Raw genomic sequence first — 57671 nt, 5'->3', positions numbered from 1 at the left:
ACGCCCTGAGCGCCTGGCGCGATGCCCCGTACTTTAGCGAGGAAGAAGAAGCTATACTGGCCCTTACCGAAGAGGTTACACTGATTACCCAAAGAGTATCTGACGAAACCTACCTGCGGGCGGCAAGTCTTTTCGATGAGCATTACCTGGCGCAAATTATCATGGCCATTGTGGCCATCAATGCCTGGAACAGGATCAGCGTAAGCACCCGGCTTGAACCTGAAAAATAAATAGTTAAACACATAGCAGGCCCTAACTCCTGCTATGTGTTTTATCAAAAATACTGGCACGATATATGACCTCTACCAGGGCATGAAACCTTCCATCAAAAGAACGTCAGACTTTGTAAAGCATAACCTTGAAAACCTCTCGCACGAGGGGTTTAAAAAGATATTTGATAACATTAACCTTTACGGGATTAAAAAAAGTGTTGACCGTAGAGGGATAGACGGCTTTATTAACCATTGTGCCAGGCTGGCAGCCGGAACCGGTGTTTTAGCGGGCAGCGGCGGGGCGTTAACCATGATAGCCAGCATCCCCATAGATGTGGTTAACAACATCACCCAGCAATTCAGGGTAACGCTGGCCATTATATACCATAACCGGGGCACCTACCAAATTACCTTTGAAGAATTTATGGCCATTGTGGCTACATCAATGAAGGTGGAAGCCGGCATGGCCATTACCAAAACAATGCTCGAAGAAATTGCCGAAAAACTTTTACTCAAAATGGGCTCTAAAACCGCAGGCCGGTTAATACCCGTATTTGGCGCCGTTATTGGCGGCTCTGCCAATTACCTATTTATCAAAGGCGTAGCCGAATCGGTTAAACGGCTGGGGCTGGGTTACCAGGTTGAGTAAATGACGCCTTAATTTTTTTACACTTTTAAATCCTTCGCCCTTGCCAATATTATTGTAACAATCGCCATTCTTATTTATCTTAGGTTTAGTATAAAATCTACACCAAAATAAAGATCGCTAAATATCATCAAGTTATGGATTATTCGTTAATTACCACCAGCATCAGTTTAGAAGGTTATAAAGTTGTTAAAAACTTAGGCGTTGTACGTGGCATCACGGTGCGCAGCCGGAGCGTTGTAGGCAATGTAGCAGGTAGTATACAATCGTTGTTTGGCGGCAGGCTATCCATCTACGTGGAGCTTTGCGAACGTGCCCGCGAAGAAGCATTTCAATTATTAATACAGCATGCCGAAGAAAGAGGCGCCAATGCCATCATCAACGTGCGGTACGATGCCAACGAAATTATGAACGGCATAACCGAGGTACTGGCTTATGGTACAGCCGTATTTGTAGAGAAAGTATAAGAAAAGGCAGCGAAACACTTTAGCCGCAAGGCTTGGTTGTTAGATATTTTTTAAACTAAATACGTTAACTGCTGTTCAGGGTATAAAGCAACCTGTGTATGAAAGTTCTGAGCCTGTTTTTATTTTTAATGCTGACGCTGATTTGCTCCCATAACCTATCGGCCCAGGCGATACAAACCCAAACACCAGATACCTCGAGGCAAAATATATACCTGGTACACTTCCCCAAAGGAAAACAGCGGGTTAATGTAGGCGCATATATGCTGGGCCTGGCACATCCGGTAACCTTTATTGTAAAAGTAAAGCATGGCAAAACGTTAAATGCATCCATCAGGGAACTGAGCGACAAAGGCAATATCCGCATCAATCAAATTATTATGCCTGATGGATCCTCCGATGGGCCGTTTTCCAAAACCGTAAAATATCCCATTCAACATAAAGGCACCTATAAAATAATAGCCGGCGGCAGCAATATGCAGGGCGACGACTGGAAGGGCGCCTTTAACATGCGGATCAGCATTCAGTAATTGATGCTGAAAAAAGCAAAACAGAGCCCAACGATAGTAAATAGTTTTAAACCAGAATGCTCTATTTTTGTTACTTGTATTACAACATTAATATCGCCTATAATATATTTAGCTTATGTACAAATTAATTCGTACATTTGCGCCCTAAAAATCTTTTTTTTACAACATGAAATTATCCCAGTTTAAATTCAATTTACCAGAGTCGTTAGTGGCTCATTCGCCGTCAGAAAACCGCGATGAGTCCCGTTTATTGGTTTTACACCGTGATTCAGGAAAAATTGAACATAAAATATTTAAGGATGTTCTGAATTATTTTGACGATAAAGATGTAATGATCATCAATAACACAAAGGTTTTTCCTGCCCGTTTATACGGCAACAAAGAAAAAACCGGAGCTACTATTGAGGTATTTTTATTACGCGAACTGAATAAAGAATTACGCTTATGGGATGTTTTGGTTGACCCTGCCCGTAAAATACGCGTAGGCAATAAACTTTATTTCGGCGATGATGACCTGCTGATTGCCGAGGTTGTTGATAATACTACATCCCGTGGCCGTACCATCCGCTTTTTGTTTGACGGCACCGACGAAGAATTTAGACGCAATGTTGAAATTTTAGGAGAAACACCACTACCTAAATACATTAAGCGTAAAGCTACCGAAGAAGATAAAGAACGTTACCAAACCATATTTGCTAAAAACGAAGGTGCAGTTGCAGCACCTACTGCAGGTTTACACTTTAGCCGCGAGTTAATGAAGCGCCTTGAATTAAAAGGTGTTGAATTTGCCGAAGTTACCCTGCATGTTGGCTTAGGTACCTTCCGCACGGTTGAGGTTGAAGACCTTACCAAACATAAAATGGACTCGGAGCAGTTTATTATCGAACAAAAGCAAGCCGACATCGTAAACCGGGGCATTGAAAACAAAAAACGTATTTGCGCCGTTGGCACAACCTCCATGCGTACCATCGAATCGGCAGTATCTGCCAACAAAACATTAAAGGCCGCTAACGATTGGACAAGCAAGTTCATCTTCCCTCCATACGATTTCAGCATAGCCAACAGCATGATTACCAATTTCCATACACCTGAGTCAACTTTATTAATGATGATTTGCGCTTTCGGCGGATATGAAAACGTAATGAACGCTTACGAAGTTGCTGTTAAAGAAAAATATCGCTTTTACAGCTACGGCGACGCGATGATGATTATTTAAGATTTGAGTATTGAGATTTGCGTAGTGCGTATCGAGATAAGAAATTATTGAACCAAGCAGCAATGAGTATTGAGATCCGCGTATTGCGTATTGAGATAAGAAATTATTGAACCGAGCAGCAATACGCATTGAAGTGGGAAATAACTGAACTAAGCAATTGTGACAGAAAATAATCGCACTACGCAATACTCACTACGCAATACCCATCATTACGCCATCATTGTAGCCGGTGGATCGGGCAGCCGGATGAAATCGGCACTGCCTAAGCAATTTTTGTTACTCAATGGCAAACCGGTGTTAATGTACACCATCGAAGCTTTTTACAATTGCGACGTTCAACCTGCCATCATTATTGTTTTGCCGGCAGATTATCACGCTTATTGGCAACAGCTCTGTAAAGATCACGATTTCAGAATACCACACCACTTGGTTAATGGCGGCGAAACCCGCTTCCATTCTGTTAAAAACGGACTGGACCTGATTGAAGATGCCGACGCTGTGATTGCTATTCACGATGCAGTAAGGCCCTTGACAGATTTATCCACCATTGCCTACTCTTTCCGTTATGCGGAGCAGCATGGCAATGCTATCGTGGCCGTACAAAGCCGCGATTCCATCAGGCAATTAAAAAACACGGTATCTACAGCTTTACTGCGAGATGAGATCTACCTGGTACAAACACCTCAAACCTTTCAATCCGCTTTATTAAAAGAAGCCTACCGGCAAGATTACCAGGCCGATTTTACCGATGATGCCAGCGTTGTAGAGCGCTTAGGCGTTAATATCCACATGATACCCGGAAATTATACCAATATCAAAATCACCTTTCCCGAAGATATCGCCGTTGCCGAAATGCTTTTAAAGCAAAAAAGCCACTAAAAGTGGCTTAAGTTGATTTTTAATATCAAAAATCAGGCTCTGCGTATTACACCCAGCAGAAGTGCGATAATGGCTATAACCAATAAAATGTGAATAAGGCTACCTGCCGAATAAACAAATGCTCCAAGTGCCCATCCTATAATCAGGATGACAGCTATAATATACAATAGACTTCTCATGATGGTATTTTTATTTTTTTAGTTTGATTGATTAATATATTCGGATAATAACCAAAACCATTCCAAAATGCCATCACAAAATCTTATAAAAAAAATAAAGGCACCTGCTTGGCGCAAGTGCCTTTAAATTAAATCAAATTTGCTTTTTATGTTCTAAACTTAACAAAAAGTTTATTTAATTAACAAATTCAACCAATCAATATTCATCCTCATTAAAAAAGAAATCATCTTTTGTAGGGTAATCAGGCCATATTTCCTCTATATTTTCATACGGCTCGCCGTCATCTTCCAATGCCTGCAGGTTTTCAATAACCTCCACGGGCGCGCCCGACCGTATAGCATAATCAATTAACTCATCTTTAGTTGCGGGCCATGGTGCATCTTCTAAATGCGAGGCTAATTCAAGTGTCCAATACATATTTTTAAACGTTTTTCTGTAAATCTATACTTTTGCAAAAGTATAATATTTTTAAATTGATTATCAAATTATTTTTTCATCAATTTTAATCAAATTATTACACCCAATTAAAATACTGATAATTAACAAACTACAACAATTTATATGGTGTTAAACCCGGGGTATCCATACGCTTTCGGCAATTTGTTGCTCATTCCCTACCTTCCGCGACAGCGTAAATAAGTAATCGCTCAACCTGTTTAAATAGATCACCACCTTCTCTTCAACAAAACTATTCTCGCCGAGTTGAACGGATAAGCGTTCGGCCCTGCGGCATACACACCTCGCAATATGGCAAAAAGATACCGCATTACTACCTCCCGGCAAAATAAAATGACGCAGCGCGGGTAATTCATTGTCCATGCGGTCAATCTCCTTTTCGAGCAATTCAATATCCTCATCGTGGAGGTCGGGTATTTTCATTTTCGACTTGTCCGGATCTGACGCCAGGCTGGCACCGATGGTAAACAAACGATCCTGCACTTCTTTTAAAATTACCCGGTGAGCCTCTGCAATGTCCTGATAGCGTATTAAACCGATATATGAGTTTAACTCATCCACAGTTCCGTAACTCTCAATCCTTAAGTGGTGCTTGGGTACCCGGGTACCACCAATTAACGATGTAAGGCCCTTGTCGCCGGTTTTGGTATAGATCTTCATGCTGATACAAATAAAAATTATTTCAGGATGTTTTTATCAGGTGTTAATAATTTTTTTTTGCAATATTGACTGAAAATTTGTTCCCTGATTATCAACACCCTATATCTTTATAAGTAAAAACCCGGTAAACCCCAAAAAAACAGGAATACCGTTTGAAAAGCATCTTAAACTATGTCATTGAGGAACCCACCGGGCCTCACCCCGTAAAAAACAGGGATGACGTTTTAACCTGACAGATTTTTTGGTGCAGAGGCAAAAGCGGGCAAAGGCCCGACTGCACGCCGGGCCGGGAGCTGGCCCGTGGGCGGAAGGATCGGGCAGTCTTGACGTTATTCACCTTTTGTTTGTTTTTTCAAGGTGTTCATGAGCTCCCTTCGGTCGGTATTTGGTTCTTTTTGTGTCAAGACAAAATTGCGATAGCAATCATTCACACCAAAAACAAACACAAGTGAATAACGAACAAGCCCCTTCCCGCGGCGTTTGAGCGGGCCGATATTGTAGATTAAGAATACTGATTATTGGAGCAAACATAGCACGTGCGCCCAATATGCTGCACACTTATCGCGCGCAAAAGATCCCTCTTCCCGCCGGGATGACATAATGGAGAGAAATTCACACTGACAGTCAACAACTTACTAAAACATCAAACCAACTATAATTTTCTGATTTGCTTTTCATCAGAAAAACAACAAAGCAAATCAACTTATTCTATTAAAATTCCAGCGGACAAACAAAACTATTTTACCCACAACATTCGTCATAAAGCCAAAAATTTAAGCTCCTTTAATTTATATGCAATCCTCCTAAACATTTATGCCAACTACAACGTATTTAATCACAGTTAAACGTTAAGTTTGATAATGCTTGTCAATTTTAAAAAGCCAGCAATTAAATACACCCGCATAAAGCAAACCGCATGAAATACCTGATATCCTCTGCCAAATTCACTGTCTTACTATTAGCCGCGTGCACCTTACTGAGTTTTAAATGTGGCTCAAATGCGCCAGCCGAAAAAGTTGTTACCGCCGGTCCGCCGGTACCATCGTATTTTACAGAAAAAGATTTTAACGCCTTCTTCCCCATGCGCGATAAATTTTATACCTACAAGGCTTTTATGCAGGCTATTGCCGAGTTAGGCCAGATTAGGGTGAAGGTTGAAAAGCATGACGTATCGATCTATAAATTAACCAGAACGGATGCCAAAACAGGAAAATCAACCGTGATAAGGCAAGATGAAGACTGGAACGAACCCTGGGCACAAAAAAAACCGTACAGCACTTATGATGTGGTATATGCCACCTTTTGTGCCGAAAAGGATATATTGACCAACAAAAAAGAGTTAGCAGCCTTTTTTGCCCACATAGCGCACGAAACCCGCCACGGCGAAAACGGAAAATATAACGATGGCTTAATGTATACCCACGAGCTGAACACTACGCTACCCTATATTGCCGAGAATGATGACTACCCACCCGTGGCAGGCAAAAAATATTATGGCCGCGGGCCTGTGCAGTTAAGCTATAACGGCAACTACGGTTATGCATCGCACTGTATTTTTGGCGATAAAAAAGTACTACTTAACAACCCCGACCTGATTACTACCGATGCAGTGGTGGCCTTTAAAACTGCCATTTATTTTTGGATGACGCCCCAAGCCCTTAAACCAAGTGCGCATGATGTGATGATAGGCAAATGGAAGCCCAGTGCCGCGGACTTGGCCAAAGGAAGAAAACCCGGCTTTGGGATGACCATTAACATAATTAATGGCGAAGTGGAATGTAATAAAGGTGAAGCTGTTTACAGCATGAACGACAGGATTGGCTATTACCAATATTTTTTAAAACGAATGGCTGTTAAGGACGATAATTGCGCTTGCTCGTGCGGCAAGATGCAGCCCTACCTATAAACAATCACTTTGGTATGACCCTTTAAAATATAAAATAGCGTACCTTTAGCGTAGTAAATATATAATATGTCTAAAAAAGAACAAAGTCATTCTATCAAACAGGTACTTGAACAACTGGTACTGAACGTGTTTGAGCAGAATGGAAACCAACCACTAAACCACAAGCAGGTATCTGCCAAATTAAATATTCTTGAGCCCGAATCAAAAACTGTTATTCTGGAAATATTAAAGGAAGAAGCCTTTAAACAAGTATTAAAAGAAGTATCCCCCGGCAAATTCCAGCTATATGAATTAAAAACCTTTGTTGAAGGTAAAGTTGATTTAACCAATGATGGCTCGGCTTTTATTATTACCGAGGATGAATTTGAGAGCGATATTTTTGTTGCTCCGCGTAAGTTAAGAAATGCACTGCACGGCGACCGTGTTAAGGTTTACGTATATGCCAAAAGTAAGGGCAAACGTAAAGAGGGCGAAGTGATAGAAATTATCAAGCGCGCTAAAATGGAGTTTACAGGTATTGTAAAACTATCTGAGCGTTTTGCTTTTTTTGTGCCCGATGACCGTAAAATGCTTCATGATATTTTTATCCCCATCAATGATTTAAACGGAGCTAAAAATGGAGAAAAGGCCTTAGCCGAAATTACCGACTGGCCGCCGGAAGCTAAAAACCCCGTTGGCCGCATTAAAAATGTATTGGGCAAACAAGGAGAGAATGATACCGAGATGAACGCCATACTGGCCGAATACGGTTTCCCGCTATCCTTCCCGGCCGAAGTTGAGCATGATGCCGAAGCGATATCTGATATTATTACGCCCGAAGAAATTGCCAAACGCAAGGATTTCAGGGATGTGCTTACCTTTACGATAGACCCATTTGATGCCAAGGATTTTGATGATGCCTTGTCGTTTAAATACCTCGATAACGGCAACTACGAAATTGGTATTCACATTGCTGATGTTTCGCATTACATCATCCCCGATTCGCCACTGGATAAGGAAGCTTTTGAGCGCGGCACCTCAGTTTATCTGGTTGACCGTGTAATACCGATGCTGCCGGAACGGCTATCCAACGGGCTATGCTCGCTTCGCCCTAATGAAGATAAGCTTTGTTTTTCGGCCGTGTTTGAGCTTGATCAAAACGCATTTGTAATTAACGAGTGGTTTGGCAAAACAATTATCCACTCCAACAGGCGCTTTACCTATGAAGAAGTGCAGGAGATTATTGAGAACGGGGATGGAGAGTATATCAAGGAGATCACGATACTTAATCAACTGGCTTACCAACTGCGCGACCGCAAGTTTAAAAACGGCGCCATCAGCTTTGAAACAACCGAAGTTAAATTTAAGCTGGATGCAAGCGGCAAGCCTATAGGCGTGTATGTAAAAGAGCGCAAAGATGCCCACAAGCTCATTGAGGATTATATGTTGCTGGCCAACCGCAAGGTTGCCGAATTTGTGGCCAAAAAAGCTAAAGGAAAAAACAAGTATACCTTTGTTTACCGCTCGCACGATTCGCCCAAGCAAGAAACACTGGCTGGCTTTGCCCAGTTTGCGGCCAGGTTTGGGTACAAAATCAATACCAAATCCGACAAGGAAATTGCCCGCTCCCTCAACCATTTAATGGAAGATGTAGAAGGTAAAAAAGAGCAGAACGTGCTTACTCAGTTAGCCATACGCTCAATGGCGAAGGCCATTTATACTACAAAAAAAACCAGCCACTACGGCCTGGCATTTGATTATTATACGCACTTTACCTCCCCTATCAGGCGGTATCCCGACGTGATGGTGCACCGCTTGCTGCAACATTATTTGGATGGAGGCAAATCGGTTAATGCCGAGCAGTACGAAGTGCTTTGCGTACACAGCTCGCAAATGGAGAAAAAGGCAGCCGATGCGGAGCGCTCATCTGTTAAATACAAACAGGCCGAGTATCTTAAAGACCAGGTTGGCAATATCTTTAGCGGGATTATTTCGGGAGTTACCGAGTGGGGCATGTATGTGGAGATTATCGATAACAAATGCGAGGGCATGATACGCCTGCGCGATATATCAGATGATTTTTATACACTTGACGAGAAGAACTATGCCATCATCGGTCAGCGTAAAAAGAAAACTTACCGTTTGGGCGATGAAGTACAAATCAAAGTAAAAAGTGTTGATCTCACTAAGAAACAAATAGATTTTACGTTAATACAAGGTTAAACAGACTGTACAATTTTTCATAAAAAGAGGAATTGTACAGCCAATTGTTACTTTTGTTGAAAATATCAGGTTCCGGCCAGTTTTTATGCAGCAGATCCAGCAACTCCAGAATTCAATAAATCAATACATCAGTAATAAAAAATACGGAACTACACCCGTAGAGCTTTACGAGCCCATCTATTATATTATGGCATTAGGCGGCAAGCGCTTAAGGCCCTGCCTTTTATTAATGGCATGTGATATGTTTGGCGGCGATGTGCAACAAGCGCTGGCCCCTGCCCTGGCCATTGAGGTTTTCCATAATTTTACGCTGATGCACGATGATATTATGGATAAGGCTCCCCTGCGCCGCGGCAAACCCACCGTACACGAAAAATGGAACGCCAATGTGGCTATCCTGTCGGGCGATGTGATGATGGTAGAAGCCAACAAATTAATTATGCAGGTTGACGACCGGATATTACGCCCCGTACTGGATGTTTTTAACGACACCGCGGTAGGCGTTTGTGAAGGCCAGCAGATTGACATGAATTTTGAGACCCTAACTCATGTAACCATCGATGAATACATCAACATGATCAGGCTTAAAACGGCTGTGCTGGTTGCCGGAGCTTTAAAAATGGGGGCTCTGGTGGGTGGCGCAGATGATGCCGAAGCATCATTGCTTTATTCGTTTGGTGAACAGTTGGGCATCGCCTTCCAACTACAGGATGACATTTTGGACGTGTACGGCGACCCGAAAAAATTCGGTAAGCAGGTTGGCGGCGATATCATCTCCAATAAAAAAACTTACCTGCTGATTAAAGCCATGGAACTGGCGAAAGGTGAAACTTTAACCGAGTTAAATTACTGGATATCGGCCACCGAATTTAACGGAATTGAAAAGGTAACCGCGGTAAAAAACATCTATAATCAGCTCAATATCCGCGAACATGCCGAGGCCGAAATGAACCGCTATGCCGAACAGGCCATACTTAATTTCGAGAAGATCAATTTACCCAACGAGCGGAAAGTAATTTTAAAGGAATTTGCCGACATGCTTTTGGTTAGAGATTATTGATTGAAGGATTGATTTATTGAATGATTGATTGATTGATTTTGTTATTTCAAGACAAGGCATCCCCTCACCACCCTGTCATCCCGACCGTAGGGAGGGAACTTTTATGAGCGATAAGTCTACAGTTTACCAAATCCATGCAGAGAGATCTCTCCCTCCGAGATGACAAGTTGATTATGATTGTTCAATCATAATCCTACTCATCAACCACTGCAGTATCGCAAATATAAGTAGGCACAATGCCGGTGGCTGTAATACGTGTTTCGGCATCGGCGGCAAGGGTATTACCGGTAAACACAAGCACGGTATCCAAGCCGAATTTATTACCCCCTAAAATATCGGTATGCAGGGTATCACCCACCATCAGGATATCTTTTTTACCGATGGGCATTTTTTCGCGAACCAGGTCATAGGCAAACATAAACATCTGCGAATCGGGCTTGCCAAAACGGATAAACTTTTTACCCAATATATTCTCGAGCATGGTAGCCAGGCCGCCTATGGCAATGGATACATCGTTTACAGACAGCGGGTAAGCCAGGTCGGTATTGGCCACAATGGTGGGGATATTACGCCTGCGTAACAAGTTCACCGCTTTGTTAAGATCATGAAACCAGTTAAAACCCTCATCATCCAGCAATACCAGGGCATTCACCTGGTCAATATTGCTGTCGTCAATCATACTCACAGGCAAGGTATGCAAACCCGATGTTTCGATGTAATGGGCAGAATTTGATGTACCCAGGTAGGCTACAATACCATCGTGCACTTTAAGGTCCAGGTATTCTTTAGCCAGCATGCCCGACGAGATGATATGCCCGTATTTAATGGTAGGCAAACCTATTTTGTGGAACGAATCTGCCAGTTGGATGGGGCTGCGCGAAGCATCGTTGGTAACGATATAATACTTCTTTTTTTGTGAATCAAGGTAAGCGAAGGTTTTATCCATACCGGGTACCAGGCCCCTGTAATTTTTTATAACGCCAAAGGCGTCAAAAAATATAACTTTATATTGGTCAACTACGTCTTTAAAATTTTGTGTTTGGATCATCCGGGGAGGGTATTGAATTTAGTGTACGGCTATCTCATTTATACTCCGGGACTTCAATCCCAAGGGTATCAATTAATTTTTCGGCATCAAAACCGGTTTCTATAGAGGGCAGATAGATCTCAAAAGCTTCTGCTTGTAATTTTTCGGCATATTGGTGACTAAAAAAATACTGGCCATCCTTAATAACATAGTTTAAAATAAAAAAGCGGTAAGCCTCGCGTAAAAAGCGCAACTCGTCGGCAGTAAGCGGGTTAATCTGATGGTATTCTTTCAGGAAGATCATAAAACGGTCTTCCATCATGGGGTTAACCAGGTAACTGAATACGGTGCGGTCGCCTGCATCTGATACTACCCTGCTGAAAAAATAAAAGTCCATCATACGCGAACTCATCCGGAACCAATCATAATCCCATCGCGAAAATAGCTCCAGCTTATTATTTACCGAGAAATTGCCAATGTTCCAGTCGATAAAAACCGGTATGGTTTCAAAAGTACCGGCATTGTATTTTGTACGGTATTTTAAAAATTGCTCGCAGTGATACTCAATCACTTCGCCTTTGTCCAACGATCCAAACTTCATCGGGTTGGCATGGAGTTGCTCCGTAAGGGTATTCATATCGGTCCGTAAAGTCTTCGACGATTTGGGCAATACATTGCTAACGCGCGAGCAAGCTTTGTGAAACTTGGCAATCTGCTGGGCCAACTTACGGATCTGATGTTCGTCCAAGCGGCGTGGCAAACGCTGCATAACCCGGGTAGGGTTGTAAAAAACAACCCAGGCATCAGTTTTCCCCCATTTATAACGGTAAGTATAAACCCTGTTATTTTTTAAGAGCGATTTGGATAACAAATTCTCGAAAGGGTAAAGCAGGTTATTGCAAAGGGAGTGGATGATGCGATGATCCTCCTTAAAATGTTCGTATTTACCGAAGTACGATAGCTTGGCAATAACAATATCATCATCTATAAACGTAATGCGGAATACATGATTGGTAGATACCAGGGCGCTGATATCCTCAATACTCCGGATGTGCTTTGAATCGTCATACCCTTGCCAGGCTTTTTTTATAATAGCGGTATAGTTCATATATATTCTTTTGATTTCACCGATGATTGATTGATTGCACTGATTGCTTTTGATTTGATCGGTTTGATTGTGTGCTTTAATGACAACAAACATAAATAATTAGTCTATGCCCTTGCAATAATCAGTGTAAACCCTAATCAAATCAATCGGTGTAATCGCCCTTCAAAAATCTGTGTAATCCCAATCAATAATCAGTGTAATCTCCCTTCAAAATCTGTGTAATCCCAATCAATGTAATCCCAATCATCATATAATCTCGAAATACCTTTTCAACTCCCAATCGCTTACATGTTTGGCGTATTGCTTACACTCCCATAAGCGGGTTTGTGTAAAGTGCTCAACAAAAGCGCTGCCAAACAATTCTTTCGCCAGCGCCGAATTTTTCATATCCATAGCCGCATCGTATAAATTAGGCTTTAACTTACCATTTTTTGTATCCAGGTAGCCGTTGCCAACCGTAGGCGGAATATCCAGAGCCAGTTTGTGTTTGATACCATACAAGCCCGATGCCAGGGCCGCCGCCATACCCAGGTAAGGGTTATTATCAGAACCGGGAATGCGGGTTTCTAACCGGGTATATTTTTTTGAAGGATGCAGCACCCTTAATGCCGCGGTGCGGTTATCAAAACCCCAGGTTATGGTTGTTGGTGCCCATGCCCCCTCTACCAGGCGTTTATAGCTATTGATGGTAGGTGCATACATAGGCAGTAAATGAGGCAGGCAATATAACTGCCCCGCCACGTAGTGCTTAAAGGTATCGCTCATATCATGAGCATCCGTACCATCGTAAAACAAATTTTCAGTTTTATCGAGGCTCCATAAGCTTTGGTGGATATGGCCGCTGCAACCGGGCAGGGCATCGTTCCATTTAGCCATAAAAGATGCCATGATACCGTGCTTAGAGGCTATCTCTTTAGCAGCATTTTTAAACAGCGCGGCTTTATCAGCAGCTTGCAAAACATGGTCGTGCATAATGGCTGCTTCGTATACTCCGGGGCCGGTTTCGGTATGCAGCCCCTCTAAGGGCACATTGAATTTTTGGAGCAGATCAAAAAGATCGTAATAGTAATCGCTATGCTGGGATGTACGCAGGATAGAGTAGCCAAACATACCCGGTGTTAAAGTTTGCAGCCTGGCAAAACCTTTTTCCTGTACAGACTGGGGAGTCTCCACAAAATTAAACCATTCAAACTCTTGGGAAAACTCCGGATGAAAGCCCATTTGACGGGCATCATCGGCAATGCGCTTCAATAAACTGCGCGGGCAGCTATGCAGATCATTTCCATCAGCTTTGCTAAAATCAGCTATAAAAAACGGAATATCGTTTTGCCAGGGTATGGTACGGAAGGTATCCATATCAATCCGGCAAATCCTGTCGGGATACCCGGTGTGCCAGCCTGTAAGGTCAATGTTATCATAACAACTATCGCTGCTATCCCAGCCAAAAACAACATCACAAAAACCATAGCCATCCTGCAGGCCATCTATAAACTTTTGCTTGTTAATTATCTTCCCCCGCAACACGCCATCAATATCGGCAAAAGCAAATTTTATTTTATGTATATCTTTTTCATTCAAGTATTCAATAAGTTGATGTTTATCCATGGCAATAAAAATCTAATACGTTTATAATAGAGTAAAGATAACCAAGTAGCGCGATTGTCAACCGTATCAGGTTAAAAAAAGGGGATAAGAAGCAGGAAGTAAGAGGTAGGAAGCAAGAGGTAAGAAGCGAGAGGCAGGAGGCAGGAAGCAAGAAGCGTGAGGCGTGAGGCGGGAAGGCAAGAAACAGTAAGATAGAAGCGGGAGGTAAGAAACGGAAACATAAAGCTAAGCCTCTCGCTTCTTTTGTAAAGTGTTAAAAACAAAAATGTCATTTCAACTCAGCCCGAAGATTGCTCTTGATGCTTTGTTGAAATGACATTTTTTATTACGCTAAATCATCGGGGAATTATAATTGGGCTGATTTTACAGTTTTAATGATCACTGCAGCCACTTTATATGGATCGGCAGCAGAGTTAGGGCGACGATCTTCCAGGTAACCGCTCCAGCCTTTTTGTACTGTGTACAGAGGGATACGGATAGAAGCACCACGATCTGATACGCCATAGCTGTAATCGTTGATAGAAGCAGTTTCGTGTTTACCTGTTAAGCGCTGCTCGTTATCGGCACCGTAAACGGCAATATGCGCCTTAACAACTTCTGGCGGACGGAAAGCTTCCAAAATTTTGGTATAAGTTTCCTGACTTGCAGCTGTTCTTAAAGTAGTATTTGAGAAGTTAGCGTGCATACCAGAACCATTCCAGTCTAATTGACCTAATGGTTTGCAATGCCAGTTGATGGCAACGCCATAGCTTTCGCCTATTCTTTCTAATAAATAACGGGCAACCCAAATTTGATCACCTGCTTCTTTTGCGCCTTTAGCAAAAATCTGGAATTCCCATTGTCCGGCAGCAACTTCAGCGTTGATACCTTCAACATTTAAACCAGCATCTAAACATACATCAAGGTGCTCTTCGATAATCTCTCTTCCAAATGCATTGTTAGCACCTACAGAGCAGTAGTAAGGACCTTGAGGGCCTGGGTAACCACCAGCAGGGAAACCAAGCGGTTTGTTGGTTTTTGGATCCCACAGGAAGTACTCCTGCTCAAAACCAAACCAGAAATCATTATCGTCATCTTCGATCAGAGCGCGACCATTGGATTCGTGCGGCTGACCACTTGAATCTAATACTTCGCACATAACCAAGAAAGCGCTTTTTCTTTGTGGATCCGGGCAAATGAAAACTGGTTTAAGGATACAGTCTGACGAACCACCTGGTGCCTGCTCGGTTGAAGAACCGTCAAAGCTCCAATCAGGGCATTCGCCTAATGTTCCGCCGAAATCGTCTACAATTTTAGTTTTGCTACGAAGGCTTTGTGTTGGTTTGTAACCATCAAGCCAAATGTACTCGAGTTTTGTTGCCATTGTTTAATTGTTTTGTAAAGCTTGGTTCAAATATGCGTTTTTTGTAATGAATTATGCAATAATGATTGCGAATTTATAATAATGTTTCAATTTTTCACAATGTTCTATCAATTTAATCTGCTTAGTAGAAATTTTTTCTTAAAATGAATAAATTTCAAATCGCTAATTCGCAAAAATGATAACATGCCTTACAACGGCTGAAAGATTAAGTTATTTTTAAGATCAAACAAATATGCCTAACAACTTTACCCGCCATACCCAAGGCATGCCATTTCGCTAAGTAATCATATCCTTGGTTGCAGCAAAAAAATACCCCACCCTGAAGTACGATAGAGCGTACCATCCTGGTGTTGATATATTTTTTTTGGATAAATCACTTTATTTTGTTCCCTTAGCTATGGTTTCTTTTAAAAAAACTAACATATAACACACTTAACAACAACTATGAAAAGGCTTGCATCGCATATCGTTTCCATTATACTCATCCCATTACTTGCTCCCACATACCTTTTTGCTATCATTTTATTCTACTTTCCGCATTTAACTTCGATAGTTAGCATTGGTGATAAACTGCTATCTATACTCTATATTTTTATTGCCACAACCCTGCTTCCCTTTATTGTTGTGTTTATTTTATATAAAAGAAAAGTGATTAGAACGCTTACGCTGGATAACAAGGAAGACAGGGTAATACCGCAGGCTTTCTCCTGCGTTATATATACGGCTACCTGCCTGCTTTTAGTTTACAAGGTGGGTGCAACCAACGCATTAACCCTATCTATGGTAGCGGTTGCTATATCGGTAATAGGGCTAACTTTAATTACACCATACTGGAAGATAAGCACACACGCCTGCGGCTCATGGGGGCTGTTCGCTATTCTTTACGACTTAAATTCGCGTTTTCCGGTTCAAAGTTTTCAGCCTCTTTATTATACTATACTATTTTTAACGGTTAGCGTTTGCTTTGCCAGGCTTTATCTTAAGGTGCACACGCCTATGCAGGTACTTGCAGGCAGTGTAATGGGCGTTTTAATTGGATTTTCGCTCTTCCATTTCTTTCTTAATTAGCATCATCAGATGGTAAAAGCCTCACCTGATCTTTTTTTATGCATCAGGAAAGCATCTGCATGGCTTTTTAACCCAATAGCTTTGTAACTTAAAGCTTGTTTTATTATCAATTTTACAAGCTTAACCTATTTTAGGCAAACTTTTCTCATTTATTTGATTTATAGCTATTTACGACAATTATTATCAAAAAAGCTATTGTTTTTGATAAGTGCTATTTGTAAATTTATACAACCAAACAAACTTTAAAAAAGGAGGCCATCATGAACCTGGTTCATAAAATTGAAACATGGGGAGACACACACCACCCCGTGGTATTAGACCCTTTCAGAATAGTGCTCGGAATGTTTTTGTTATTTAAAGGCGCCACCTTTATGAACAATACCGCATCGCTGCACTCCATCATTGCCGATCAAAATGTTATCAACCTATCCAACGGTGCTTTGATGGGTGTGGTGTACTTTATTGCCTTTGCTCATATGGTAGGCGGAATGATGATCACATTCGGCGTATTAACGCGCATCGCATCATTGATACAGATCCCCATTATTATAGGGGCAATTATGATGTCAAACGCTATTGAGTTACCCGGCAACACAGATTTGTGGTTATCCATTGTGGTACTGGCCATGCTGATAGTTTTCAGTATTGTAGGCTCCGGTAAATTATCTATCCAACGGATTTTGGAAAATCAATAAAGGCCTAAAACACATAAAAAAAGCGATAGTAAACTATCGCTTTTTTTATGCCCAATTTTTGTAGGGATTTATCGAGAGATTGGAGTTATAATACCTGTCGTCGCCGGTTACTTCTGTTTCAACCCAATCCGGCAGATCAAAAGTTTCAGCTTCGTCATCCAGTTCAATCTCCGCCATAATCAACCCTTCGTTATCCCGGTCAAATACATCAATCTCCCAGAGTTTTCCGGCGAAGGTGATGCAGTAACGCGTTTTATAAATAACGGCCTCACAAAAGGCTGAAAGCAGTTCGCCGGCATCATCAACCGGTATTTCGTACTCATATTCACTGCGCGATATCCCCTTTGATTTACCTTTGATGGTGATATAAGCCTGGTTACCGGCAACTCTTACCCTTACGGTTTTATCCGCCTCTTTTACCATATAACCCTGGCGGAAAGCCGTACCTGCCGGCTTATTCAGCTGATTCCATTTTCCATGGTTAACCAAAAACTTTCTCTCTATCTCTACTCCCATTAAACAAGGTATGTTTTATGTTATGATTCTATTACGAAGGTTTTACCCTCGATAGCCAGTTCCGTTTCCGGAAAAACGGAGCGCGCCTCATCCAATAAATCAGTTAGTGTTTTGTACCGGGCCGAAAAATGGCCTATCAGCAACTTTTTAGCACCAGTAATTTTAGCTATCTCACCGGCTTGCAAAGCAGTAGTATGATGGGTTTCATTGGCCCTGTCGAGCATATCGTGCGCAAAAGTAGCTTCATGATACAGTAAATTAACACCTGCAATCTGCTCAAAATAGCTCTCGTTATATAATGTATCCGAGCAGTAAGCATAAGCGCGAGGTTCTTCGGCAGCGGTAGTTAATTCGTTATTGGGATAAACCTGTCCGTTGGTAGCAAAATAATCTACTCCTCTTTTTAGTACCGCGTAATACTCAACAGGCACCTGTAGTTCCTCAACCCTCTCTTTAATAATTTTACGCAAACGCCGTTTCTGACGGAAAAGAAAGCCGGTACAAGCAATACGATGGTCTAACAAAATAGTTTCGACAGTGATATCCTGGTTATCGAGTATGATCTCTGATTTAGAGGGATCGGTAGCGCGAAATTCCAGGTCAAATTGAATCGTTGTCTCCGAATATTCAAAATGCATTTGAATAATGTCTTTCAAATGTGCTGGACCAAACAAAGTAATAGGCTTTTTACGGCCGTTTAAGTTTAGTGATGAAAGCAGGCCAACCAAACCAAGGTAATGATCGCCGTGCAGGTGACTGATAAAAATATAGTCGATCCGGCTGGATTTGATATCGTAACGCAACATTTGCTGCTGCGTACCCTCGCCGCAATCAATTAAATAAAAACGCTCGTTAATATTAAGCGCTTGTGCCGTTGGGTTTCTATTATATATAGGTGTTGCCGAACTGCTGCCCAGGATCGTTACATCAAATCTCATGTCCGGTAAACAAATACAAATTTATCTTGATTCTTTTTTTAGATCTTTTTCAATCTCTTCCATAAATATCAGGTCCACAGCCTCATCGTTGGTATTTACAACCGTTAATACATTATCTAACTGCGAGATGGTAACCAATCGGGCAACCGCCGAATTAAGGCCTACCAATATAAAAACACCGTTACCATTTTTACACAAACGATGACCAACCAGTAAACTGCTTAAACCAGAAGAATCTGCAAATTTTACCGAAGATAAATCAAGGATAATGTTACGCTGTCCTTCAGTATTCATTAATATCAATTCCGATTTAAGCTGCGGAGTAATTAACGAATTCAATTTATTTTCGTTCAACTTTAACAGAACGTATTTTTCGTGTTTATCTACAGTAAATTTCATTTCTAAAAAATTGTGAGGTAAAGGTAAGTATTTTAGCTACAAATAAAATAGCTTATTATGGTGTGTAATTTAAAATGGGATATAAATAATACGGTATCAGCGGTGCGGGCTTTGCAATTTATTACATCAATGCGGCAAGGCATGCCATTTAAAATAAAAAACCAAGCACTACGCCAATAACAATTACAAAGGGTGTTTTAATTTTGGTATATTTCAATATTAAAAAAGTAGCTATAATAATTCCGTTGGCTAACAGGCTGATCCCTATCGGTCTGATCAGCAACAAAAAGGCGGTAGCCATAAAACCTACAGCAACGGCATTTATGCCGCTTAACGAATTTTTTATCCGGTTTATTTTTTTCAGGTCTTCCCAAAAAGGTACAATAAACAATATCAGTATCATTCCAGGCAGGTTAATACCAATAACAGCCACCAGGCTACCCAGTATCTGCCCGCCAATACCGTACCCCCTGTTACCCAAAGCAATGCCGCCCAAAAACGAGGTGAACGAAAATGTTGGCCCGGGCAATGCCTGCTGTAAAGCATAGCCGGATAAAAACTCGGTTGCCGATAGATAATGCTTTACCTCAACAAACTCGGTATACATCAATGGTACCAATACCTGCCCTCCACCGAAGATAAGGATACCGTTACGATAAAAGTTTTCAAACAAACGGATAGGCAAACTAAAAGGCGACGTACGGTTAATTAAAGCGCCGAGTGCAGCAAAAAGCAGTAAAATACCGATGAAATAGGCAACCTTGTTGGGGTTAACGTTGGAAAAAAGTTTTACCCGCAACTCGTTTTCTTGCGGTTGTGTTTCCATTGCCGATGACAGGATCCCCCCTATCATAATTAAGATAGGGAAAGCATATGGGTTTTGCAAAATGAGCGTAGCAATTAATGAGCCTATCGCCAGCATAGCGCTCACACGTGTTTTAATAAATTTGTGTGCAAAAGTAAAAGTAGCATAGGCCACAATGCCCACGGCTACAGGCTGGATAAACCGCAGTATCTCTACAAATCGCTCGCGCGATACAAACATTTTAAAACTGATAGCAGCCATGCACATCACGGCTGCTGATGGCAATATCCAGATCAGGAAGGTGCAGACGGCCAGCCGGAGCCCTCCCATCTTCCAGGCTATGCCAATTAAGGTTTGGGTTGATGATGGGCCGGGCAATATTTGTGATAAAGCGTTCAGTTCCATCAGTTCCTGTTCGTCTATATATCGGCGTTTCTCAACAAACTCACGAAGCAGCACGGCAATATGGGCCTGCGGGCCACCAAACGATGTAATTGTATAAAAAAAAACATCACGCAAAAAAAGAAGCTGCCTTTTATTCAAAATCAATCTGCCCCTTCTAAAATCCCCCGGAAGGGAAAACTTTTAAAAATTTAACCATCAGTATGCAGTTAAAATCAGTTTAATAATCGTCATCATCGTCGTCAAAACCTTTAGCTTCCTGGTACACGGACTGCAACTCCGAAAACGCGTGATTATCACGTAGCTCTTTCGCTATGGCCATGCCCGTTTCGTAGGTGGTAATTGCTTCCTCCTTGCGGTTAAGCGCCTCGTACAATTTGCCTAAATGATAATAAGTGCCCACATATCGGGGATGATTATTCACCAGGTCTTCATAATAAAGCAGCGACTTATCTGTTTCATTTAAACGAAGGTACTCGGTTGCAAGTGCATATTTTAAGAATTCGTCATTCGGTTCATTTTTTAAAAAATCAAGAAGCTTGTTTAATCGTGTCGTCTCCATTTTAATCTCTGTCTTTTTTAGCTAAATTTGCATTACCAATTTTTACAATGAAAACGTCAAATAGCAGTATTTATTCAAACAAAATCATTTTAATTGCATTTGTTGTTTCAATACTATAAACCATTATACCTATGAAAATATTAGTTTGTATAAGTAACGTTCCGGATACCACCACAAAAATAACTTTTACTGATAATAACACGCAATTTAATACCGTAGGAGTTCAGTTTATATTAAACCCTTATGATGAGATAGCTTTAGCGCGCGCTGTTGAACTGGCCGAAGGCGGCAAAGGCACGGTTACCGTTATTAATGTTGGCGAGGTTAATACCGAGCCTACTATACGCAAAGCTTTGGCCATTGGTGCCGACGATGCCGTAAGAGTAAACGCCAAACCGCACGATGCTTATTTTGTAGCCTGCCAGGTTGCGCAATATGCTAAAGAAAACGCTTTCGACCTGATTTTAACCGGGCGGGAATCTATCGACTATAACGGATCGAAAGTTGCGGGCATGCTGGGCGAATTATTAGATATCCCCTCGGTATCCATTATAAAAAAGCTTGATGTTGAGGCTGGCAGCGCCACTGTTGAACGCGAAATTGAAGGTGGTAAAGAGGTATTAACCTTACCCTTCCCTTTTGTAGCTGGAACAGCCGAAGGGGTTGCCGAGTGGAAAATACCTAACATGCGTGGTATTATGTCTGCCCGTAGTAAACCCCTCAAAGTAATTGAACCGGTAGAAGTTAAAACACTTTCTGAAATTATCAGTTATGAAACACCAGCCCCACGTGGCCAGGTTAAATTGGTTGCGGCAGATGATACAGCCAAACTGGTTGATTTATTGCACAGCGAAGCGAGGGTTATTTAAGACAGATTTGAGTATTGAGCTGTGAGATTTGAGATTTTCTTACAACGCAATACGAATACTGAATAAAATTAGTTCTCTCAAATCTCATGTCTAACACCTAAAATCTAATAAGATATGTCAGTTTTAGTATTCGCAGAAAACGCCGATGGCAAGTTTAAGAAATCCATTTTCGAAGTGGTTTCGTACGCTAAGGCCATTGCTGCTCAAAATAACACCAGTTTAATTGCCATCTCCATTGGCGATGTTGCCGAAGATGATTTAGCCGGACTGGGAAAATTTGGTGCCGATAAGATATTAAATGTATCTGCCGATAAATTAAAAACATTTGTAAACCAGGCCTATGCATCGGTAATAGCCGAAGCTGCAAAAAGGGAAGGCGCTAATATTGTTATATTATCTAACTCTTTTTCCGGTAGAGGCCTGGCACCACGCATTGGCGTAAAGCTGGGTGCTGGCGTAGCCGACGGCGCCGTTAGCTTGCCTGACCAAACCAGTGGAAAATTCATTGTCAAAAAAACGGCCTTTTCGGGCAAAGCATTTGCCGCCGTTGAGCTTACATCAGAAAATAAGGTTATAGCCCTTACGCCAAACTCTTATCAAGTTGTAGAGAGTGGTGCCAACGCTCCGGTAGAAAGTTTTGTAGCCGAAGCCAAAGAATCCGACTTTAAAATAATGGTGAAAGACATTGTAAGGGCCACCGATAAGGTATCTCTACCGGATGCAGAAATTGTAGTTTCGGCGGGCCGTGGCTTAAAGGGACCTGAAAACTGGGGTATGATTGAAGAACTGGCCGACCTGTTAGGCGCTGCTACTGCTTGCTCAAAACCAGTTTCTGATGCTGGATGGCGCCCACATAGCGAACATGTTGGACAAACAGGCATAGCAGTCAGTCCAAATTTGTATATTGCGATTGGTATTTCGGGTGCTATACAACACCTCGCCGGCATTAGTTCGTCAAAGGTTATTGTAGTGATCAACAAAGATCCGGAAGCTCCGTTTTTTAAGGTAGCAGATTATGGAATTGCAGGCGACGCTTTTGAAGTTGTCCCCAAATTAATTGAAGCTGTTAAACAATATAAGGCTTCGGCTTAAAATTGAATGATGTTGACGTGATGGGTAATAGTATGAAAAAAATCAAGCTCGATATAGTCGGGCTTTCTTACAGTCAAACACAATCAGGCGCGTACGCCCTGGTTCTGGGCGAAGTTAACGGCAGGCGCCGCTTACCTATCATCATTGGTAGTTTTGAAGCACAGGCCATAGCCATTGAAATTGAAAAGATGACGCCCAGCCGTCCGCTCACACACGATTTGTTCAAAAGTTTCGCGCTTGCTTATCATATCAATATCCAGGAAATTATTATTTACAACCTGGTTGATGGGATATTTTATTCCAAACTGATTTGCTCTGATGGTAAAAAAGTGATTGAAATAGATGCCCGTACATCCGATGCGATAGCTATGGCCGTAAGGTTTGAATGCCCTATCCATACCTACGAATTTATCTTATCCACAGCGGGCATTGTTATAGAAGGTAATGATTTTGTTTATCTCGAAAATATCAACGATCCCAAAGAAGACAACCAGGTTACAACTGCCGGAGGCGGGTTTACTTCATTAAGTACTGACGAGCTCAAAACCAAACTTCAGGAAGCCTTATCAGACGAAGCTTATGAAAAGGCCGCTAAGATTAGGGATGAGCTGAATAAAAGGAAGGCATCGTAAGCAAAAAAGAAATAGCAGCTTCATTATCCGGCGGCTTCATTATCTATTCCCTCGTCCCATTGTGATAATACAACGGAAGGAATGCTCCATATCAAACATATAGGGGAAACACATACGGAGCTAAAAAAAATATCCTGTTTCTATAAACAGGATATTCCTACACAAATAAATTTGTTTTTATCCCTGAGGAGCATGCTATTTATAGAGAGCGTATAAACATGTCGCTAAAATCAGCCATAGCTGAACAAACATAAAGCTTCGTAAGAAGAAAGAATATAGACGATGGCATTATTCGATGGCTCTATTCCCTCATCGAATTGGAATAATGCAAAAGAATAAAGGCTCTATATCAAAAGTATAGAGGAAGCACCTATGGAGCTTAAAAAACAATCGTCTGTTTCTATAAACAGGACACTCCTACCGGAGTGGATTTGCTTTTTGCTCCACAGAACCATCCTGTTTATAGACATATTTAACCTGCTTTGGCTCCGTAGGTGCCTCCCCTTAGCGTTTGCTATTAAACTAACCTGGTAACCCGAGAGACCGCCGGTTTTAAAATCTCGAAATGATCAATTTTATTGCCAGCCCCGGCAGTCCGCCATAATTATTGTTACACAAACCATTTTCAGCAATAATTGCACAATTGCACAACCAAATCAAAAAATTGTTTTTTATCCTATCAATTTTTAAACTTTTTTCAGTTTTTAACTTTTATTTCATTACTTTCCGTTTTTAATTTAACGTAAAGCACTGTATGAATATTAAGTTCCGCCTGATACTAATGAATTTTATGCAATTTTTTATTTGGGGAGCGTGGCTACTCACCGTTGGAGCTTACTGGTTCCAAAATAAAGGCTGGTCGGGCGCGCAATTTGGGGCTATCTTTTCTACCATGGGTATATCATCCATATTTATGCCTGCCATTGCTGGTATCATATCTGATAAGTGGATAAACGCCGAAAAGTTATATGGCACATTACATATTTTAGGTGCGGCAACACTATTTTGTGTGCCGCTGGTTACCAACCCTACTGTATTTTTCTGGGTGATATTACTCAATATGATATTTTACATGCCCACACTATCCCTATCCATTACGGTAGCCTACTCGGCATTAAAAGGAGAAGGTAAAGATGTTGTTAAAGATTATCCACCGATACGCGTTTGGGGCACCATCGGCTTTATTGCCGCTTTATGGGTTGTAGATATTACCAAAAGCGAAACCTCGGCTAATCAATTTTATATTGCATCGGGTGTTGCTTTAGCCTTGGGTTTATTTTCGTTCTCGCTGCCTAAATGCCCGCCTTTATTAGGTAAAGCCGGTAAAAAAACACTGATGGACGCCTTAGGCCTAAAAGCATTTGAATTGTTTAAAACGCCAAAATTTGCCATTTTTTTCGCCTTCTCCTTACTGTTGGGCGCGGCGTTACAACTTACCAACGCTTACGGTACTACTTATATATTAGATTTTGCCAAAGTGCCTGCCTATAAAGGTTTATTTGCGGTAGAGCACTCCAGCGCAATCATCTCCATTTCGCAGATCTCCGAAACGTTGTTCATTTTGGCCATACCTTTCTTTTTGCGCAAATTTGGTATTAAAAATGTAATGCTGTTCAGCATGCTGGCCTGGGTGTTGCGTTTTGGTTTGTTCGCGTTCGGCAATCCTGCCGATGGTTTGTGGATGATCATCCTATCATGCATTGTTTATGGCATGGCGTTCGATTTTTTCAACATATCGGGTTCATTATTTATTGAAACCCAAACCACGCCCGAAATCCGCGGAAGCGCACAAGGCTTGTTCATGATGATGGTTAATGGCTTCGGCGCTTTTTTCGGGAGTATAGGCAGTGGTTTTATTATCGAAAAGTTTTTCACCAATGCCGATGCCACTAAAGACTGGCATGGCATCTGGCTAACCTTTGCAGCATACGCCCTGGTAATTGCCGTTATATTTCCGTTTGTGTTTAGGTATAAACATAATTTGGCACTGGCTCATTCTATACAGGATGCGCAGCCTCCTATGAAGGGGGCCTTTTAATCGGGCTAAATGATATTAAAGTCTCGCCCTGAGCGGGGCTTTTTTTGTTTGTTTGGGTCATAACTTATCTATTTGCAGTTTAATTCTGTTATAAATACACGGGCTTTTTGCTATTTTTAAGCGCTTAATCTTAAAATGAAAAAACATCACAGACATGAGAATGACTGCCTGAACTGCGGCACAGAATTACAAGGCCATTTTTGCCATGTATGCGGTCAGGAAAATTTGCAGCTTAAAGAACCTTTCTGGCATTTTCTGAGCCACAGCATCAGCCATTACTTTCATTTCGACTCTAAATTTTTCTCAACGCTAAGGCCCTTACTTACCAAGCCGGGGCAGTTAACGTTAGATTATCTTGCCGGCAGGCGCACGCGCTACCTGCACCCGGTGAGCATGTATATCTTTGTTTCCATTGTATATTTCCTCGTTATCCCCAAGTTAGAACACCGTTTAGATAGGCAAGAAGAAAACGAAGAACAAAAAAGCGAGGAGGTAGCTAAATATAAACCTGCACCCGCAGATACCCTGGGCGAGGCACAAAAATCAATTGATGAGGCACCTTTGGGCGGCTTTTTAAAAGGTGTAGCTAAAAAATCTATCCAAAAAATCTCTCTTAAACAACAAGGAGAGCAATTTAAACTGCTCCCTTTTAACAGGCAAACTCAAATTTTAGATAGCCTTAAAAAAGTTAACCAACTGCATCCAAACCAAGCTAACGCCGATAAAATAGAAACTTACGCCGACGCTCATATTTTAAAAGAAGACAGTACTTATGCATCGTACCTAAAAAGGCAACAGCTTTTACCCGAAGGCGATCGCGATAATTTTTACCAACGCTTCACCAAACAACGTGATATAGAAATAAAACTACGCACTAACAAAGAATGGAGCTTAGATAAAGAGATAGAGCATTATCAGCCTAAATTATATTTTATACTGATGCCGCTATTCGCGTTATTTTTGATGATCAACTTCCGTAGAGATCATAAATATTACGTGGAGTACCTGGTTTTCACTATCCACTGCTTTACGGCATTTTTTATTTTCGAGGTTATTGTAGAGCCGCTTAATTACCTGCTGCTGAACGACGAGTCGACAATATTCAATGTGCTGCGCTTCGCGGCTATTTTGTGGTACAGTTATACGGCACTCATTACCTGTTATCAGCGCCCTAAAAGAGTAACGATCAGAAAAATGATAACGCTTGGCATTATGCTTTTTATCGCGTTTAAAATATCTTATGAAATTATTCATGAAATAGTTTACCTCACCGCCTGATCAAACTATTTTTAAGTACAAACCATGATCATCGTTATACAATGTAAAGACCAGGTAGGCTTGGTAGCGGCCATATCCGGCGTATTAGCTAAACAACAGCTCAATATTATATCCATGCGCGAGCACGTGGACAAACAGGAGAACCGCTTTTACATGCGCCTGCAAGTTGAAAAAACGGATGCCAACGAAGCAGCCCTGGAAAAAGAACTGCAAAGCGTATTGAACACAGATGCAGTGATTACCATCAACCCGCTACCACAAAAAAAGGTGGTTGTACTGGTAACCAAAGAGTACCATTGCCTGGCCGATATTTTAATCCGTAACTACTTCGGTACGTTTGGCGCATCGGTACTTTGTGTAATTGGCAATCACGATACCTTGCAGGATATATGCAAGCGCTTTGATATTCCTTTTTTCCTGATATCGCATGAGCAGAAAAGCAAAGAAATATTTGAGCATGATGTTATCGAAATTATAGCGCAGCATCAGCCGGATTATGTGGTACTGGCTAAGTTTATGCGCATCCTCTCTCCCAATTTTGTGGCACGGTTCCCGATGAAGCTCATCAACATCCACCACTCCTTTTTACCGGCTTTTGTGGGTGCCAATCCTTACAAACAGGCATTTGAGCGCGGTGTAAAATTAATTGGCGCAACGGCGCATTTTGTTACCAACGAGTTGGACGAAGGCCCCATCATCGCGCAGCAAATCATTACCGTAAACCATTCTCTTACCGCTTTAGATATGATGAAAGCCGGTAAAGAGATTGAAACTTCTGTACTGGCAAAAGCTTTGAGACTGGTGTTTGAAGACCGTGTTTTTGTGTACAAAAACAAAACTGTGGTGTTTGAATAAACCCATTCGGTTTATTGTTGCAATACAGTAAGCTCCTGCGGAGTAATTTTTAAGATAGAACCATGCCTGATGCCTTTGGGCAGATCAATCCGGTTGGAGATATCCGTCCAATGGCTTAAATCGGTTGATGAGATGGCGCCATACCGGTGCTCGCGGTAGCGATCAAAGTATACCAGCCACTTATCCCCTATCTTAAAACTGGTTGGCCCCTCTGCCCAATAATCGCCTGTAATTTTAGCAGTGGGTTTGCTGTAAGGGCCGGTTAATTTTTTGCTATACGCGATATGCAGATTTTTTTGCACCGGCGATTTGGTTTCATCCTTTAAAAACATCATAAATTGCTTCCCATCCTTCACTATGGTAGCGTCAATCACGCTAAAGCCTTCGTCATAAAGCAATTTGGTATCACTGTAAGTTTTAAAATCTTTTGTGGTTTGATAATAAATGCGGTGATTGTTTTTTTTGCCTTCGGCAGATGTATCTGGTTGCGGAAATCTGTTGGGGATGGTGGTAGCCCAATAGATCATGTAGGTTTTGGTAGCATCGTCATAAGTGATCTCGGGCGCCCAGCAGTTTTGAGCGGTAGGCTCATGTTCCATCACAGGTAGTTGCACCTGCTCGCTCCAATGGATCAAATCCTTAGAGCTGGCGTAACCAATCCCCCGGTCGGTCCAGCTATCGGTCCAAACCATATGGAACAAGCCATCCGCTCCGCGGATAATACAAGGGTCGCGCATAATTTTGTCCTTTGATACCATCGGTTTTAAAAAAGAACTATCACCCTTCAATGCCTGCCATTTCAATCCATCGTTGCTGTAAGCCAGGTGCAAGCCATCCTGTCCATTGTTTTTAAAATAGCAAAAAAGGTAAATGTCTTTTTGCTGTCCATAGGTTTGGATGGAGGTAAGGATTGTGATGATGGATAATAGTATTCTTTTCATTGTTGTTTCGTCTATCTGTATTTTTTTAATATTAATTCAATTGCTCTTATCCACACGTCATTGCGAGGTACGAAGCAATCTCTGCATAGGCAGAGCGGCTCTGCAGGTTCGCCCTGTAAAGCTTAGAGATTGCTTCGTCTTACCTCCTCGCAATGACGTTTTTTTTCAAGTCATTGGTTCTCAAACAAAAACAACCTTCTCCACGCGCCAACTACATTATTTCACCTCAATCTGTATATCACCCCGGTTATCTCCTATCGTTTTAACCTTAATCACTTTATTTGCAGCATCATAATACCAACTACCTGCATTGCCGTTATCCAACTGGCTCAAAACCCTTCCATTTTCGATAACCGCCGATGGTGCTTTGCCGCTCCAGCGGATGTTGGCTGAATAACTATGAGTTGAAGGTACATACTTACCTTGGGGTTTTAAAATACTCAGCATGATGCCACCAGTTGTAGGCTTGGTTGCAATATGCACAAGGGCATAGTCGCCGCCCTGGTATTTTAAACTCAAACCATCATCTTCATACAGATCAAATGACGATGCTTTTCCGGGGAAAATATCTAAAGTGATATCGTTAACGGGTTTCTCATCCATGTACTTCATTTCGGGCTGCATGGGTATGATGGCTCCCGCCTTAACGTAAATGGGCAGTTTATCCAAAGGCGTTAATACGTGTACGTACTGCCTGCCGGTAAATTGTTCCCCGGTCCAGTAATCATACCAGGTTCCTTCAGGGAAGTAAATGGTACGGGTTTGCGCGCCTTTGGTAGTTACCGGGCAAACCATCATCTCACTGCCAAACAGATACTGATCTGCCACCTGGTAAACTTCCGGATCGTTTTGGTAATTCAATACCAGGGAGCGCATTAAGGGCACTCCGGTTTGGTAGGCAGTGAATGAGTTACTGTAAATATAAGGGACCAGGCGATAACGCAGCAGATCGTACTTTTTAAAATTCTTTAGTGCCTCATCGCCATAAGCCCAGGGTTCTTTGTAACCAGGGTGATCCATCCCGAATACCATCGCTATCGGGCTAAAGAAACCAAACTGTGTCCAACGGATATACAATTCCGGATCGGCAAGGTGCTCAAAGCCCCCCATACAATGCGCCCAATCGGATACTCCCGAAAGGCCGATGTTAATGCCCGCCTTAATTACCGGGGCAAAATACTGCCACTCGCTGGGCCAATCGCCCGCAAAAATATAGGGATAACGCTGGATACCTGCATAGCCCTCGCGGGTTTGGTTCATACCGCGAAAGCCGTTGAGTTGTTGAAATTTGAGGTAAGGTGCCTTAGCATAGGCCAAGGGGAATACGTTATGCAGTTTTTGAACCACGGGCCCGGTTGGCCCAACATTTTCGCTCTCGTTGGCTAAAGCGCCAAAGGCGCTACCTTCGTCGGTCTTGATAAATTTAGCACCCAGGGCACCCACTCTCATCACTCCATTGTTCCACCACCAGTCAACAGCTTTCTGATCAAAAAAGTTAACGAACTCGCCGGGCTTGCCATCTTCTGGATAGGTAAAACCCTGGGCCCGGGCCTGGTCGAGCAGGTTGAGTTTATTAGCGTTATCAAACCTGGGCCTGATGTGCAGCCCTACCATTTTATAATGCATAGCGTACAAGCTATCAAACATCGCCTTGGGGTTTTTAAAGGTTTCGCGCCACTCAAAAGATGTAGCACCCTTTCCGCCTACCGTACCAAACAAGCGCCATGTTGAGTCTAAAAAGAAGATATCTACAGGGATACCCATCTGGCGCATTCTGCGGGCCAGGGCAACCACATATTGGTCTGATGTTAACTCTTCGTGCCCCCAGGTGCCGCCGCTGTAGGTACCCATGTGCAGGCCGAAGGCAAAGCGCGGTAACAAAGGCGCTCTGCCGGTTATGGAGGTATAGCCGCCTAAAATTGACGGAAAATCTGGTCCGTAAATAAAATAGTAATCCAGCTCGCCGCCAGCTGCCTTAAATGAGTAACGCTGTGGCGATGAGTGGCCCATATCCCATTCTGTAGCGTAAGAGTTATGCAGAAAAATACCGTAACCTTTTGTACTCATAAAGAAAGGCACAGGGCAGTAATTAGCCTCCAGGATATTATAAGCGCCTAAAAGATTATCGCGGCTTTTGCCCCTGCCCACATTCAGTTTAACCAGTTTATTGCGTTGGTCAATCACATCCATACGCTCGCCAAAACCAAAAAAGTGCTCATCGGGCAATAAATCTTTGGTACAGCTAACGGTATCGCCGGTGTGTTTGATTCCGCCACCAACGATGTATTCAGATGAGAGTAAAATACCTTGTCGATTAACAACGCTGATCTTGAAAGGCGTTTTAACAATGGTGATAATCAAGGCTGATGTTTCGATCACGTAGGCTATCTTAGCATCGGTTACCTTATAATCAACGGATGGCCAGCTATAATTTTCCTGCATTAAATGCTCATCATCCTCAAATTTACGCGTCCAGCTGGCCCTGACCCTGAACATGGATGGCGAGCAAAATTCTAAGCGGACATCGCCATTGGCATTTGAAAAAATCAGGACATTACCCGATTTTTTATAACCCAGCTTATTGGCTCCGATACCGGTTTGGGCATTTGCCTTTGCGGCGATGAGGAGGATTAGTAAAAGAAAAAAATATTTATACTTCATAATGGTTAGTGATAATTGTAATTGGTGCAGAGCGGCTGCGTATACTCGCCCTGTATAGTGTAGATACTGCTTCGTCATTCCTCCTCGTAACAACGCTTACTTAAGTTATTGGTTATCATACAAAAACAACTTTATCCAGCCGTCATTGCGAGGTACGAAGCAATCTCTACATAGGCAGAGCCGCTATGCAAGTTCGCCCTGTATAGTGTAGAGATTGCTTCGTCGTACCTCCTCGCAATGACGATAATTTAATTAGACAGCTGGGGAAGGTTGTTTTTGTCTGATACCAATATCCTCAATGACGATAATTTAATCCCTACTTTTTACTCAATTTACTTAACTCGCTTCCGGCTAATAAATAACAGCCCAAACCGTAGTCCTCAAAATCGGGGATATGGGTATAGGTTACCGGTTGGCTATCCTTGGGCTCTTTGCCTGTACCCTGTACATAGCCTAAAAAGCCTTCGGGATGCAGCGAGTATTTCGCCATAGCGTTCCAGGCTTTTACTATAATGGGCTGGTAGGTTTTCTTTTCAATTACTCCGTTGTTAATGCCCCATGCCATACCGTAAACAAATAGGGCGGTGCCGGTGAGCTCCTTACCACCAAAGTGAGTCGAATCCTTCAAGCTTACGTTCCAGTAGCCATCTGTGCGTTGTAAGGGTGCGATAGCTTTGGTCATTTCTAAATAGGTTTGCAGATATTCAGCCCGGTGAGGGGCATTTTTAGGGATGATGCTTAACACCCGTACCAAGGCCGCGTAAACCCACCCGTTACCGCGCGACCAATAGCAATTGGCGCCATTAGGCTCTTTATAGGGCGGAACAAAATCTTTATCCCTCCACCACAAATGTTCGGTTGTGTTATATAGGCCACCACCTTCTATTGTTTTGGTGTGATTGTACATGGCATACATTTTTTCGAAATATTGGGGATTATCCTTGTAAATCACCCCCAATTTTGCAAAAATAGGCATCCCCATTTGTATGGCATCAACCCAGGTCCAGTCGCTGTTTTTTTCGCTGGCAATAACCAGGTCCATGCATTTTTTGATGTTTTCAATCCGTTCCGGCTTAGGGTCCAGGTTATACAGATCGATGTAAGTTTGTCCGCAGCATTGGTTGTCCGCATTTTTTGTATCAACAGCACCACGAGGGCTCCATTTGTGTTTTTCCGACCAATCAATAGCATAATCTACAAACTTTTTTTGCGGATCAACCTGGTACAGTGCCATTAAACCCTCATAATAAACAGCCCTGGTCCATAATTCGCTGCTGCGGGTAACCGGTACTCCTTGTGCATTTTTAACGGTAACTGGCGCTCCTGCATCGGGCCATTTTTGCATAAAATAGTTATTGGCTAACTCCATATCGGCCAGTATTTTCTTTTTAGCGGGCACTTGTTGCGCATGTACAGTTAAGGTGGAGGCTGTAACGGCCAAACCAAGCAGTGCTAAGCGCGAAAATCCAAAAATCTGTTTATTCATTTGATATAGTATTATAGGATAATTGATTATAGTTTATGGTAAATTTCAATCTCGTTTATGCCTATGACGGATTTTCCTTTCGGGTCAAGGCCTACGCTGCCAGCATCATCCTTTTTGCCCGTTACCTCTACCAGGCCAAAGTTATCTTGCTGAGCCGTAGCACCAGCCAGTTCAATGGTTAGGGTATTGCCTTTGGCAGCCTTAAACGGAACAGTAACGTAACCCAGGCTTTGCGGAGTGGTGCCACTATATACTACCTGGTTGCCAATACTAATTTTTATTGGGTATTTTTTAGTCCGCCAGCCATTCAGTTTCATTACTACTTCGTTAACAGTTTGTTCGTCAGCAAAAGTGTATTTTATCCAGGCATTTTTTACCGTGCCATCATTAACCCAACTGGTTAATTCGTTATCGTCATAACTTTTTTCGGCATCTGCAGTGTTAGATCCGGCAGTTGCACTCATCACCGTTATGGGGATGCGGCTTATCGTATACGACGGACCCGAAGGTGTAGGCCCCCGTTCCAACCCGGGTTTTAAATCGGCACCCGGAATATCAGTTGCCAAACCATCATTCACCTCAAACGGTTTAGCATCAAAAGATATCGTCGCGGCTTTTAACCCGGCAGATTGGGCGTTCAGCGTTATCTTCCCGGCTTGTGGTGACGAACGGATAATTACCCGGTTGATGCCGCCAGCCACAGGCAAACTTTTTGAAAGTATAAAATTGTCCGGCTGCCCATGCGCTATACCTCCGCGCCATTCTGCCGGGCCCGATAACGAAAAATCTATCTTGCTTAATGCTGTTGGGCATCGGTTACCCTGGGCGTCTACTACTTCTACATCAACCAGAGCCAAATCTGCGCCGTCGGCCTTTAAACCTTTGGGGCCTGTATGTACCGTAAGCTTAAGCGACACCGCCTGACCCGCTGTTTTCTTTTCAACTTCGCTCAGCTTTGTCCCTTTGCTATCATAGCTGATGGCTTTGATGGTACCAGGTTCCCAGGCGATATCCTTAAAAGTAAACATAAAGCGGTTGCTTTGCTCGCCAAACCCCTTTGATTTTCCGTTCACCAGCAACTCAACCCGGTCACCGCCAGAAACTACATACACATTTTTTTTAATTCCTTTCTTATAGTTCCAATGCCCTATAATATAACTGCCATTGTTAGCTACATCAACCCAACCATTCCATATTACCTGGTGGGCATAAAAAGCATCTTTAGCTATCCGTAAAGCATCAACTTCTCCGCTCACCCGATAATTCTCTTCTCCCCGAAAATGGGTGTTTGAATCAGAAAAAACGATGTTTACGCCTCCCGAACTTACCCTTTTACCTGTTCCGGGCCTTTCGCGCCAGTAATCAAACCAGCGGGCAACATCCTCCTGCGCAAACGAATCCATGTTGTGATTATAAGGGCCAGGCTCTTCTTTACGTTTTGGGCCATCGCCGTCTTTATGGTATGGCGGACTTAGCTCATCCCAATACAAGCGTAAGCCTTCATCCCTTGAATATTCGTGCGCCCAAAGCGGAACTTTAGCGCTTTTATTGATGTATAGCATTTCGCCGCCATACTCCGCAACTTTACTATCCAGCATTTCACGCGAACCCGAAGCCCGGCCACCATAAGGATCATATTGATCGCGGATGGCTTTCATATCTTTCATGTGTGCTTCGCTTACGCCTTTATTACCCGATTCATAGAAAAGGATACTCGGGTTATTGCGGTTGTAAATCATCGCATCGCGCATCAGCTCCAAACGTTGCTGCCACTGCCTGCCCTGCGAATCGCCTTCGGCATCACCCGCTGGCATGGATTGCATGAGCCCTACCCTGTCGCACGATTCCACATCCTGCTTCCAGGGTGTCACGTGCATCCACCGAACCAGGTTACCGCCGCTTTCTACCATCATGCCGTTACTTAAATCGCTCATCCAGGCTGGCACCGATAAACCGATAGCAGGCCACTCGTTAGTTGATCGCTGAGCATAGCCATGCATTTGTATGGCCCTGTCGTTTAGCTTAACCATGCCATCACCAAACTCTGTTTTGCGGAAACCGGTGCGTGTTTTTACTACGTCTACCACTTTACCGTCAACTTTTAAAATAGTATAAACTGTATAGAGGTAGCCATAGCCCCAACTCCAAAAATTAAGATTGCTTACAGTGGCGCTGGCCTTAATAGTTTTCAGCTCGCCGGGGGCCAGTTTATCCTGTACACCATCGATAGTTTTAATAGTTTTTCCGCCTAAATCTTCCACCCGCACCTGGTACTGAACTATTTTTGATACAGGGTACTCATTTTTAACCTGCGCCTCGGCTGTTATTGTGGCCTGCTTCCCGCCGATATCGAAATTTTGGGCGTAGACATATACGCCGGTGGTACCCAGGGTTGAAAAAAGAGGTAAGGTTTGGTAAAGCTTATCTGTAAAGTGCAAGTATACATTTTTAGCAATACCACCGTAGTTGGCGTAAAAGTTAGCATTATTCCAATGGTAAGCGGCATTGGTCGCCTTTTCTCTATACGTCCAGGAGTTATCGCACCTTACAGCCATTACATTTTCCTGGTCTCCAAATTTCAGGAATTTAGATAGATCAAATCCAAAAGCCATCACCCCGTTTTCGCAGCGGCCCACAAATTCGCCATTCAGATAAACCTCGCCCGCCTGCCGTATCCCCTCAAACTCGATAAAAACCTTCTTATCACTATACTTAGCCGGTATTTTAAAATGTTTGCGGTACCAGGAGATGCCTGTACTCAGGTTATGGATATCAAGTTTAAAGGCGTCGTCCTCATTAGATGCATGTGGCAATGTAATGTTTTGCCATTGGCTATCATTAAAGCCCGGTTGATCTGCCCCGGTAGTATCGCCATGGTATAATTTCCAACCGGGATTAAAGTTAAGTTTCAATCGACCGGAGTCAATATTATCCCCTTTGCTTACACCGGCTAAAACCAGGTTCACAAATAAAAACATCACTAAATACCTTAAAACCGTTATTTGCATAGGTTGTGTAATTGGATATTGCCGTGGGATAGCAATTTTGTGCTATGATAGGGCATATAAATCAAATAATCATCCTGTAGCATCCTGATTTTTTAGAGCCAATTAACTATTGATCTTGAATATAAAGGACGAAGAGGTCATGTACTTGCCTCCCTGTGATGCTGTAAACAAATAGGTAGGCTTACCATACTGCAAAAGCAATTGCGGGCGCTCAAAACGTCCGTACTTTTTTAAGTACGACGGCGGTTCGGGCTGCTGGATGTAGTGTGGCGCATCGTAATAGGCAATTTCGGGCTCGCTCCATTTAAACCCATTTTTCGAATTCATCAATAAGCCGTATTCGTGGTTAAATATGCCCATATCCCGGCATATCATGTTAAAATGATTATGCTCCATCCACACAAAGGCATCTTCCATTTGCTTGTTACCTCCCCTGCCCGAAAAATCAATTACCGGGTTGCCCATATATTTAGTATACGGCCCTTCCAATTGATCGGCCACAGCCAAACCATATTTACGGTTACCTTTAATTACCGGATCGGTGGATTCCTCATACTCTTTGGTATTCCATGATTTATAAAACAGCATGTACTTCCCCTTATGCTTCACTACGGCCGGATTTGTGGTGCAATGATCATCCCAGGCACCTGCAGGACCGGGTAATAGCAAAGGCTGCTCAGGCCGGGTCCATGGACCGTTTAATGTTGGCGCTGTGGCCAGTCCAATACGTTTAGTATCTGTTTTTCCATTGGAGTTTCCCATAAAAAACAAACAATACAAGCCATCCAATTGGGTAATGAATGGATTATGACAAGTGGTAGCATCCCAAAAGCCGGGGCCGCGGGGGCTTAAGATGGTTTCCACATATTTAAACTCCGATTCGGGCGTATCTGCAATAGCATGGCAAATCTCGGAGCCATTGATCCAGCCGCCCATCTTTTTTTTGGCCACCCAGCGCGAAAAGAATACGTGAATTTTACCATCCGGCCCGGCAATAGGACTATTACACCAAATGTAATACCCATCCATCTCCAGGGCCCGGCCAACCGGCTTCAGCTTTTTTGAAAATTCGGAAACCTTACCCTCCGTTAATGCCCCTGCAAAATCCAGTTGAGGCAGCATCATTAATGCCGAAGCCAATGCCGCGTTATGGATAAAATCCCTCCTCTTCATCTGTTTACTATTTAAGGTAGTTACTTAACTTACTATCTTTTAAACCTTTTATGCCTTGTATTACCGCTGTTGTGTTAAATTTAGCACCTGCCTCTATGGTATGCGTGGCATCGGTATTAAAATAGGTCGACTTTACTTTGGCTTCTCCCTCTGCATCATAATCGTCGGCAATAATTTTGTTTAAAGGCAAAAATGCTGCACCGCCCTGCGCGGCAGCTTCGGCGGCCCATTTGCCGTAATCGTCGTCGTTGCGCTTAATTTTGCCGTTAACCCAAGCATTGCGGGGGATAGGCGAACATACAATTACGCTGGCTCCTTTGGCTTTGGCATCAATTATCAATTTACGCAGGTACCAGCCATAGCTATGTACCACCTCGTCTTTTTTAGTGATCATATTCACAATAGCCTGGCTCTCTTCGCCATTGCCTTTGATGGTGCCACGGGCACGTGTGCTGTCGTTTACAGGGCTTGAGTCGTTGTGGCCAAATTGCATCATCACAAAATCGCCCGGTTTAATTTTGGCCAAAACGGTTGGCCACAGTTTAGGGTTGTTCATAAACGTACGGCTGCTGGTACCACCCAGGGCATCATTCTCCACGCTAATTTTCGACAGATCAAAATACTCTGCCATGTAATGCCCCCAACCCCATAGGCCCGCGGCTCCCTTTTTCTGGCCATCATCCTGCCCGTTTTTAACGGTGGAATCGCCAATTAAAAACAAGGTGGGCTTTGATTGAAAAAGTGCGAAAGAACTGAATAAACAAATCAATAATAACGAAGCAATGATAGATGCTTTAGTTTTGATATATTTCATGAGGATCTATTTTATTTTTTTAGATAGTTATTTAAGGTGACATCAGGTTGCTGTTTAAGCCCTTCGACAAACGATTCGGCATTAATAACCGCGCCTGCTTTATTGGTATGGGTATGATCTTTACCAAACAAGGCAAAAACCTGGTCGCGGGTCAGTTTATCATATTTTTGGGCGGTGATCTCGTTCAGATCAACAAACGCCGCGCCTTCCTGTGCGGCAACTTGTTTAGCCCACAGTCCATAATCCTTATCTGCGCGCTGAATTTTGCCTGCGGCATCCCACTCCCTGCGCGGTATCATCGAAACTACAATAGGTGTGGCGCCTTTTGCTTTTGTATCTTTAATAAACTTCCGCAGGTACCAGCCATAAGTATGCACTACTTCTTTGGTGCCATCTTTCCTGGTTAAATCAATAGTCTCGTCGCCAATGCCTTTCAATACACCACGGTATCCGGCTTTACCGGTATCGGGCTTTGAACCTTCGTTATGGCCGAAACCCATAATCACATAATCGCCGGGTTTAAGTGCCGAATCTACCTTGGCCCAGCGGCCCTCTTTAACAAAGGTGCGTGTGCTGCGGCCAGCGGTTGCGCTGTTCACCAGGTTGATTTTGTTAAGGTCCAGATGATCGGCAATGGTGGTGCCCCAGCCCCATAAGTCCTGATCATTATTGTGCATGGTAGAGTCGCCTATCATGTACAAGGTCGGCTTTTGCTGAATGTTAAAGGCGGTAAACAAGGCTCCTAAAGCAAGGAGCGAGAAAAAAACATACTTCTTCATGGATTTTAATTCTATTTAACATCAATAGTAACCGATCCGCTTTCGAGGCCGGGCACTGTAGCTTTGACTACAATTTTACCCGAAGGTGCATTCGCTTTAATTAAAGCAACGCATTTCCCGTTAAAAGTGTGTCTGGATGGCGATATCATCGATTCCTGGTTGGCCAGCGAACCGTTATCCGTAGCGGTTACCAAGCCTGCGCCTATAGCGCTGAAGGTTACCAGCCTATCTGCAATTGGGCATGGAACGCCATTGGCATCAACAATGGTTGCTGTAACGTAAGAAACATCATCCCAGCTATTAGCAATTTTTGCTTTATCGGCCGATAGGATCACCTTAGCTGGTTCTCCGGCAGTTTTCAATTCCTCCGAGGCTACTTCCTGGCCTTTGTTTTTTCCGATGGCTTTGATGGTTCCTTTCTCATAGGTCACGTTCCAGTCGCGTGGCGAATCGTCGGCAGACTTGGGTTTTGAGCCTAACGATTTACCATTTAAAAACAGTTCAACCTCATCGCAGTTGCTATAAACCTCAACACGGGCATCATCATAAGTATCAAAATCGGTTGGAGTCCAGTCGGCAACCACCGGTCCTACGCCTGCATTTTCCTGTTTACGTACAATATGCACTACCGGCTGTGTTGCCCACCAGCTTTGGCGCTGATAGGTTAAGGGCCGCCAACCGCCTGTACGGTCAAACAGGCCCTGGCCGTTCACTACGTTTGGCCAGTCGGCCTCGCCCAGGTAATCTACCCCTGTCCATAAAAACTGACCGGCCATAAAAGGATGATCGCGCAGGGCGAGCCAGGCCTGCAGGCTATGGCCGTTCTCGGTGCCAACTACTGTCCAATTGGGGTGAGCGGCGTGCGCGGCAAGCAATTCGTTTTCGCGATAGTTTTGGCCAACAACATCCATCATGGCCGCCAAACCATTTGTATAAACTTTTGAAATTGCCGGACGGAACAAAGCCATAGTAACCGGCCTCGAAGAATCATACTGATGAACCAGGTTTTGCAGGTCGCGGTATTTTTTAAACCCTGTGGAATCGTTCAAATTATCGTGAATCTCGTTACCTACGCTATAGATCACTATCGACGGATGGTTCCTGTCGCGCAGTACCATATCGCGGGTATCCTTATCCCACCAATCGTTAAAAAACTGGGCGTAACCGTTTTCGGCATGTTGTTTTTTTGCTGTCCAGGTGTCAAGGTTTTCGTCCATCACCAAAAAACCCATCCTGTCGCACAGATCTAAAAACTCAGGTGCTACCGGGTTGTGCGACGTGCGGATGCCATTTACGCCAACTTCTTTTAAAAGCTTTAACCGGCGCTCCCATACGCTTAAAGGTACTGCGGCACCAACGGCACCGGCATCATGATGGAGGCATACGCCCTTGATCATTACTTTTTTGCCATTGAGCAAAAAGCCCTGTTGGGCATCAAATTGAGCCTGGCGGATACCGAAAGATACGGCCTGGTTATCAACTACCTTACCGGCTACTATAACCTGGTAAACCGCCTTGTACAGTACCGGGTTTTCTACATCCCAGAGCTCGGGTTTATCTACCTGGATATCTTCGTCAATAGTCAGGGTTTTGCCAGCGGCAAGGGTATGGTTTGCCAACTCTGTCTTACCACTCACGGTGTTGCCTTTAGCATCTATCAGTTGAGGCTTCAGGGCGAAGCTTTTGCTCTCTTTGGAATCATTAACAACGGTGGTTTGTACATGTACGGTTGCTTTATCGGCAGTTACTTTAGGCGTGGTGATGTACAAGCCCCAATTTTGGATATGGAGCGGATTGGTAATGGTTAAATTGACGTGGCGATAAATGCCGGCTCCTGTATAGTAACGGGATGCTGGCTGGATACTGTTATCGGCCTTAACGGCTATAATATTAATTTTCCCTTTACCGAAGTTGAGGTGACCGGTTAGATCATAGTTGAGGCTGATATAGCCATAAGGGCGTTTACCTAAATGATAGCCGTTGATCCATACATCGCTATTGGCCATAATGCCGTCAAATTGGATGGATACATTTTTTTGCGCATCGGCAGCATCCAGCACGAAATGCTTACGGTACCAGCCTATCCCGGAGGGCAAAAAACCACCGCCACGGCCACTTGGGGTATTATGATCTACCGTACCCAGGATACTCCAGTCGTGCGGAACATTAACTTTTTTCCATTTGGAATCATCAAATACGGCTTTTTCGGCACCAGTAGCATTGCTTTGAATAAAGGCCCAATCCTTGTCGAATAACAAAGTTTGCCGTGCGCTCTCAGTTTGTGCTTTAGCCGCTACCGAGGACAGGAGCAATAAACCGAAACTTATATTTTTTATAGATTGTAACATAGCTTGATATCAATAGACAATTCAAAAATTACTTTTTATTAACCAATACAATATTAGGTTTTGGCGGGGCCGACATACCGTAGCCTAAATAAAAACCGGTATGCGGCGGCTGGTTGTAACCAACATTTTGCCAGGCAACACTCAAACGATATTGTGGATCGTGCATGAGGGTATAAATGCGATAATCGGTCGGGATAGTAGTGGTATATACCCGCAGGTTTTGATTATCCGGAGTGCGCTCCACCAGTTCTTCGCGCCAATCGCCCAGTATATCGGCACTTAGTGCAGGATCGGACTTGGTTCCATTATCTGACACGCAGCCCTGGGCAACAAAAATAACGCCCTGACCATATTTGGTAATCTGGTTACCGTCCAGCAGTTGTCGCGTCAGACCGCCATCCCACCAGCTTAAAAAATTAACCTGTCTTGGTCGGGGCCCAATTATTTTCCCTTTAATGTCATGTAAATTGGGGTCGGTGTTCCACCACATCTGCGCACCTTTTAAGCCAGGTACAATATTTTCGGCAACGCCGCGGCCAACGTCAATATCCTTATCACTCTTGTATATAATCTCGCCGGTTTTAGCATCGTAAACGGCAGTTCCCCAGCCTTTGGTTCCACCGGCCATCTCGTGCACGCCGAACACCAGCTTGTCCGGATTTTCAGGATCAAGATAACCTACGTGAATGGCATCGCCGTGGCGCAAACCGGTAGAAAAACGCCCCGTGCCATCGCTGTTAACCACCATCGATCCAAAAATAATTTCGTCCTTATCATCGCCATCCACATCCGTAACCGAAAGACCGTGGTAGCCCATACCCGAGAAAGGATTTTTAGCATCTTTTGAATCGAAGATCCAGCGGGAAGTTAGTTTTTTATGATCGCGGAAATCCCAGGCGGCCAAAACACTACGGCCATAGTAACCGCGCGTCATCACTACGCTGGGGTGTATACCATCGAGATAGGCTATACAAGCTAAAAAACGGTCAGACCGGTTACCATAGCTATCATGCCCGCCATTGCCGCCTACGCCGTCCCAGCCACCCAGATCGCCGCGACCAGGCAAATAATTGGTTGTAGCTAAGGCAGCTCCTGTTTGCCCGTCGAATATGGTAAAATATTCGGGGCCGGTATTGATGCGCCCGTATTGCGGGTTAGAGCGTCCGTCTGCAGTAGTTTGCTGGCGGTTAACGTAATCTTTGGTCGAGTCGCCAATTACTTTTCCGGTACCATCAATAGTTCCGTCGGCCGTTTTGCAAGCAATTTCGGCATGGCCGTCGCCATCCAGGTCGTAAACCATAAATTGGGTGTAGTGTGCGCCTTCGCGGATGTTTTTGCCGAGCCGGATAGTCCACAACAGGGTACCATCTAATTTATAGGCCTGCAATATCGGCGGATCTGTTAAACCGGCCTGCGAGTTATCGCGGCCACGCCCCGCCATGTGTACTACCAGTTCGTATTCGCCGTCGCCATCCAGATCGCCGGGCGAAACATCGTTAGGCGTATACCCTGCCGGTGTTTGTAAGTGGATGTTTAAGTATTGCCTTACATCGGCATTGGCTGCCAGTACCCAGGGTTTGCTGGCTTCCAGCTCTTTGTTGTTAAGTACAGGCTTTACAAAATAAGCGTTGGGTTGTGTAAAATCGGGGTTAACGTCGGTATAATTAGTGCCTTTGGTTAGAGGTATTGCATTCAGCTTAACCGGACTATTGCTTCCTGTTTGGCGATAAAGGTTAAACGCGATATTTTCCGGATCTGTACCCAGCATACGCCAGCTTACAAATACCGAATCGGTTGTTTTACGCATGGCTATTACCCCGCGGCCCAAATTTTCCATTTGCCGTTGCGCGTAAGTGAGGTTAGAGCCTAATAATAGCGCTGTTATAAGGGAGAATTTGATATAAAGGTTTTTATAAGAACACAGGTTGCACTTTCCTATCGCTCGTATAGAACACACCCCTCCGCCCCTCTCAAGAGGGGAATCGCGCGGGCCGCTGCTTGCTTTGCATATTATATTGTAAATGAACGTGTTTGTTCTACTTCCCTCTATCGAGGAGGCGGGTTTGGATTGCGGCTGAAAGGGCAATAATAGATAAGAACACAGACTGCGCTTTCCTATCGCTCGCATAGAACACACCCCTCCGCCCCTCTCAAGAGGGGAATCGCTCTGGCCGCCGCTTGTTTTGCATATTGCCTTGATAATGAACGTTTTTATTTTGATCCCCTCTTGAGAGGGGGCGGGTTTGGAAGTGCGGCTGCAGGGGTGTGTTTCCCCGCGCGAAAAACGCTGCAACCCTGCATTAAACTGTTCAGTTAAACGGCGTTGCTTCTTATTCATTGATTTATATTTGGCAATATTGATCATGGTTTCTTTTGGGCTTTAGGCTTCAGTTCATCCGGGCTATCTTTGGTATAAGTGGTAAACTTCTCTTTCGATCCGGTTTCAAAAACATCCTTAATTACGGAGAGATCAACAGCCGATGAAGGGTTAAATTGTGCCGACTGCATATAATTTTGCAGGCTATAATATAACTGCCTGGAAGCCGGCCTTGTACTATCAACATCCGCCGAAAGATCAAGGCTCGAAACGATCAGTTTACCCTTACCTACTTTGGCCTCAAATAAAAATGCCAGCCTGCGGTTTAAAAACCAGGTATCTATTGGTTGTATCAAAGGTTTAAATCCTTTGGGGAAATCTTCCAGTATCATTACCTGCGCCTTGTTCAACACATCCCACCATTGCAAATCGGTATGGTAGCTGGTAGGGAAATTAGTAAAGGCCGGGTTAGCCTCATCGCATAAAATACCCAGGGTATGTGGCGGCCTCATTTTAAACCAGGATGTATTCCAGAACACCGGGGTTAGGCTCTGGATAACCTCTTTCCCTTTTACCACTTTACCGGCGGCGTTTAAAAATACCTTGCCACCGCTGTTCAATACATCTTCGGCTTGCTTATCTAAAGTGGTGCAGTAGTAAACGCCGGTATTTTTAACCTCGGGAAGCTTTTCGGGATATACCCAAAAGTTCCAATCGTTTACATAGCTTGTGCCTTCAACTGCTATTTCCAGATTTAGTTTTGATGCCTCTTTAACATCACTCAGCGGATAGCTGATTGCCCCTACCGGGATACAACTCCCAATAGCATAATTTTTTGCCGTAAAAGCACCCTTAGTGAGTACCAATCCTTTTGAGTTTGTAATTTTCCAGCTTACGGTTTTGTTGGCTAACTCGGCCGCGCTATAATTAAACAATTCGGCATCTGCCTTAAACACCTCGTTGTTGGTATAAACAAATTTAGGGATGCGGCTTAAGGGCACCACCGCGTTGCAAAAGCGAGCAAACTCTTTGGCGGTGATATAGCCCTTCTCGTCCCAAAAAGCATTGAGCAAACCAATAAGGGCAGTTCCCTGGCCGGGATAATCGTTTAAGGATAATAATTGAAAGCCACCATAACCGGGCGTACGTAAAGCTTTTTCAATTTCATTTTTATAACAAAGCGCCTGCAGTTTACCAGATGCCATCAGAAATTGCTCGGCCTGGTCGCCCATTCCCCGGTCGGCCAGGTCTTCCTGAAAAAGTTCGAAATTTTTGGCTCTGTAAACGCCGGTATACTTTTTTATTTCTTTAAAATCGGGATAAACGCACCATTGCCCCATTTCGTGCACCACAAAAGGCACTTTAAAGTTTTTATCTTCATCGTAGTTGGATACCGATTCGGGCTGCCTGTTCCAGGTTAATCCCCTGGCATTGTTACCAGCGCGCACCATATATTCGTTGTTAGGTATTACCGGCCAGCTACCACCTACAGATGCGCCTGTATATAAATGGCGGCTGTCTTTGGCTTTCCAGTAGTCAACAAATTTGGTTAAATACTCCACCTGGCGGCCACGGGGTTCGTTACCATAAGCCATCATACAGAAGGAGGCATAATTGCCATAAGCTTTGTCCATCCGGTCGGTTTCGTCATAAATAAACTGGTCGATAGGTTTTTTATCGCCAATGGATGTGCCGTGGTTGGCCCAGCTTGGCCCTTCAACATGCAGGTAAAAACCAACCTTATCTGCGGCTATAAACGCAGCCTCAGGAGGGCACCACGAATGGAAGCGGATATGGTTGAGGCCGTTTGCCTTACAAATATTAAATATGCGCTCCCAGGCACCAACATCCATATTGGCATAACCTGTAAGCGGGAACTCGCAGTTGTTAACCGTTCCGCGTAAAAATACCGGGCGGCCGTTTATTTCAAAGTGCTTATCAACAGCTTTAAACTCGCGCATGCCAAACTGAATTTGTTTTTCATCGGCCTGACCTTTGGTTGTAGTTAACTGAGCGGTAAGTTTGTATAAAGCGGGGTTAAATTCGTCCCAGGTTAACATTTTATCGCCCATGGGCAAATCCATATCCAAATCGGTCTCGCCGTTTTTAAGTTGAATGCTTTTGGTTACCGGCGCCACTTTCAAAGCTTGTTGCGTATTGAAGCTCACTGCCGATAAAACAATTTTGGCATTAACCGATTGGTTGCTTTTAAGATGCAGCTTAATATGGGCGGTTTTTTGTTTGAGGTCCGGATATACCTGGATATCATCAAACCAGGTATTAGCTCCGGCAATTAATTCCATTTTGCCCACTACCCCATTCCAGTTTCCCTGGGTATGGTCGGTGAGGCTGTGCGAATCCTGCCCTACATTGATCTCTTTAATGCGGTTATCAATACGCAGAGTAATAGTGTGCTTGCCGGGCGATATAAACGGTGTTAAATCAAAAACCTGGGCCACCACCATGGTATTTTGCATCCCTACTTCTTTATCATCAACCCAAACACGCGTTTCGGTATGGGCGCGCTCCAGATTCAATAAAATGCGTTGCCCTTTCCAGCTTTGAGGGATGCTTACATCTTTTTGATACCAGGCCGCGCCAGTGTAATGTTTGGCAGGTGTGAGCCAGAAGGGGATCTTGATATTACCGGGCTGCCGGTATTTGGCCATACGCGGATTGTAATACCACGAGCTATCGTAAATACTGCCGGTCCATTTGGTTTTTAAGGTAATATCGTTCCCTTTTAAATTTTCGGCCATGGAACCAGGCAAGTGGATATGATCGTCCAATTGTTTGCTGAACCATTTTTCGGTAATGCCTTTATCGAGCGAATCAATTTTAAAGCGCCAATTGCCGGCCAGTGGTATTTGATGATCGTTGCTAACAAATGCCGATAACAAAATTGTTACGAAAGCAGCAGGTAAAAGAGATAGTGCAAATGATTTGGTAACCGATTTCATAAGATGGCTTTATTATTTAACAGGTAGTTTAAAATATAAGCTGGTTGTGTTGGCTTGCTGTAGGCACGCAAAAAGAACACTGTGAACATTAATAAAGCAATATGTAAGGGCATAAAATTATAATTGGTTTATAGAATGCAGATATGACATCTGATTAATGAGCACTATTTTAGCAGATGCGTTTTAAACGGGCAACCTGTGGTGTCCTGCTTCACCTCCAAAAACACAAAAGGCACGCGTGTTAGAGGTCCCTATAAAGCGCGTAGGATTTTGCATGCCAAAGCCCCCTCTAAACCGCGTAGCGCTCATGCACACAAAAAAAACAAACCCAGTGCATAATCTCCCCCGGTAGGGAAGGCTTTTTTAAGCCCTCTCACAGGGCCATGCCGCACGTCCTTCGACACGCTTATAATAACGTCTACTTAAGTTATTGCCAGCCATCGTAAAATCTATTCGGCGCACAGGATAAAAGTGCGCAAAAGCCCGACTGCACACCGGGCCGGGAGCTGGCCTGTGGGTGGAAGGATCGGGCAGTCTTGATTTTATTCACCTGTGTTTGTTTTTTTAAGGTGTTCATGAGCTCCCTCCGGTCGGTTTTTGGTTACTTTTTGTATCAAGACAAAACTGCGTAGCATTCATTCACACCAAAAACAAACACGAGTGAATAAAGTAACAAGCTCTTCCGCGGCGATTGAGCGGGCCGATGCTCTAAATTAAGAATACTGATTATTAACGCAATTATAGACGTACTGATAATCAGTGCACCTAATATGATGCCTACTTACCGCTTTTAGAAGATCCCTCCTCGCGTCGGGATGACATGGTGGAGAGAAATTTAGCATTGATAATCAATAACTTAATCAATCGCAATGACATAGTTTAAGATGCTTTTCAAACGTCATCCCCATTTTTTTTTCGGTTGGCCGGATCGGTTGCTCAGGATGATACATCCCGCGCACAAAAAAACTGCTTACAAGAACCCAATTATGCAGCCAACTAACTACATACTCAGCCCCGCAGATTCCTTGATGTTAACCTTACCTCCATCTTTTGCGGTTATAATTACTTTATCAAAAGTCCACAAACTGGCGTAGCTGATATCACCGGCAACATTAGCCTCGATATTAACATTGCTGAAATGAAAACCCACCAAGGGATGCCCTTGCATACCAACAGCGTTGATAGCTTTTTTTGCACCCTTGATGTTGATATTTGATATGTAAACATCCTTAAAAGTTGGGATGCCTTTTTCGGCAGGCTCAACGTGTGTCAGCATTTTTTTCCAGTGGGCCGGTACGGTATTGATATCATAACCATCGGGCAATTTGGAATAGCTGTATGCCGGGTTCCAGTTCATGGTGATCTGGATGGCGTTGCCTATATTATTCATGGTGATGTTTTTAAAATGGATATCTTCTACCGTTCCGCCGCGGGTGGTGGCCGATTTGATATTTAAACCGTTACCCGTACCATTACCCGAAAGGTTGGTAGCCAATACATGCCTGATGCCGCCGGATGTTTCACTGCCCAGCGTTAACAAGCCACCGCCTGCACGCGAGATACAATAGCGGATCACCACATACTCCGTTGGCTTGTTAACCCGCAAACCATCCCAATCCCTACCGGCTTTAAGGCAAAAATCATCGTCGTTACAATCAATATCGCAGTTTTGGATTAACACATAGGTAGACGAATCCACATCGATGCCATCCGTACTCGGGCCATGGCCGTCGATATTGTTGCGAACTATAATACCGTCCACGGTTACATATTTAGAGTAGAGCACCTGCACGGTCCAAAAACCGGCTTGTTGCAGGGTGATAGCCTTAATGGTGATGTTGGATGAGCCCGAGATCAGCAGGGTGCGCGGGCGCTGGGCATCATAATCCACTATCCAGCGCAAGCCTTTGGGGTCGTACTCTTTGCGCATATTCCAGTATTTATCCCAAAACGGTTTCCCCTGGGCATTAACCAGGCCCTCGCCGGTAACGGCAACATTTTCCTGGTCTATAATATTGATCAGGGCGGCCGGCCATTTCATTTCGATACCTGCTATACGGGTATCCATTTGCGGGTAATCATCTAAATTCTGGCTACCCAATAGCTCCACACCTTTATCTATCTGCAGGCGCACATTCTTTTTTAAAAAAATGGAACCTGTTAAATACTTACCCGGCGCAAAGCTAACAATACCCCCACCTTTTGCGGAACAGGCATCAATGGCTTTTTGTATAGCCGAGGTATTTAGAGTTGTACCATTGTTAACAGCCCCATAGGCCAATACCTTAAAAACTGTTGTTTTAGCTGGCATTTTTTTGGAGCCTACCAGCTTAACCCAGGCCGGATCGGCATCTATAGCTTTGGCACAAAAGTTAAGGGTTAAAAAAATTGCGGTACAAATAAAAAACGTTGAACGGTTTTTCATAAAATAGTTGTAGTTATATAAGTTGGGGCAATATTAAAAAATGGTCTGCAATTTTTGCTTTCAATATCAGCTTTACAACAATTAGTGAAAGTAATTAGTCAATTTTTAAAAGCTTGGTTGGTTAAGCAGGCCTAATGATGCTTTAAAGGCGGGGCCTAAAAAAAAGCCTGCTGCACATTACAACAGGCGGTAATGGAAAAAAAATAAGAGTTTAACAAGATTAATTACCTTGTTAAACTCTCGCTGGAGTATAATTTATAAAAAGGCATCAACCTTTAATAGCCGGGTTACACGTGGTTATTTACCAGTTAAAGGGTAAATAATAGTTACCTGCTGAAAGCTTGGCCTGCGCGGTAGCCGCAGCCGCACCAAAGCCGTCGCGGTTTAGCCTGTCGGCAACTTTGTTTGCAATAAATGACGGATCGTTACGGCGGAGCGCTATACGCAACAGATCCGGCCAGCGCTGGCCTTCGTAAGCGAGTGTTAATGCCGACTCCTGCACTAAAGCGTCTTCAAGGCCGAGCATATTCGTACTGAGGCCAAAATCAAGATCGGTAACGTATCCGCGCTGGCGGATGCCTGTATTTTGATACCATGGAGAACGGTATCGTGGCGCGTCACCTTGCCTTGCATCAAAATCATAAGGCGGTGAATCAAGCGTTTGCTCGATATTAGTAACATCGGTAGGCACCGGAAAGAAAACCGGGTTGTTTGGATAAGAGCCGTTAAACGTAGTTTTAATACCTGAGTTAAGCAACGCAAAAGCCAATTTACTACGCCCATCGCGGTTGGCAGCCTCGGCAAAACGCAGGTGCAGCATTTCAGCACGTTGTAAAAACCATTTACCTTTTTGTGTAAAAAATTTTGTAGGGATAAAGCTGTTTGCATCCAGGTAATAATATAAATATTTTACAATAACCGGCTGTCCATTAATGGTCCTGTATGTAAAGTTACCACGCTGATCATAAGGAAACCCGTTGCGCTGCTTCTGGCTATTCCAGTAATTGACGGCCGTTTGCGACGGTTTTACCAGGTAGCTCCCACCCTGATTAGAGAACAGATCAATAAAGGGATCATTCGGCGCGAAGGTGTTATCGAAGGTCATGGCCCATATCCACTCCGTATCGTAAAGAGCATCTTGCGGCCTGGCAAAGATAGAGCGCCAGCCCTGTGTGTTACTATTGACCAACGAATTGATATCAGTCTCACGGTACCGCAAATACCCCACCGTAAGGTCGTTATTGGCGGCAACGTCAGCAATAGGAATTTTATAGGTATAGTAAGATATATTAATATTGGTGTTGTTGGTTTGATATTCCATTACTACCCTATACTGACGGGCAGCTTCGGTATAATTGGTTCCCTGCCATAGGTACAGGTCGCCGAGCAACATGCGCTTGTTGATGAAATTATACTTAGTTAAATAACCGTCAGCAGTAGTAATAAGCGATGTGCTCGGGCTGCTGGTAGTAGTAGCTGAAGTTGCATAAGGATCCAGATAAGGCAACGCAGCGGTAAACGTAACCAGGTTATCAATAAGCGTTTTGAATGGTAAGCGGGGAAATTTCGACGCATCCTTCAGATCATTAATGTTAGCTATCGGATCGGTAACATAAGGCACCGTACCAAAATGGATTCCCAACTGCAAGTACAAAAACGAACGGAGTGCACCAATATCAGAATAACGCTGATTATAATCATCCTGGTTTATTTTATTGGCAGCCAGCATCAGCTTCATATTATAAAGCACATCGTTACAATTGATAATCACTTTATAAAACGGGCGGGGATCGGCCCATGGGTTACCTGCGGTAACATTGTGCTGGGCAATTTCAACCAGGTTTTTGTCGGCGTTGGTAGTGGTTTCCATCAAGTCGGCACGAAGTTCGTTCAAAACAACGTACTGTTCGGCAAGGCTGATAAACTGACCGTAAATTCCAATTACAGCGGCATTTACGTCGTAAACATTCTGGTAGGTATCGGTTATATCAACCTCACTTTTCGGTTTCAGATCGAACGCCTTTTTACACGACGAGAAAGACATTCCGCATGTTAGTAAAAAAGCAATCCCAAGTTTCCCGTAATTATATTTTTTCATATCAAAAAATGATCAAATTAAAATCTGCACAATATTATAAACCTAAACGCACTCCTATTTGTGCCGACCTGAACTGTGGCTCTAAGCCGGTATCGATACCCTGAGTAACTACACTTTCGGTAGCACTAAACTCCGGATCGTAACCCAGGTACTTGGTTAACGTGAACAAATTATTGCCGGTTAGGTAAATTTTTAATGAACGGATGCTCTTTACCTTGAGGGGCACATTGTATAATAATGTTGCTGTACGTAGCCTGAAGTACGATCCATCCTCTATCCAACGGTCGGAGAAACGGGCGTTTCCTATCGGGTCCCCAAAAGTGGCCTTAGGCATATTGGTTACCTGTCCATCGGCGCGCCAGCGGTTTAATACAGCCAGGGTTTGGTTTTGGTAACCACTCTCCGACTCGAGCGAGCGTCGTACATAATTGTATATCTGCCCGCCTTTGCTAAAGGTAAATAAGCCGCTCAGGGTAAAGCGTTTGTAAGTAAGCGAGGTATTAATGCCGCCAACAAAGTCTGGGTTCGGGTTGCCAATTACCTGCTGGTCTTTAGCATCTATAACACCGTCGCCGTTCGCGTCTACAAACCTTACATCGCCGCCGTGGGGTACAAGGGCAACACCATTGGCATTTGTTTCGGTAACCTTAGCGGCCGCTGCCTCGGCATCTGATGTATAAACGCCGTTGGTTTTATAACCGTAAAATAAATTAGCGGGGCTGCCAACTTGTGTAAGTACCGTTGCACCAGCATAAGTGGTAGTCATGCTGTTGTTGGGCAGCATGGTGATCTGGTTAGAGAACTTAGCGATATTGAAGCCCAAATCCCATTTTAACTGGGTTTTATTAATCAGGCGTGCATTTACCGAAAGCTCAAGGCCCCGGGTACGCATGGCGCCACCGTTGTCAACAGCATAAGTAAAGCCAGTATAAGCTGCAGTAGGTTCGTCAACAATCATGTGCGATGTGCTGTTCTGATAAATATCGAACGATACAGTCAATCGCTCTTTCAAAAGTGATGCATCAAAGCCGATGTCAGCTTTCTTGTTCAATTCCCACTGTAATTGCGGATTACCGATGTTACCACGAACAAGGCCTTGCTGGCCCAGCAAGTTTTGCGATACATAGTATTGACGGGCGGTATAGTTACCAATATCGTCGTTACCGGTAAGGCCATAGCTGGCTCTCAGTTTTAAAAGCTCAACGAAGTTGATGCCCGACATAAACGATTCGGACGATAACAACCATCCAACTGATAGCGAAGGTAAAACCGCCATTTTAAGCCCGCCAACATTCAAGGCACCCGGGATATCGGTACCAAAGCGGGAAGATGCATCGGCAGCCATATTGTACGAGATGAAATACTTATTGAGCAGCTGGTAATTAAGGCTGAGGTAGTTATTTAACCAACGCATATCGCCGGTTTCGCCGCCGGCGGTACGCAAAGCATTAACGCCGGTACCTACGGTTATAAACTGGTCGGTGGCAGAGTTGGCGCCCTGTGCAAAAATATCCGAGCTTTCGCTATCCATAAACCTGAAACCAATGTTACCGGTAAAATGGTGTATGCGGTTAAAAGTACGATCGTAAGAGAAATGGGTGTCGTTCGTCAGGCTGTAAAAGCGTTCCACCTGGCTACCTAAACGGCTATAAATAATGGCGTTGCGCGCCGTATCAGTGGTAACACCCGCCCTGGGTATAAAATAGCTCTCGCGAACCTTATCATAAGTTACACCAATAGAGGTTTGCAGCGTAGCGTAACGGTTAAATTGGTACTTAAAGTTAATGTTACCAAAAAAGCGGTAGCTTTTAGCAACTTCCTGGGCAGTATCAATCAGGATAGCCGGGTTACCTGTATTAAAAACATCCAGGTTAGCCAGGTTAGGCGATTCAACCCCGGCACTGTTTACCTCACGGGGCCGAAGAATAGGCGCTTTAGTTAAAGCAATGTAAATAGGATTGGTGGTGATAGCCTGTCCCTGATCGAACAAGTTTTGCTCGTTATAAGTAAAAGATAGGTTGGCATTTACCGAAAGCTTTTGTGTGAGCTTTAAATCGGCATTAAAACGGGTATCATACTTACTTAGCGGTGTGTTTTTTGTTATCCCATTATCGCTGCCATAACCCAGCGAAAGGGTGTATCTGGCTATATCATCGCCACCCGAGACCCTTAAAAAGTAGTTTGAATTGAATGATGTTTTAAAAACCTGCTTTTGCCAGTCGGTATTATTATGGTATGCTGCGTAGTTAGGTGCAGATGGGTTATCGTTAAAAAACGGCTGAGCACTGATGGCTGCCGCAGTCATTCCACTCGAACTCAATACGTCCGAGAGATAGGTGCGGTAATCGCCGGCCTGCATAACAGGCAGGCTTGCCGGTTTAAAATTAACGCCGCTGTATGCGCCGAAATCTATTTTTGTAGCCAGATCGTTGGTGTGGCCGGTAGTGATCAGGATAACACCGTTAGCTCCTTTTGTTCCGTATAGGGATGAAGCATCCTTGATAACCGTAATGTTATCAATATCCTGAAAGTTTATATTGGCCAGCGGGTTGTTAAAATGCCCCTGTATAAGCGATGTACCATAATGGTAATTATCGTATATCATCCCATCAACAACAATAAGAGGCTTGTTGGTGGCATTAAGCGATGAATATCCGCGTAAAAACAAATCGGCACCAATATTCGGCGTTCCCGAACGTCTAACAGCGTTTAGTCCGGATATGCGGCCCTGAAGATAAGAATCGGCTGTTTCTTGTTTTGTATCCCATGCACCGTTGGTATTAACCGTGTTAACAGCATTGGTTAATGTATTAAGCGGAAAATCACCAAAAGGCATTCTCGCATTACTGTAAACCGAGCTAAAGCCATCTTCGTACAAACTTGTAGAAGCACTTTTACGCCCCTTTAAAGGCAGTTCTTTACTCTGGTAGCCCTGCCCCGAAACCACAATTACTGCGGAGTAAGAGGGAACCTTAATAGAAAACCGGCCTTTTTCGTCGGTTATGGCTGCCGAAAAATCGGCCACGCTGATGTTAATACCCGAAATAGGCTTACCGGTAGCGTTGTCGGTTATGGTACCCGAAGCTTTTAAGCCCGTATCCTTTACCTTGGTAGAAGGTGCCTTAGCGGTTGCTTTCGCCGTAGTATCCGTTTTTTGAGCCCAAAGCCGAGGTGCCTGGACCGCTAAAACGAGTATGATGGAAAGTATCTTAAACGATCTGGTATAGATATGCATAGTCTGTTTGATAATATTTAAGGTAAAGTAGGCACCAGTTTAAGGTAATCAAGTGTGATACTGTTAGCATTGGCCGTAGTGCTGTTGGCACCGCTGTTGGTAAATTTTAAGTAACCGTAGCGGGTATTGGTAAATGTACCAATGAGTACTTCGCTGTAATTAAACGAAGCCACCGTTTGAAAGCCGAATTGAGTGGGCGTTGCGGAAAATGGAGAATAGATGCTCAACTGCTGCGAGAACAATATAGGCGCCGGCTGCACAGCGGGCGCGGTACTCGTGGCGGCCGTCCCGGCGGTCATCTGTTCGTTAATTGCCCGTTGATAAACCTTGTAGGTTACCGAGTTAGCATTATTTATAGTATAACCCGCATAAAACAGAGGTGTTAGCGTGGCGGCAGTGTTAGTGGCAATATAAATATCCTTGTATGCAATGCCAGCCGGATCTTTACGCAAACGGTAAACTATCGCAGCGCCTTTATCCGTACGTGCAAAAAAGGTTGCATCCTCGCCCTGTATAACTATAGGCGGCACTTTTTCAACCAATTTAAAGTTGGCGCTGCTCATTACATACACTACACCATTGCTGGCAGCGTAACTTTGCACAATATTTGCGCCTCTGAGCACCGGTACCTTGATGTTGTTGATGGATAAAAGCGTATCCGGCAAGGCCGAAGGTACGTAAGCACCTTTGATAACGAGGTCTTTAGTTACGTTAAAAGCCGCAAGTTTGGCTGTACTGTCTATTGAGCTTGTGGCAAAATATTTATTTACCTTGTTGTTTTCAGTATCGTAAGCGGCATCTGTTAATACAATATAGGTTAACATCTGATCCTCATCCTTCAGGTTTGCGGTCTGGTTTAAATAATAGTTGGCGTTTACTAAGCCGGTACCGGGTTTAAGTATCGGTTTACCATTGCTGCCAACTCCGGTTACGGTGGCCAAAGTAGTATCCTGGTAAATATAATTCTGCGATTGTAAGTAAGCCAGCTGCTTCTGCCCTACCGTGGTGAGGCTATTTACATAATCCCATATGTTAAGCTTTGGTATAACGGCAGCATCAATAATGTGCAGTATTCCGTTGGCTACATACTGGTTGGCAGTGGTAATATTGGCGTTCTCAAATGTAGTTGGAGTGAACGTAGCATTTTTGCCATTCAAGGTTTTAACCCGGATGGACGGCGATGCCATATTGGTTGTGTACGACAAGTTACTCAGGTGATTACCGATAAACTGTTTAAGCTTAACAGTATCGCCCAGGATACTGGCGTCCACGGCCTGCAGGGCGGTGTTGGTTGGCGCCCATACTGTAAAAGTTTTTGATGATGCGATCACCTTGTCGTAACCGGTTTGTGCAAGATATTGGCTAAACTTACTCAGGTTAGGGTTTTGGTTAATCTGATCGAGCAAATTGATAGCAAGTACGCTGTTTGTTACTGTATCGTGCTTATCCCAGGGGCTTTTGCATGATGAAATAACCATGGTGCAAAATACAAGCAGCACATAATAACGATGGCATAAATGATGTTTCATTTTCTATATTTTAAATACAACATTGAACTTACGTTGCCAGGCAACGTAAGCATATATTTTATGGATTAGGGTTGGCTATGATGTTACCCGTTTTAGCGTCAATCAAAAAGTTGGTTTGGTTCATGCCGACAGGCAAAAACTGTATCATGTCTATAGTCGCGTTATTAGAACCGCTGCCCTGGTCTTTAACACAGGTAAACCTAACCGTATGCACATCTGTTGTGTTGATGGTAACAACACCAGCCAAAACAGCCATTTGGGTTGAATTGCTGGCTGGGGCGTTGCTGTACCTTTTATAACCCTGAGATTCTAATACCGCTTGTGTAGCTGTAGTACTCGGGATATAATCAGCCAAACTTACAATGCGGGATAGTGCCTGCCCGTCAACCGAGATCTGGGTGTATTGACCAATACCTTTACGGAAACAGATCCACACTTTATAAACGCCCTTTACAATAAGCGGGGTTTTGGTTTCAAACCACTGCGGAGCAGCACTGGTTAACCTTAAGGTTATTGCCAGACCATCACCATTTACATAATAGTTAGATGGCGGGTTACCATCATTGAAATAGTTAGGACCTATGTAACTGGCCACCTTGGTATCCCAGTTCCAGGCTGCTACCTGGCCCATTGCAATAACAAGCGACTGGCTTGGTCTGCGGAAAAGCGACGTAATCTTACGTAATTCCGGCTGATCGGTAATATCAAAATACACCGGAGTAGGCTGCCTTACCTTATATTTAAAATTGGTTTTAACACTCTGGATAACGCCGTTACTTGCTGGCACATCGCCTTTAGAACGATCAAGCGGCACACCAAGTTCGGTAACGCCGTTAAATACTACCTGATTAAGTACCACATCTCCGTTTATCAGTTGTGTAATAATGGTTTGCTGCGGTGCAAGCGTATTTTGTGATGGAGAGCCGATAATATCGCCCATAAACTGTAAGGAAGGGATGATGCGGTAGGCCACATACAGGTATAAACTATCGTTAGGATTTTTTGGATTTCCGGTGGTGGAGTATTTGTTTTTTAAATCGGTATAACTGCTTATACCCGCAGCGTTAAACACAGAATCGGTTTGTGCAATAAGCGTAAGAAACGGCCTGCCGGGATTGCTGGCAGGTAAAACATTCAGCGTATCGGCATAGCCGGTAGCAATGAGCGCCTGGTTGAAGATGCTGTATTTAGGATTGGCAGCAATAGTTTGCGCAATGGTTAATGTAGCCGGCGTAAGCACATGATCAACAGCGTGGATGATACCGTTACCTACCCTGATGTTGGGCTGCACAATGTTAGCCTGCTTATTTACTGTATATAAGGCTGTGCCATTGGTTAAAGCCGTGCCTGTTGTAATAAACTGGCCGTACATGGTGGCGGTTGGCAATTTACCGTCGGTAAAATTCAGGGTGGAGAGTGTATCCTGGATGATGTGCATACTCACAAAAGATTTGATTGTGGCATCATCTACCTGGTCAACCCCCGATTTGTTGATGGTTTTTAAATAGGCAGTCATGGCCGTATTGTTAGGTGCAAACACCGTATATGCCCCGTAGGCTCCAAGAAAGCCCGCATAACCGGATTTAACAAGCGCCTGATCGAACATTGAAAAATTAGGATTGTTATCAAAGTACTGAATGGCGTTCAAGGTCGGGTTAGTCGTTATCGGAAACTTCTCTGGCTTGCAGCCGTTGATATACAGCAAGATTACCATGCAAACTGACAATAGCCAGTATCTGTTGTGGTCGGTATGAGCGTATTTCATGAATTCAATATTTAGTTTTTATAAAATGGGTTCTGAACCAGGTTCGGGTCGTTTAATGTCTCCGAATAAGGTATGGGCAGGTATAAGCTGTTTAAATCCCTTAGTTTTGTATTGGCCGATTGTTGTAAATTCCCCGGTATGTTAATGGTAGATGCAAGTATCAGGGTATTTAGGTTCTGAAAGTTATTTCGTTTGGCATATCGCAAAAGATCATACCATCTTTTTCCTTCAAAACTAAACTCGCGATCGCGCTCATCCAATACATACAATGCAACTGCATTTGCATCGCTTGGCGAAGGACTCTCCAAAGTTGTGGCAAGTGCATTGGCCCGGGTGCGTATGGTACGTATAATATCCAGAGACTCACTACCGCGGTTAACATACGCCATCGCTTCAGCTTTCATCAGAAGCACATCGGCATAACGGTAAATCATGTAATGTGCGTACGATTGATCGATGGTGCGTGCGT

At 43.6% G+C, this 57671-nt stretch carries 46 protein-coding genes (2 of these 46 cut by a window edge); 17 read left to right on the top strand and 29 right to left on the bottom strand.

Going from position 1 to position 57671, the window contains the following annotated elements; translation table 11 throughout:
- From MUCPA_RS25500 to MUCPA_RS25475, 6 genes are all read left to right on the top strand, one after another.
- A protein-coding gene (locus tag MUCPA_RS25500; protein ID WP_008510293.1) for a carboxymuconolactone decarboxylase family protein crosses the window boundary here: on the top strand, positions 1–230 show its 3' portion. 208 nt of this gene lie to the left of the window's left edge; 230 of the gene's 438 nt are visible here — the last part of the coding sequence; its start codon lies beyond the left edge, outside the window; its stop codon occupies positions 228–230.
- Positions 231–312: 82 nt separating this feature from the next.
- Positions 313–861, top strand: a complete 549-nt coding sequence (locus MUCPA_RS25495) for a hypothetical protein (protein WP_040628049.1) — start codon at positions 313–315, stop codon at positions 859–861.
- Between the two features lie 134 nt (positions 862–995).
- Complete coding sequence (locus MUCPA_RS25490; RefSeq protein WP_008510291.1) at positions 996–1325, top strand: YbjQ family protein; 330 nt, start codon at positions 996–998, stop codon at positions 1323–1325.
- Positions 1326–1423: 98 nt separating this feature from the next.
- The gene (locus tag MUCPA_RS25485) at positions 1424–1852 is read left to right on the top strand and encodes a hypothetical protein (protein WP_008510290.1); all 429 of its coding nucleotides are present in this window, start codon (positions 1424–1426) and stop codon (positions 1850–1852) included.
- A 166-nt stretch (positions 1853–2018) separates the two neighbouring features.
- The gene (gene queA / locus MUCPA_RS25480) at positions 2019–3068 is read left to right on the top strand and encodes a tRNA preQ1(34) S-adenosylmethionine ribosyltransferase-isomerase QueA (protein ID WP_008510289.1); all 1050 of its coding nucleotides are present in this window, start codon (positions 2019–2021) and stop codon (positions 3066–3068) included.
- Positions 3069–3227: 159 nt separating this feature from the next.
- Positions 3228–3947 carry a 2-C-methyl-D-erythritol 4-phosphate cytidylyltransferase gene (locus MUCPA_RS25475; protein ID WP_008510288.1) on the top strand — a complete coding sequence of 240 codons (720 nt, stop codon included), beginning with the start codon at positions 3228–3230 and terminating at the stop codon, positions 3945–3947.
- Between the two features lie 32 nt (positions 3948–3979).
- On the opposite strand, the gene MUCPA_RS37905 is transcribed toward MUCPA_RS25475, so the two are convergent.
- The 3 genes from MUCPA_RS37905 to MUCPA_RS25465 form a co-directional block, all read right to left on the bottom strand.
- Complete coding sequence (locus tag MUCPA_RS37905) at positions 3980–4126, bottom strand: lmo0937 family membrane protein (RefSeq protein WP_008510286.1); 147 nt, start codon at positions 4124–4126, stop codon at positions 3980–3982.
- 196 nt (positions 4127–4322) lie between these two features.
- A complete protein-coding gene (locus MUCPA_RS25470) occupies positions 4323–4544 on the bottom strand; it encodes a DUF2795 domain-containing protein (RefSeq protein ID WP_002996718.1) in 222 nt (73 codons plus the stop codon).
- Between the two features lie 150 nt (positions 4545–4694).
- On the bottom strand, positions 4695–5243 hold the full coding sequence (locus MUCPA_RS25465; RefSeq protein ID WP_008510283.1) for a cob(I)yrinic acid a,c-diamide adenosyltransferase: 549 nt from the start codon (positions 5241–5243) through the stop codon (positions 4695–4697).
- A 916-nt stretch (positions 5244–6159) separates the two neighbouring features.
- Between MUCPA_RS25465 and MUCPA_RS36400 the strand changes: the two genes are divergently transcribed.
- From MUCPA_RS36400 to MUCPA_RS25450, 3 genes are all read left to right on the top strand, one after another.
- A complete protein-coding gene (locus MUCPA_RS36400) occupies positions 6160–7149 on the top strand; it encodes a chitinase (RefSeq protein ID WP_008510282.1) in 990 nt (329 codons plus the stop codon).
- 66 nt (positions 7150–7215) lie between these two features.
- On the top strand, positions 7216–9351 hold the full coding sequence (gene rnr / locus MUCPA_RS25455) for a ribonuclease R (RefSeq protein WP_008510281.1): 2136 nt from the start codon (positions 7216–7218) through the stop codon (positions 9349–9351).
- A gap of 85 nt (positions 9352–9436) precedes the next feature.
- Complete coding sequence (locus MUCPA_RS25450) at positions 9437–10411, top strand: polyprenyl synthetase family protein (RefSeq protein WP_008510280.1); 975 nt, start codon at positions 9437–9439, stop codon at positions 10409–10411.
- A gap of 193 nt (positions 10412–10604) precedes the next feature.
- Here MUCPA_RS25450 and MUCPA_RS25445 read toward each other — a convergent pair whose 3' ends face one another.
- The 4 genes from MUCPA_RS25445 to MUCPA_RS25430 all read right to left on the bottom strand — a co-directional run bounded on the left by MUCPA_RS25445 (position 10605) and on the right by MUCPA_RS25430 (position 15514).
- Positions 10605–11459 carry an HAD-IIA family hydrolase gene (locus tag MUCPA_RS25445; RefSeq protein WP_008510279.1) on the bottom strand — a complete coding sequence of 285 codons (855 nt, stop codon included), beginning with the start codon at positions 11457–11459 and terminating at the stop codon, positions 10605–10607.
- Between the two features lie 34 nt (positions 11460–11493).
- A complete protein-coding gene (locus MUCPA_RS25440; RefSeq protein ID WP_040628042.1) occupies positions 11494–12546 on the bottom strand; it encodes a hypothetical protein in 1053 nt (350 codons plus the stop codon).
- 246 nt (positions 12547–12792) lie between these two features.
- Positions 12793–14151 carry a glutamine synthetase family protein gene (locus MUCPA_RS25435; RefSeq protein ID WP_008510277.1) on the bottom strand — a complete coding sequence of 453 codons (1359 nt, stop codon included), beginning with the start codon at positions 14149–14151 and terminating at the stop codon, positions 12793–12795.
- 346 nt (positions 14152–14497) lie between these two features.
- Positions 14498–15514: a glutamine synthetase beta-grasp domain-containing protein gene (locus tag MUCPA_RS25430; RefSeq protein WP_008510275.1), complete on the bottom strand. Its 1017-nt coding sequence runs from the start codon at positions 15512–15514 to the stop codon at positions 14498–14500.
- 444 nt (positions 15515–15958) lie between these two features.
- Between MUCPA_RS25430 and MUCPA_RS36395 the strand changes: the two genes are divergently transcribed.
- Complete coding sequence (locus MUCPA_RS36395; RefSeq protein ID WP_008510274.1) at positions 15959–16582, top strand: phosphatase PAP2 family protein; 624 nt, start codon at positions 15959–15961, stop codon at positions 16580–16582.
- A gap of 260 nt (positions 16583–16842) precedes the next feature.
- Positions 16843–17277: a DoxX family protein gene (locus MUCPA_RS25420; protein ID WP_008510273.1), complete on the top strand. Its 435-nt coding sequence runs from the start codon at positions 16843–16845 to the stop codon at positions 17275–17277.
- 45 nt (positions 17278–17322) lie between these two features.
- Here MUCPA_RS25420 and MUCPA_RS25415 read toward each other — a convergent pair whose 3' ends face one another.
- The 5 genes from MUCPA_RS25415 to MUCPA_RS25395 form a co-directional block, all read right to left on the bottom strand.
- Positions 17323–17793 carry a CYTH domain-containing protein gene (locus MUCPA_RS25415; protein ID WP_008510272.1) on the bottom strand — a complete coding sequence of 157 codons (471 nt, stop codon included), beginning with the start codon at positions 17791–17793 and terminating at the stop codon, positions 17323–17325.
- A gap of 20 nt (positions 17794–17813) precedes the next feature.
- A complete protein-coding gene (locus MUCPA_RS25410) occupies positions 17814–18731 on the bottom strand; it encodes a ribonuclease Z (RefSeq protein ID WP_008510271.1) in 918 nt (305 codons plus the stop codon).
- Positions 18732–18752: 21 nt separating this feature from the next.
- Positions 18753–19130, bottom strand: a complete 378-nt coding sequence (locus MUCPA_RS25405) for an STAS domain-containing protein (protein ID WP_008510270.1) — start codon at positions 19128–19130, stop codon at positions 18753–18755.
- A gap of 148 nt (positions 19131–19278) precedes the next feature.
- Positions 19279–20454 carry a chromate efflux transporter gene (gene chrA / locus MUCPA_RS25400; RefSeq protein WP_008510268.1) on the bottom strand — a complete coding sequence of 392 codons (1176 nt, stop codon included), beginning with the start codon at positions 20452–20454 and terminating at the stop codon, positions 19279–19281.
- A gap of 103 nt (positions 20455–20557) precedes the next feature.
- Entirely contained in the window at positions 20558–20899 is a 342-nt protein-coding gene (locus tag MUCPA_RS25395; protein WP_008510267.1) for a tetratricopeptide repeat protein, read from the bottom strand.
- Between the two features lie 131 nt (positions 20900–21030).
- On the opposite strand from MUCPA_RS25395, the gene MUCPA_RS25390 reads away from it, so the two are divergent.
- The 6 genes from MUCPA_RS25390 to purU all read left to right on the top strand — a co-directional run bounded on the left by MUCPA_RS25390 (position 21031) and on the right by purU (position 27663).
- Positions 21031–21768, top strand: coding sequence for an electron transfer flavoprotein subunit beta/FixA family protein (locus MUCPA_RS25390; RefSeq protein WP_008510264.1), 738 nt, complete (start codon positions 21031–21033; stop codon positions 21766–21768).
- 114 nt (positions 21769–21882) lie between these two features.
- Positions 21883–22860: an electron transfer flavoprotein subunit alpha/FixB family protein gene (locus tag MUCPA_RS25385; RefSeq protein ID WP_008510262.1), complete on the top strand. Its 978-nt coding sequence runs from the start codon at positions 21883–21885 to the stop codon at positions 22858–22860.
- Between the two features lie 32 nt (positions 22861–22892).
- Entirely contained in the window at positions 22893–23492 is a 600-nt protein-coding gene (locus MUCPA_RS25380) for a bifunctional nuclease family protein (protein ID WP_040626429.1), read from the top strand.
- Positions 23493–24246: 754 nt separating this feature from the next.
- Positions 24247–25530 (top strand): nucleoside permease, encoded by a 1284-nt coding sequence (locus MUCPA_RS25375; protein ID WP_008510257.1) that lies wholly within the window; start codon positions 24247–24249, stop codon positions 25528–25530.
- Between the two features lie 135 nt (positions 25531–25665).
- Complete coding sequence (locus MUCPA_RS36390) at positions 25666–26808, top strand: DUF3667 domain-containing protein (RefSeq protein ID WP_008510255.1); 1143 nt, start codon at positions 25666–25668, stop codon at positions 26806–26808.
- Positions 26809–26832: 24 nt separating this feature from the next.
- Positions 26833–27663 carry a formyltetrahydrofolate deformylase gene (gene purU, locus MUCPA_RS25365; protein ID WP_008510253.1) on the top strand — a complete coding sequence of 277 codons (831 nt, stop codon included), beginning with the start codon at positions 26833–26835 and terminating at the stop codon, positions 27661–27663.
- 11 nt (positions 27664–27674) lie between these two features.
- On the opposite strand, the gene MUCPA_RS25360 is transcribed toward purU, so the two are convergent.
- The 17 genes from MUCPA_RS25360 to MUCPA_RS25285 form a co-directional block, all read right to left on the bottom strand.
- Positions 27675–28604 (bottom strand): glycoside hydrolase family 43 protein, encoded by a 930-nt coding sequence (locus MUCPA_RS25360; RefSeq protein ID WP_008510252.1) that lies wholly within the window; start codon positions 28602–28604, stop codon positions 27675–27677.
- Between the two features lie 216 nt (positions 28605–28820).
- Positions 28821–31265, bottom strand: coding sequence for a glycoside hydrolase family 31 protein (locus MUCPA_RS25355; RefSeq protein WP_040626427.1), 2445 nt, complete (start codon positions 31263–31265; stop codon positions 28821–28823).
- A gap of 316 nt (positions 31266–31581) precedes the next feature.
- The gene (locus MUCPA_RS25350; RefSeq protein ID WP_008510249.1) at positions 31582–32751 is read right to left on the bottom strand and encodes a glycoside hydrolase family 88/105 protein; all 1170 of its coding nucleotides are present in this window, start codon (positions 32749–32751) and stop codon (positions 31582–31584) included.
- Between the two features lie 26 nt (positions 32752–32777).
- Positions 32778–35759 carry a glycoside hydrolase family 2 protein gene (locus MUCPA_RS25345; RefSeq protein WP_040626426.1) on the bottom strand — a complete coding sequence of 994 codons (2982 nt, stop codon included), beginning with the start codon at positions 35757–35759 and terminating at the stop codon, positions 32778–32780.
- Positions 35760–35861: 102 nt separating this feature from the next.
- The gene (locus tag MUCPA_RS25340; protein ID WP_008510247.1) at positions 35862–36932 is read right to left on the bottom strand and encodes a glycoside hydrolase family protein; all 1071 of its coding nucleotides are present in this window, start codon (positions 36930–36932) and stop codon (positions 35862–35864) included.
- Positions 36933–36939: 7 nt separating this feature from the next.
- Positions 36940–37746: a GDSL-type esterase/lipase family protein gene (locus MUCPA_RS25335; protein WP_008510245.1), complete on the bottom strand. Its 807-nt coding sequence runs from the start codon at positions 37744–37746 to the stop codon at positions 36940–36942.
- An 11-nt stretch (positions 37747–37757) separates the two neighbouring features.
- The gene (locus MUCPA_RS25330; RefSeq protein ID WP_008510243.1) at positions 37758–38525 is read right to left on the bottom strand and encodes a rhamnogalacturonan acetylesterase; all 768 of its coding nucleotides are present in this window, start codon (positions 38523–38525) and stop codon (positions 37758–37760) included.
- 11 nt (positions 38526–38536) lie between these two features.
- Positions 38537–40873: a glycoside hydrolase family 2 TIM barrel-domain containing protein gene (locus MUCPA_RS25325; RefSeq protein WP_008510242.1), complete on the bottom strand. Its 2337-nt coding sequence runs from the start codon at positions 40871–40873 to the stop codon at positions 38537–38539.
- Between the two features lie 28 nt (positions 40874–40901).
- Positions 40902–42710, bottom strand: coding sequence for a rhamnogalacturonan lyase (locus MUCPA_RS25320; protein WP_169316206.1), 1809 nt, complete (start codon positions 42708–42710; stop codon positions 40902–40904).
- A 524-nt stretch (positions 42711–43234) separates the two neighbouring features.
- The gene (locus MUCPA_RS25315; RefSeq protein WP_008510238.1) at positions 43235–46150 is read right to left on the bottom strand and encodes an exo-beta-1,4-galactosidase; all 2916 of its coding nucleotides are present in this window, start codon (positions 46148–46150) and stop codon (positions 43235–43237) included.
- Between the two features lie 427 nt (positions 46151–46577).
- Entirely contained in the window at positions 46578–46727 is a 150-nt protein-coding gene (locus tag MUCPA_RS38700) for a hypothetical protein (protein ID WP_217220335.1), read from the bottom strand.
- A gap of 423 nt (positions 46728–47150) precedes the next feature.
- Positions 47151–48575 carry a glycoside hydrolase family 28 protein gene (locus MUCPA_RS25310; protein ID WP_008510235.1) on the bottom strand — a complete coding sequence of 475 codons (1425 nt, stop codon included), beginning with the start codon at positions 48573–48575 and terminating at the stop codon, positions 47151–47153.
- A 301-nt stretch (positions 48576–48876) separates the two neighbouring features.
- Positions 48877–50673 (bottom strand): RagB/SusD family nutrient uptake outer membrane protein, encoded by a 1797-nt coding sequence (locus MUCPA_RS25305; protein ID WP_008510232.1) that lies wholly within the window; start codon positions 50671–50673, stop codon positions 48877–48879.
- 34 nt (positions 50674–50707) lie between these two features.
- Positions 50708–53908, bottom strand: a complete 3201-nt coding sequence (locus tag MUCPA_RS25300; RefSeq protein ID WP_008510230.1) for a SusC/RagA family TonB-linked outer membrane protein — start codon at positions 53906–53908, stop codon at positions 50708–50710.
- 17 nt (positions 53909–53925) lie between these two features.
- Positions 53926–55437: a fasciclin domain-containing protein gene (locus MUCPA_RS25295; protein ID WP_008510229.1), complete on the bottom strand. Its 1512-nt coding sequence runs from the start codon at positions 55435–55437 to the stop codon at positions 53926–53928.
- Positions 55438–55495: 58 nt separating this feature from the next.
- Complete coding sequence (locus MUCPA_RS25290) at positions 55496–57202, bottom strand: fasciclin domain-containing protein (protein WP_008510227.1); 1707 nt, start codon at positions 57200–57202, stop codon at positions 55496–55498.
- Positions 57203–57213: 11 nt separating this feature from the next.
- On the bottom strand, positions 57214–57671 hold the 3' portion of the coding sequence (locus MUCPA_RS25285; RefSeq protein WP_217220333.1) for a RagB/SusD family nutrient uptake outer membrane protein. Its footprint extends 1075 nt past the window's final position; 458 of the gene's 1533 nt are visible here — the last part of the coding sequence; the start codon falls outside the window, past its right edge — the gene reads right to left on this strand; its stop codon occupies positions 57214–57216.

The organism is Mucilaginibacter paludis DSM 18603 (genome assembly GCF_000166195.2).
In the GTDB taxonomy this organism is placed as follows: Bacteria; Bacteroidota; Bacteroidia; order Sphingobacteriales; family Sphingobacteriaceae; genus Mucilaginibacter; species Mucilaginibacter paludis.
The sequence above is the reverse complement of the archived record's forward strand: the minus strand, read 5'-3'. Positions and strand labels throughout refer to the sequence as shown.

Excerpts from the sequence above, each read along its gene's own strand:
- MUCPA_RS25495 (WP_040628049.1), top strand. The coding sequence starts at position 313 with ATGAAACCTTCCATCAAAAGAACGTCAGACTTTGTAAAGCATAACCTT.
- MUCPA_RS25490 (WP_008510291.1), top strand. The coding sequence starts at position 996 with ATGGATTATTCGTTAATTACCACCAGCATCAGTTTAGAAGGTTATAAA.
- MUCPA_RS25485 (WP_008510290.1), top strand. The coding sequence starts at position 1,424 with ATGAAAGTTCTGAGCCTGTTTTTATTTTTAATGCTGACGCTGATTTGC.
- queA (WP_008510289.1), top strand. The coding sequence starts at position 2,019 with ATGAAATTATCCCAGTTTAAATTCAATTTACCAGAGTCGTTAGTGGCT.
- MUCPA_RS37905 (WP_008510286.1), bottom strand. The coding sequence starts at position 4,126 with ATGAGAAGTCTATTGTATATTATAGCTGTCATCCTGATTATAGGATGG.
- MUCPA_RS25470 (WP_002996718.1), bottom strand. The coding sequence starts at position 4,544 with ATGTATTGGACACTTGAATTAGCCTCGCATTTAGAAGATGCACCATGG.
- MUCPA_RS25465 (WP_008510283.1), bottom strand. The coding sequence starts at position 5,243 with ATGAAGATCTATACCAAAACCGGCGACAAGGGCCTTACATCGTTAATT.
- MUCPA_RS36400 (WP_008510282.1), top strand. The coding sequence starts at position 6,160 with ATGAAATACCTGATATCCTCTGCCAAATTCACTGTCTTACTATTAGCC.
- rnr (WP_008510281.1), top strand. The coding sequence starts at position 7,216 with ATGTCTAAAAAAGAACAAAGTCATTCTATCAAACAGGTACTTGAACAA.
- MUCPA_RS25450 (WP_008510280.1), top strand. The coding sequence starts at position 9,437 with ATGCAGCAGATCCAGCAACTCCAGAATTCAATAAATCAATACATCAGT.
- MUCPA_RS25445 (WP_008510279.1), bottom strand. The coding sequence starts at position 11,459 with ATGATCCAAACACAAAATTTTAAAGACGTAGTTGACCAATATAAAGTT.
- MUCPA_RS25440 (WP_040628042.1), bottom strand. The coding sequence starts at position 12,546 with ATGAACTATACCGCTATTATAAAAAAAGCCTGGCAAGGGTATGACGAT.
- MUCPA_RS25435 (WP_008510277.1), bottom strand. The coding sequence starts at position 14,151 with ATGGATAAACATCAACTTATTGAATACTTGAATGAAAAAGATATACAT.
- MUCPA_RS25430 (WP_008510275.1), bottom strand. The coding sequence starts at position 15,514 with ATGGCAACAAAACTCGAGTACATTTGGCTTGATGGTTACAAACCAACA.
- MUCPA_RS36395 (WP_008510274.1), top strand. The coding sequence starts at position 15,959 with ATGAAAAGGCTTGCATCGCATATCGTTTCCATTATACTCATCCCATTA.
- MUCPA_RS25420 (WP_008510273.1), top strand. The coding sequence starts at position 16,843 with ATGAACCTGGTTCATAAAATTGAAACATGGGGAGACACACACCACCCC.
- MUCPA_RS25415 (WP_008510272.1), bottom strand. The coding sequence starts at position 17,793 with ATGGGAGTAGAGATAGAGAGAAAGTTTTTGGTTAACCATGGAAAATGG.
- MUCPA_RS25410 (WP_008510271.1), bottom strand. The coding sequence starts at position 18,731 with ATGAGATTTGATGTAACGATCCTGGGCAGCAGTTCGGCAACACCTATA.
- MUCPA_RS25405 (WP_008510270.1), bottom strand. The coding sequence starts at position 19,130 with ATGAAATTTACTGTAGATAAACACGAAAAATACGTTCTGTTAAAGTTG.
- MUCPA_RS25395 (WP_008510267.1), bottom strand. The coding sequence starts at position 20,899 with ATGGAGACGACACGATTAAACAAGCTTCTTGATTTTTTAAAAAATGAA.
- MUCPA_RS25390 (WP_008510264.1), top strand. The coding sequence starts at position 21,031 with ATGAAAATATTAGTTTGTATAAGTAACGTTCCGGATACCACCACAAAA.
- MUCPA_RS25385 (WP_008510262.1), top strand. The coding sequence starts at position 21,883 with ATGTCAGTTTTAGTATTCGCAGAAAACGCCGATGGCAAGTTTAAGAAA.
- MUCPA_RS25380 (WP_040626429.1), top strand. The coding sequence starts at position 22,893 with ATGAAAAAAATCAAGCTCGATATAGTCGGGCTTTCTTACAGTCAAACA.
- MUCPA_RS25375 (WP_008510257.1), top strand. The coding sequence starts at position 24,247 with ATGAATATTAAGTTCCGCCTGATACTAATGAATTTTATGCAATTTTTT.
- MUCPA_RS36390 (WP_008510255.1), top strand. The coding sequence starts at position 25,666 with ATGAAAAAACATCACAGACATGAGAATGACTGCCTGAACTGCGGCACA.
- purU (WP_008510253.1), top strand. The coding sequence starts at position 26,833 with ATGATCATCGTTATACAATGTAAAGACCAGGTAGGCTTGGTAGCGGCC.
- MUCPA_RS25360 (WP_008510252.1), bottom strand. The coding sequence starts at position 28,604 with ATGAAAAGAATACTATTATCCATCATCACAATCCTTACCTCCATCCAA.
- MUCPA_RS25355 (WP_040626427.1), bottom strand. The coding sequence starts at position 31,265 with ATGAAGTATAAATATTTTTTTCTTTTACTAATCCTCCTCATCGCCGCA.
- MUCPA_RS25350 (WP_008510249.1), bottom strand. The coding sequence starts at position 32,751 with ATGAATAAACAGATTTTTGGATTTTCGCGCTTAGCACTGCTTGGTTTG.
- MUCPA_RS25345 (WP_040626426.1), bottom strand. The coding sequence starts at position 35,759 with ATGCAAATAACGGTTTTAAGGTATTTAGTGATGTTTTTATTTGTGAAC.
- MUCPA_RS25340 (WP_008510247.1), bottom strand. The coding sequence starts at position 36,932 with ATGAAGAGGAGGGATTTTATCCATAACGCGGCATTGGCTTCGGCATTA.
- MUCPA_RS25335 (WP_008510245.1), bottom strand. The coding sequence starts at position 37,746 with ATGAAATATATCAAAACTAAAGCATCTATCATTGCTTCGTTATTATTG.
- MUCPA_RS25330 (WP_008510243.1), bottom strand. The coding sequence starts at position 38,525 with ATGAAGAAGTATGTTTTTTTCTCGCTCCTTGCTTTAGGAGCCTTGTTT.
- MUCPA_RS25325 (WP_008510242.1), bottom strand. The coding sequence starts at position 40,873 with ATGTTACAATCTATAAAAAATATAAGTTTCGGTTTATTGCTCCTGTCC.
- MUCPA_RS25320 (WP_169316206.1), bottom strand. The coding sequence starts at position 42,710 with ATGGAAAATTTGGGCCGCGGGGTAATAGCCATGCGTAAAACAACCGAT.
- MUCPA_RS25315 (WP_008510238.1), bottom strand. The coding sequence starts at position 46,150 with ATGAAATCGGTTACCAAATCATTTGCACTATCTCTTTTACCTGCTGCT.
- MUCPA_RS38700 (WP_217220335.1), bottom strand. The coding sequence starts at position 46,727 with ATGAACACCTTAAAAAAACAAACACAGGTGAATAAAATCAAGACTGCC.
- MUCPA_RS25310 (WP_008510235.1), bottom strand. The coding sequence starts at position 48,575 with ATGAAAAACCGTTCAACGTTTTTTATTTGTACCGCAATTTTTTTAACC.
- MUCPA_RS25305 (WP_008510232.1), bottom strand. The coding sequence starts at position 50,673 with ATGAAAAAATATAATTACGGGAAACTTGGGATTGCTTTTTTACTAACA.
- MUCPA_RS25300 (WP_008510230.1), bottom strand. The coding sequence starts at position 53,908 with ATGCATATCTATACCAGATCGTTTAAGATACTTTCCATCATACTCGTT.
- MUCPA_RS25295 (WP_008510229.1), bottom strand. The coding sequence starts at position 55,437 with ATGAAACATCATTTATGCCATCGTTATTATGTGCTGCTTGTATTTTGC.
- MUCPA_RS25290 (WP_008510227.1), bottom strand. The coding sequence starts at position 57,202 with ATGAAATACGCTCATACCGACCACAACAGATACTGGCTATTGTCAGTT.